Below are 53,724 nucleotides of genomic sequence, written 5' to 3'. Positions count from 1 at the left end.
GTGATAACTTATTATGTTTTTACTATACTCCTTAAGGAGTATATTTTCAACTTTTTAAATGTTATGCCAGTTCAAAGAAAAAAAATTAATTTTTTTATAAATAAAAATACAGTTCCTGTAAAAAGTCTCACCTTCCTACAAGAACTGTATCTCTCAACATCATTTTATCTTATTTTTTACAATGTCACGATTTCTCCATCTTCATCCCAAAGATCATGCCAGTCTTTTGCTCCATGCCACAAGAACACCTGTCCTTTTACAAGGCGGTTTCCTTTTTCGAGTGTTGCAATCTTCGCCATCTCTTCTTCTGTCAGCGGATCTTCTGTCATTGCTTTTAAGTTGCTTACATAATTGTGAAGTGAAAACGGGATTGCGATCTCGCCTCTCTGTCTTGCCCATTTCAGTGCAATGATCGCCGGGTGGCAGTTATGAGCCTTCGCAATCTCCTGCATAACCGGGGTCTGCAGATCTGCTACATCTTCCGGACACATGTCTCTCTCCGGTCTCATCGGAGAACCGATTGGCATATACCCTACCGGTTGGATATCGTGTGCTACGAGGTAATCGTAAAGTTCCTGTTGCTGGAAGCAAGGATGGATCTCAAGCTCACAGGCAACCGGTTTGATCTTCATCAATGGAAGTACTGCTTCGAGTTTCGGAATTGTCATATTGGAGATTCCGATGAATCTTGTCAGTCCGTCTTCGACGAGTTTTTCACACTGTCTGTATGTATTCATGAATTCTTCCACACTGAATGGTTTAGAATCCGGATTTCTTGACTCTACATCGCATTTTGGTGCATGGTAATTCGGGAATGGCCAGTGAATATAATACATATCCACATAATCACACTGGAGATCTGCGATACTTTTCTTGCAAGCTTCTTCGACATGTTCGTGCATATCGTTCCATACTTTTGTCATAATAAAGAGATCTTTACGTTCTACGATTCCCTCATCAAATGCATTTTTAAATACTTTACCGATCTCCGGTTCATTTCCGTAGCATGCGGCACAATCAAACATGCGGTATCCGCTTTTGATTGCTCCGTCTACTGCTTCAGCAATCTGATCTGCTGTAAATCTGTCGGAACCAAAGGTTCCCATTCCGATACATGGTGCTTCATCACCTGTGTAGAATTTTACTTTTGGCACATCTGCCGGATTAATAAATTCACCCATGATAACTCTCCTTTTCAATTTCCACCTGTGGATAAATCTTTTCCATATCTTCTTTTACAAAGAAGCCTGTTTCTTCTCTAAGTGCTGCTGCCGCTGAGATCGCACTTGCTTTCTTCAATGTCTCTTCAACCGAAAGTCCTTCGCTAAGTCCAAGAGCGAACCCGGCGATCATGGAATCTCCGCATCCTACTGTGTTTACCGCATCGATCTTCGGCACGCGTGCGCGAAAGATTCCGTCGTCACATACGACAAAGGAACCGTCTCCACCGAGTGACACTGCTACGATCTCGACTCCATCTGCATGAATCTGTTTTGCCGCGTCTACCATATCCTGGAAGTTGTCGCAGCTTTTTCCTGTCAACATACGGATCTCATCAATATTGGGCTTGATCATCGTCGGCTTTGCCTCGATTCCCATCTCAAGCAGTTTTCCACTTGTATCAAGGATGACTTTCTTTCCTGCTTCTTTGCAGATTCTTACAAGACGCTGATAAGCTGTTCCGTCAAGTCCTTTTGGAACACTTCCTGACATAGCAACAACATCTGCTTTCTTCACCAGTTCTGTGAAATGTTTTTCGAATCCCTCAAATTCTTCCTCAGATACCGTGAATCCCGGCTCAAGAAATTCTGTCTGCACGTGATTAACTTCATCCCATATGTTGATACAGGATCGGCTCTCTTCTTCCAGATGATAGAATTCACTCTTGATTCCAAATGGTTTCAGCGCGTCTTCGATATAATTTCCTGCATGACCTCCGACAAATCCTGTTGCGACCACTTCCGCTCCTGCGATAGATGCCGGCTTGGATACATTTAATCCTTTTCCACCTGGCGTATACGCACATTCTTTCACACGGTTGACTTCACCGACCTGATAGCCTTCCACAACATATCTTTTGTCGATTGCTGCATTTAATGTTACTGTAAGTATCATATTCGGTACAGAGCTTTGACAGATCAAAGCTCTTGTCCCCCTCTCTGATTAATCTTCGTTTACAAGCATTACTTTTCCCTGTACAAGTCCCGGTGTCTTAAACATCTGGAATGCTTCCTGTGCCTGACTCATCGGAACCATTTTGTAAATAAATCCTTTGTCGAATTTCAGCTGTCCTGTTGCAAAGTAATGTGCTGTCAGCTCCCACTCTTTGCCCGGGAACGGTGCGCTGTAGGACATCCAGGATCCTGTCAGTTTGAACTCTTTACGATTCATGTTCTCCCACATTGCCGGTGTGAACTCAAGATTCACATGTGGTGTTCCGATAAAGCATACATGGGATTTGTTTCCTGCAAGCTCAAAGGCCATATGCATGGTCGGAACCTGTCCGGCTGTCTCGAATACAAATCCATATCCTTTGCCGCCTGTGATCGCCATTGCCTCTTCCATGAAATTCCCTTTCGTTGTGTTGACAACTTCGTCAGCTCCAAGACGTTTCGCAAGTTCAAGTCTCTCATCACTGATGTCGAAAACTACAACTTTCTTGGATCCGAAGATCTTGCACCACTGCATTGTGAACATTCCGATCGTTCCGCCGCCGAGTACTGCAACATACTGTCCGCCCTGATAATCATTTTGGAACACTCCGTGGATCGCTACAGTTGCAGGCTCAAACATGGCCGCCTGTTCATACGGAATGCCTGGATCATATACAACTGCATTTTGCTCTGGGATAACTACATAATCGGCATTGGATCCCTGCTCTCTGGAACCAATAAAGCTGTAATGTTTGCACAGAGAAAAGTTTCCGTTCTGACAGTCATCACATTTCATACATGGTTTCAACGGTGCACCGGATACGTGATCTCCAACCTTAACCTTTGTTACACCTTCACCTACTTCTACAACATCTCCTGAGAACTCATGTCCAAGTACGATTGGATAGAAATGAACTCCGTTATGAAGTACTCGTGGAATATCAGATCCGCAGATACCGGAACATTTTACTTTGACCTTAACTTCGCCCGGTCCCGGTGTCGGTTCTTCGTAATCAAGATACTGTACGTCTTCGTTGGCGCATACAACTGCTGCTTTCATTTTCAAGATCCTCCTTTTTGATCTTTTGTTAATTTTTCTTATTCATGGTTTTTCGCCATAGTGTCCTTTAATTGTTTATAAAGCTCTATATATGTTTCGTAATTTCTATCATAAACTTTTCTGTTTTCATTATTCGGTTCGTGGGAACGCTTCTCTTCAACAGTAAGCTTCACCGCCTCGTCAAAGTCTTTGTACATTCCGATTCCGACTCCGGCAAGGATCACTGCACCGAGTGTTGTTGCTGTGTCAGAGGATGGAACAACAATTGGTTTTCCTGTGATGTCAGACTTGATCTGTGTCCACAACAAGGAGTTTGCTGATCCGCCCATCGCACGCAGGACTTCTACTTTCGCTCCGGCTTCTTCCGCAACATCAAGGTTATGCTTCAATGCATATGCTGTTCCTTCCATTGCCGCACGGATGAAGTGTCCTTTTGTCTTACTGAAATCTAATCCGTAGTAGACACCTTTTGCGTTTGGGTCCCAGATTGGAGTTCTCTCACCGGACATATATGGGAGGAAGATCACTCCGTCACTTCCCGGTGCTACTGCTGCCGCCTCTTCATTAAATAAATCCAGTGAGCTTTTTCCCTGACGTTTTCCTTCTTCTCTTTCGTAAGCTCCGAACTCCCGTTCAAGCCAGCGCATCACTCCGCCGCCTCCGGTTGTTCCGCCTTGTAAGAGCCAGCAATCCGGCACGACATGAAATCCAAGGATCAACCGCTCATCGGCACGATACTGGTCGGTACAGATACTCATTCCACCTGCCTGTCCACCTTGTTCCTGTGTCTCTCCGCTGTGGATCACTCCTGCGCCGAGAGTTCCACATGCTGCATCGAGTCCTCCGGCCACGACCGGTGTTCCTTCCGCCAGTCCGCTTTCTTTCGCAGCTTTCTCATTTACCTCACCGATCACTTCATGACAGGCATGAATTTCCGGCAATAGCTCAGAAGAAAATCCAAATTTCTGACACATCTCTTCCTTCCAGGTTCCTGTTCTCATATCGAAACAGTGAAGGCCATATCCCTGAGAAAGATCCTGTGTCATCACACCGGTCAGTTTGTATGCAATATAACTGTTGGATTGAAGGATCTTATAAGTCTTTGCATAGACTTCCGGCAGGTTTCTCTGATACCAGATAATCTTTGCAGTTGTATAAGACGGCTGCAAAGAGTTGCCGCAAAGCTCGAAGATCTTGTCTTTCCCAATCTTTTCATTGAATTCTTCACAGATATCTGTGGCTCTTGTGTCCATCCAGATTGGGGTATTCGTAAGTACATTTCCGTCTTTATCTACTGCGATTGCAGACCAGCTCTGCCCATCGATCCCGATTCCTTTGATCTCTTCCGGGGAAATATTTCCCTTTGCGAGCACCTTTGGGATTGCATCGCAAACTGCTTCCCACCATTCTTCCGGATTCTGTTCTGCCCATCCAGGATATGGGTAATAGACCTGATAATCACCGGTTCCGGTTGCCCTGACGGTTCCGTCTTTTGCAAAGACTGCAATCTTGCAGGCACTGGTTCCGATATCTATTCCTAATAAATATTCTCCCATGGTCTCCTCCTCTTTATGAAATATCCGCCACTGATTCTCCTTCTACGAATCCGGTTTTCAGCCAGATTGTCTCTGTTGTTTCTGTTTTGTCTGATGTTTTATCTGATGTTTCATCCTTATCTTCGAGACGGCTCAATAACAGATTCGCTGCCGCTTGCCCAATCTGTTCCGTTGGCTGTGTCACGATTGACAGTCTTGGTACTACAGCTCTTGCAAAATCCACATTATCGAATCCAATCACAGACAACTGTTTTGGAACTTTAATTCCAAGATCATTGATCTCCATCATTGCTCCGACTGTCATCTCGTAGTTGGAGATAAATACTGCTGTCATATCCGGATTGTCTTCATAAAGCTTGCGCATTGCTTTCGCTCCTCCGGCAATCGTGTAGTTACCATCTGCCAGAAGTTTTGTATCTTTTCTATCTGTTTTGTCTTTTAAATCTGATTGTTGTTCTGATTGAGCTTTTGATGATTCCTGCAGCGCAAGCTCATATCCTCGTTGACGTTCTCTGGCTGTATATACATTATCCGGTCCTGTGATCATACCAATCTTCTTATGGCCTTTTTTCATCAGCTGTTTCACTGCGTTCTGCGCAGCTCCTTCATTATCTACAAGAACGCAGTCACAATCTCCGTTCTCCATCCTTCGGTCGATCAATACAACCGGTCTTCCGGATTTTCTAAATCTATCAAATACTTTCTTCTCTGCTCCGGTTGGCATCATGATCAAGCCATCCACTCTTCTGTGAAGAAGGAATTCTGCCGCCTCTTCTTCTCGCTTCACATCGGATCTGCAGTCACAGATCATCGTCGCATATCCATGACTTCTTAATAAATCTTCCGCTGCTGTAATGATCTCTGAAAAGAAAATGTTGTTTAACTCGGGCAAGATGATTCCGATGGTCTTCGTTCGGTTTGTCTTTAATCCTCTTGCAACTTCATTTACCTCAAAATGAAGCTTCTCAATTGCCTCTTCAATCTTGATTCTATTTTTCTCACGCACATTTCCTCCATTTAGATAAGAAGAAATTGTTGCAAGTCCAAGCCCTGTCTCTCGGGCAATGTCTTTCATCGTTGCACCCATAAGCTTATTTCCTTATTCTGTATCTTGTAAGCTATTACTCATTTTATTCTGCTTTTCCATCACATCCGCACATCTTCATGCGTGCGATCACCTGTTCTTTTACGGCTTCCATCGCAACAACACCGAGTTTCTTCGGATCGAATGTCTCTGGCTTCTCTTCAAGCAGTTTCTTCACGGCATCTGTGTATGCAACACGAAGCTCAGTAGCAAAGTTGACTTTACACATTCCACGCTCTACACATTCTCTTACATCTTCTTCACTCAGTCCGGAAGCTCCATGAAGCACGAGCGGAACATCTACAACTTCTTTGATCGCGCTTACTCTTGGCTTGTCAAGAACCGGGGTTCCTACATAAAAGCCGTGCGCTGTTCCAATCGCTACTGCAAGAGAGGAAACTCCTGTGCGCTCTACAAATTCTTTCGCTTCCTGCGGATCTGTGTTCGTATCAGCATCAGCCTCAAGGTCGTCTTCCTTTCCGCCAACTTTACCAAATTCAGCTTCTACCGGAATGCCAAATGCATTTGCTACATCTACAACCTTCTTCGTCACTGCGATATTATTCTCAAAATCTTCGTGGGAACCGTCAATCATAACAGATGTGTAACCAGCTTTCATTGCCTGGACTGCAAGTTCAAAGCTATTGCCGTGATCCAGATGCAGGCATACCGGGATCTTTGTTTTCGCAGCTTCTGCTTTCACGATTCCTGCAAATGTCTCCAATGTTCCGTACTTTACAGTAGAAGGTGTTGTCTGAAGCATCACCGGTGCGTTCAGCTCCTCCGCTGCGGCGATGACTGCTTTAACCATCTCCATATTCTCTACATTGAATGCGCCTACTGCGTATCCACCCTTCTTTGCGTCTAAAAGCATCTTTTCTGATGTAACTAATGGCATCGTATCGTCCTCCTTATTTTTAAAACCGAAACGTTTCGGTTTTGCTTATGTATTTATTTTAGTGCAGGATTTACTGATTGTCAAGATATTACAAAATGAATGTAAGTATATTTTTATTAAAGCTGCAAATAATGTAAAAAAACACTTCAGGAGGTCTGATGAAATGAAAAACAGAACGAAAAAGAGATGGTTTGCTTTAATCATCCTCTTACTCTGCGCAGTTGTTATTGGTCTGTTTTATTGGAAAGGGCAGAAGAAAATGCAAAGTGATGAGGGATATCTTGTGAAATATTCGTTACCGGATAAGAAACTGGAGGTGATCGTCCATGGCATCTGAATCAACAACTCTTTATCTCAAAGCAGACAGGAATGTTGAGGTATCAAAGCAAAACATCTTGTTAGGAGACCTCCTGAATATGGAGTGTTCCGACAAGGCCATCCTGATGAAAGTAAAAACTTTGCGGATCTTGAAGATCCGGGAGGAAAAAGAACAGCGCTATGTAATTTCCGTGTTGAAAATCATTGCCTGTATTCATGAACAGTATCCCAGACTTGAGATTCAGAATCTGGGAGAAACAGATATTATTGTTACTTATGAAAATCAGAAAACACCACCGCTTCTCTGGCACATTTTAAAGGTAATACTGGTATCAGCAGTGATTTTCTTTGGATCTGCCTTCTCGATCATGGCATTCAACAATGATGTTGGGGTAACGAAGCTGTTTGGTCAGATTTATGAACTGATCATGGGAAAGAAGACAGATGGTTTTTCTGTTCTGGAAGTCACGTATTCCATAGGGCTTGCGATCGGGATTCTAATATTTTTTAATCATTTTGGTAAGAAACGCTTTACAGTAGATCCTACACCGATGGAAGTACAGATGCGTCTTTATGAAAATGATATCCAGACAACTTTAGTAGAAAATGCCACACGACAAAAGAAAGAACTGGAGGTTGGAAAATGAACTTGTTGCAGATAATTTTCCTGGCATTGCTTGGTTTAAGTGCCGGAATGGTAGTAGCTGGCGGTGTCTTTTCTTTCATTGTGGAACTTGGTGTGATCTCAGATTTTGCAGATCGTACCCATACCGGCAATCATATTTTAATTTATGAAGATATGGTAGCAGCCGGTGCAATCCTTGGAAACCTGTTTCAGATTTTTGAAGTTAATCTTCCTGGAAGAATGATATTTCTTGCAATTTATGGACTTTTCGGAGGGATTTTTGTTGGTTGCTGGGCAATGGCACTTGCAGAAATATTGAATGTATTTCCCATTTTTATGAGACGGGCAAGGATTGTCCGGTATCTCGCAGTGTTTGTGGTAATGGTTGCATTAGGGAAAGGAATCGGAGCAGGATTGTTTTTTTGGAAGAGATGGTAAACTCTACCGCTTCATTTCTTTCCGCATCCGCTCCAGCACCTTTTTTTCTGTCCTTGACACCTGCACCTGAGACATTCCCATTTTCTTTCCTATCTCAGCCTGCGTCTTTCCTGCAAAATATCTCAGATAAATGATCGTCCGTTCCTTCGCTTCAAGTGTTTCCAGTACTTCTTTTAATACAATCCGGTCAAGCACCTTTTCTTCCTGTCTGTCTTTTTCTTCCAGCTTATCCATCAGAAGAATCTCGCTTCCCTCCTTCTGATGGATCGGCTTATATATGGATTCTACCTCCACTGACGACTCCATTGCCTGGACGATCTCCTCACAATCTATCTGAAGCTCTTCTGATAATTCTTTCAATGTCGGTTCTCTCCCGAGTATCCTGGTCATCTTTTCTCTCGCCTGCAGACTCTTATAGGACAGCTCTCTCAATGAACGACTGACTTTTATCATTCCGTCATCTCTCAAAAAACGTCGGATTTCTCCGGATATCATTGGAACAGCATAGGTTGAAAACTGTACTTCATAAGAAAGATCAAATTTATCAATTGCCTTAAGCAGTCCAATGCTTCCAATCTGAAACAAGTCTTCCGGTTCTGCACCTCTTCCGTAAAATCGCTTTACTACGCACCAGATAAGACCTATATTTTTCTCGACAAGTTCTTCTCTCGCTTTTTTATCTCCGTCATGTGACTTTCTGATTAAAGCGATTGTGTCGTCCATATTCTGCTCCCTTTACCTATTGTCTTAGTCATTTTTACACTGGTTCCTTCCCCTACCTTGGACTCTACTTCCACACTATCCATAAATGCTTCCATAAAAGAAAATCCCATTCCTGACCGATCATCCTCCGGTTTTGTTGTAAACATCGGTTCCATTGCTTTTTCTACATTTGCAATACCTTTCCCACGGTCCGATATTTCTACTGTAAAAAGCTGGTTTTCTATACTACAGTGTATCCTTACTGTCTCTACTCGCTGTTCATATCCGTGGATAATCGCATTCGTTACAGCTTCTGACACTGCAGTCTTCACATCTGCCACTTCTTCCACCGTTGGATTAAGTTGTGTCAAAAAGGATGCTACTGATACTCTGGCAAATCCCTCATTTTCTGATCTGCTGTCAAAACGGATCTCCATCTCATTATTCTGTGTATTACTCGCCTCCATCAATCTTCCCCCTCATAAATCTGCATAATCTTTGTTGCTCCTGAAAATGTAAGAATCTTCCGGATTCTTTCGTTCGTATGTACCGCCCAGACTTCTCCTCCGATCAGACTAACGGTCTTATACCTCCCCATAATGATTCCAATTCCTGAACTATCCATAAAATCTGTCCTGTCAAAGTCAAAGATCACATATCTGATATGATTTCTGCTGATCACTGCATCCGCTTCTTTCCTGATTTCATCTGCATTATGATGGTCTACCTCTCTTGGAAGATAGATCGTCAGACAATTTTCCTGTACCTGATATCTCATATATTTTCATGCCTCCTGCTTTTCTCATTTTCCATTTAATTACCTGAATCCGTACGCTAAAAAAGGATATGCTTCTTCGCATATCCTTTTCCTTCGTAATCTTATTCGTTATCCTCTGTATTGTCAGAATTATCGGAATTTCCATTATCCTGAGAATTATCATAGCTATTGGAGTTATCAGAATTTTCTGAGTCCTCTGATACTGAACTACTATCTGAACTTGTATCTGCACTGGCATCTCCATTCAGAATTGCAAGCTGCTTTTTCGCATCCTCAATATATCTGGAATTATTATAAGTATCTACCATCTTCTGATACCAGGTCTTTGCATTCTCTGTATCACCTTTTCCCTGATAAGCCTGTGCCAGACGATAAATAGCCTGTCCATCATTATAACTTTCGTCCATCTTCACAACCTTCGTCAGGTACTCAATCGCCTGATCATAGTCCTCTGATTCCAGTGAATCTACACCGGCTGCATATCTTCTCTTGCATGCTGTTGGGAAAATAGAATCAGAAAGTGTATCATACATCTCTTTTCCACTGTCTCCAAGAGAATCTCTTGTAATCTCAAGCAGCGCGTCTGCCATATCCGTATAACTATATTTTCCGGAACGGCTCTGACTTGAAACCTGAAGCAGTTTCTCATAGCTGTCAGATGTTGCCTTTGCCTGATCAACTGCTTTCTGTGCCTCGTCTCCGGCTGTTCGATACTGATCCAGTGTTCTTGTCTGGGCACTCACCTGTGCTTCCAGTGTGTTGATCTGTTCACTGTATGCACGCATCTGATTATTCAACTTCTCCGAGCGGTTCTGATTCACCGCCGGAGCAACAAGAAACCAGATCAAAGCAGCACCAAGAACCATTCCGATCAATATATTGGCAAATGCAAGCTGCTGTGCCATGTCCCGGATCTTAGAACGTTTTGGCTGAATGATCGTCTCATTTCCAAGACTATATTCTACTGCTGCACTTTTTGGTTTCCGGAAACTTCTCTCTGCATCCTTCCCGTGTCTGCCACGCTGTTTTGTGACTTCTCTTAGATAGGTCAGTGTCAGTTCATTTGTTGTATCTAATTTCTTTGCTTCTATAAGAATCTGTCTTGCCTTTGTATTCTGATTCATCTGTATATAGATCAGAGCCAGAAGCTGATACGCCTTCAAAAATGTCGGATGAGACGCGATCACCTGTTTCAACTGGATGATCGCAAGATCTTCCCCGTTCTGCTGACAGTAAACCAGACACTGGTTAAACTTCTTAATCGCCTGATTCAGTGATTCTAGTTCATTCGCTGAATTCTGTACTTTTTTAATATAATAATCCGCAATATTATCTCTTGGGCACAGATTCTTACTGATGATCCACTCCACAAGAGCTTCTGAAACTTCCCCTATGCCATAATACACAAGACCTAAAAGATTCCGCGCCGCAATATTCTCCCTATTATACTGCAGGCTCTGCTGCAAGGAAACAATTGCCCCGGACATATCTCTCACCTGGGCTTTGCGCAGTCCATCATTGTACCAGGAATTTGACTGATACATGATCTTCTTTGTGTAATCCATTTATACCCACCACTATCTTTCTATCTTCTCACCGTTTTTTCTTTCTTTGCCATAACCTCTTTTACGATGTCCTGCATATCTGTCAGATCTTCCTTGTAAACAGCTTCCTCAATCTGGTCCACCTCGAGACTTGGCTTGAATTTTCTAAGTTCTTCTTCATAATTAAGCATCTGCAATCAAACCTCCCCACATCCGCTTAAAGATTCCTGTATGATCTCTTTGATCATTCCTGTCAGGTAAAGAGAACCGAGACAATATACCGTTCTTCTCCCCTGAATCCGCAATACATACTGCATTGCCTCTTTGACAGATTCAATCACAGTCACCGGCTGTTCTGTATATTTCCGGAACAGTTCACCTAGAATGTGTGCGTCTGTCGCACGATCACCATCGATCAATGTTACTACATATTCTTCCGCATCAGCATGTTTGCATAGATACGAAATCATTTCTTCATATTCTTTATCTTTTACCGCCGAAAATAAAATAATATTTCCATCTGGATTCTTCGGCACACTTCTTACAAATGCCTGAATAGCACTCACATTATGCGCTCCGTCAACGTATACTTTTGGAAGAATCTCTTCCATTCTTCCTGCCCATTTCACCCTGGCAAGTGCTATTCTCCACTCTTGTGGATGACCGTTTTCTTTGAAAAGATAACGCATCACTTCCATCGCAAGCAGTGCATTCCCCGGCTGATAGGTTCCAATATTATTTAATTTCCACGTGGTAGTTCCATAATAAGCACTTGCGCAGGAAAATGCAATATGTTTATCTTCAATTCCGAGAATTTCGTACGCATCTTTCCCTATTTTTTTACAGAAACAGCCTTCTTTTTCTGCTGTTTTTTCAATTACAGAGTCACTTCCCGGTGCTGTCTGTGCAAAAAACACCGGAACTTCCGGCCGGATGATTCCTGCTTTCTCTCCCGCAATCTGTTCCACTGTATCACCAAGATATTCCATATGATCCAGACCGATCGATGTGATCACGCAGGCGACCGGTTCTACAGAACTTGTTGCATCCAGCCGACCTCCAAGTCCTGTCTCAAGGACAATGTATTCCATTCCTGCTCTGTCATAAGCTTTCATCGCCATTGCAAATAAAAATTCGAAAAATGTCGGATGCTCCAATCCTGCATCCTGCATCCTGCGGACAGCCTGCATAGTCTCTTCAAATACTTCGCAGAAATCCTCATCACTGATCTGCTTTCCGTTCAGAACGATCCGTTCATTCATTTTCACCAGATGCGGTGAAGTAAACAATCCGGTGCTTTTTCCTTCTGCCCGGAGCATCGCATCTAGATAAGCGCATACAGAACCTTTTCCATTCGTTCCCGCTACATGAATGATCTTCTTTCCATTCTGTGGATTTCCCAAAAACAGAAGCATCTCTCTGGTATGATCCAGAGAGTGCTTTCTTGTAAATCTTGGAATTTCTTCTATATAGGTTACGATTTCCTTATAGGTCATTTTTTCTTTTCTTCCTTTTGTTCTACAAAGGCCTGTCTTCCATTCTCAACATCCGTATCCTGGTCTGTCACTTCTACAAGCTGGCCTCCTGTATATTCATAAGTCTTCGATGTACGGAAGATTGTATTGCTTGAACCGCACTGTGCAACCATGATCTGATCGCCATCTTTGATTTCTGACTCTTTCAGATCCAATCTTGTATTGTTCAGGAATTTTGTTGTCTGCTTCTCTCCGTTGATATAAACCTTACTTTGTTTTGTAAAGTTCTCTCCGTAAATGCTATAAGTTCCTTTCAGCTGCTCCACAACACTGGTGATCGTCGCATCCTTTACCCCCATGACCATATGTCCTTCTGTGATCGGAGCTCCACTGTCCTTGTATACATACTGTTTTCCGTACATGATATCATACTGGAGTAATTCCAGATCAGCAAGATAATTCTTTGTCTGTCTTCTCTGCTGATGGTAATTGAAAATAGTTCCTGTATGAATATCCAAACGATCAAAGACATCTGCCATAATCTGGTAAGCAGCGATATTCCCGTCTTTCTTTTCCAGTCCAATGTTGTCCCAGATAACATAATTCGTATTGTACAGATATTTTCCTTTCAGATCTTTCGCTTCCAGACCAAGTGTCGGGAGATGGTCTCCGTAGAATACGAGCACTGTCGGTTCCCCTCTCTGCTCGATTGCATCAATCAGCTGTCCGACGAACTTGTCCATCTCATGAACTTCATTTACATAGTACTCCCATGCATTTCTCTTACCTTCATCTTCCACTCCGGTCACTTTGATCTCTGGATTTTCCAAGGTTGGCTCTGTCGGATAATCTCCATGTCCCTGCACACTGATTGTACATACAAAATCTGTTCCGTCTGTTGTATCCAGAGACTCCATGATGTTCGGAACAAGAATATCGTCTGTCGCCCATCCCTTCGGCGTCGTCTTTAAGATATTCATAAATTCCTTACTTGTATAATGGTCAAATCCCATGTTGTTGTATACTTTGGCACGACTGTAGAAATTACCGCCGTTGTTGTGAAGTGCTTCTGCACCATACCCAAGAGATGCAAGTGCACTCGCCGCACTCTCAAGAGGTGTCGTCTTCACATAAGTCTTGTATGGATACTCTCCCGGTCCGAAGAAACGCATATTCATTCCGGTAAGCACCTCGAACTCTGTATTCGCTGTACCTGCTCCAACAGATGGAACTTTAAAATATCCGGAAGAATAGTCAGCATAAAGCTTTCTGAGATTTGGGATCGGATCCTCGGAAAATCTCAGCCATTCTACCTCTGTCGGATCGAAATAAGATTCCAGCTGGACAAACATGATATTCGGCAGCTCCTCTTTCGAACGGCTTGTCTCACTCACGTTAAGGCATCCATCCTTGTTGATCTCCGCCATCGTCTCTTCGCTGTAACCGGCCGCTGATTGATTCCTGTATTAAATAAACTTGCTGCGAAACAATATGGGAATCCATAGTCTTCGTAAGCAAATGCGATATTTCCAAAATAATTTGAGATCACTCTCTTGTCGATTGCAACATCAGTAAGCCCTACATAGGCAAATCCGGATGCCACAACAGCGATCACTGCAATAATGCGGTGCATCTTTCCAGTATACTGCCCACCGCGGCGCCACATGGAAATCACCCACAAAACAACAGCTGCGATTCCAATGGTAAGCATCACGATCTCAAAGCCATTAAAATAATTGCTTGTCAGTTCCAAGGCATCTGACAGAACTTTCAAGTCCTGTGCATTGAACGGTGTCACTCGCTTCAGGAGCAGATACCCGTTACATGCTCCCAAAAACAGCCAGAATACACTGAGAAGAATTCTGACAAACACTCGTCTGCGGAACAGATAAACAATCATAAATGTTGCGAAAATTAAAAATGCGTTAAACAGAAACACGAGCGGTGTTCCTGTCATGTAGCTCCATGCTTCAAAAAAGGAATGCCTTGAGATCATCTCAATCAAAAAATTTAAAACACAGGCCAGCAGATAATGAAGGACAAGTGAAAATCTGTTCATCCACTTATAAACCGGCTGCATCTTTTTCGCAAATTTACTGTTTCTTCTCTGTTCCAGGATTCTCTGGCGTCTTGCTTTTTTCTCCTGATAGTGTCTCTTGATATCTTCCGGTTTCAGATTTTTGACCTTTGTAAAAAATCCTTTGATATCTGGTTTTTTAATATGAATCCGCTTCATCTATAACCTCTTTCTTATAGGCAAAATGCACGGCATGGGATCTTAGCTCCTTTCTGCCGTGCGACTTTTTGCCGTCTAATACCTGATACTGTGTCTAAACTGCTGTTTACAGTTTCCTGCTTTTTTGCAGCTTTTCTCCCCCCACAGTTATCTGAGACTATCGATTCTCTCTTTTACCTGCTCAAGCATCTTTGTATATTTCTCAAGTTTATCACGCTCAGCCTGAACTTTATCTGCAGGTGCTTTGCTTGTGAATCTTTCATTTGCAAGCATTCCCTGTGCTCTCTTTATCTCGCTGTTGAGTCTCTCTTCCTCTTTCTTCAGTCTTTCTCTCTCCTGCTCGAAGTCTACAAGGTCTTCCAGCGGCAGGTAAACTGTTGCTCCCGGAACAACGATAGATACTGCATCATCAGCAACATCTTTCTTCTCATAGTGAAGAATAATATCGTTTGCCAGCATCAACGGTTTTACAGATTCCTTGAATACTTCAAGTGCTGTAAGCAGTTTGGAATCACTGCTGATGATGTAAACTTTTGTACGTTTGTTATTCGGAACATTCATCTCAGCACGCATATTTCTGATTCCGCGTGTGATTGCTTTTACATGCTTCATAACTTCTGTAGCATATGGGAACTCCCAATCCTCTCTGTATACCGGCCAGCTTGACATCATCAGTGACTCTTCCTCCGGTACAAGTGCTCCATAAATCTCTTCTGTGATAAATGGCATAAATGGATGAAGAAGCTTCAGTGCCTGTCCAAGTACTGTCTTAAGTACCCACAGAGCACAGTTTGCGGACTGTGAATCTTCCTCCGCATGGTAGATACGATATTTTGCGATCTCTACATACCAGTCACAGAACTCATCCCAAATAAAGTCATGAACTTTCTGAACTGCGATACCGAGTTCGAACTTATCCATGTTCTCTGTCATTTCTTTTGTCAGGCTGTTTACCTTGGAAAGGATCCATCTATCTGCTGGTTTCAGCAGGAAGTCTTCCGGTTCTTCTACAACGTTCTTCTCCATGTTCATCATGATAAATCTTGATGCATTCCATACTTTGTTTGCAAAATTACGGCTTGCCTCAACACGCTCGTTGTAAAAGCGCATATCGTTACCAGGTGCATTTCCTGTGATCAGTGTCAATCTCAGGGCATCTGCACCGTACTTGTCGATGATCTCAAGCGGATCGATACCATTTCCAAGAGACTTACTCATCTTACGTCCCTGAGAGTCTCTTACAAGACCGTGGATCAGTACTGTGTTAAACGGAGCTTTTCCTGTATGCTCATATCCTGAGAATACCATACGGATTACCCAGAAGAAGATGATATCATATCCAGTTACAAGAACGTCTGTCGGATAGAAGTAGTCAAGATCTTCTGTCTTCTCCGGCCATCCAAGTGTGGAGAACGGCCACAACGCGGAAGAGAACCATGTATCAAGTGTATCTTCATCCTGTGTGAAATGTGTACATCCACAGTGTGGGCATTTCTCCGGTGCTTCTTTCGCAACTACAAATTCACCGCACTCATCACAGTAATAAGCCGGAATTCTGTGTCCCCACCATATCTGACGGGAGATACACCAGTCTTTGATATTCTCAAGCCAGTGAAGGTAAATCTTGTCAAAACGCTCCGGTACGAAACGAAGTTCACCAGTCTTCAGTGCGTTGATCGCCGGTTTTGCAAGCTCATCCATCTTTACAAACCACTGCTGTTTGATCAGCGGCTCAACGGTTGTACCACAACGATCATGTGTTCCTACTGCATGCATGTGCGGAACAACCTTTACAAGGTATCCCTGCTCATCAAGATCTGCTACGATTGCCTTTCTGGCCTCGTAACGATCCATTCCTGCGTATTTTCCACCCTTCTCGTTAATTGTCGCATCATCGTTCATGATGTTGATCTCCGGAAGGTTGTGACGCTTTCCTACCTCGAAGTCGTTCGGGTCATGTGCCGGTGTGATCTTAACAGCACCTGTTCCGAATTCTTTGTCTACATAATAATCCGCAACGATCGGGATCTCACGGTTTACAAGTGGAAGGATTGCCATCTTTCCTACGATATCTTTGTATCTCTCATCATCCGGGTGAACAGCAATTGCTGTATCTCCAAGTAATGTCTCCGGACGTGTTGTTGCGATTTCAAGGAAACGGTCTGTTCCGGCGATCGGGTACTTGATGTGCCAGAAGTTTCCGTCCTGATCCTCATGCTCTACCTCTGCGTCTGACAGAGATGTCTTACATTTCGGACACCAGTTGATGATTCTGGATCCTTTATAAATATATCCCTTGTTGTATAAGTTGATGAATACTTCTTCTACAGCTTTGGAACATCCCTCGTCCATTGTGAAACGCTCTCTGTCCCAGTCACAGGAAATACCAAGCTTCTTCAGCTGATTCTCGATTGTTCCTGCGTACTCTTCTTTCCACTGCCAGGTTCTCTCAAGGAATCCCTCACGTCCGAGTTCTTTCTTGTCGATTCCCTCTTCTTTGAGCTGATTTGTAACCTTAACCTCTGTAGAGATTGCTGCATGGTCTGTTCCCGGGATCCACAGTGCGTTATATCCTTCCATTCTCTTGTAACGGATCAGAATATCCTGCAGTGTATTGTCAAGTGCATGTCCCATATGCAGCTTTCCTGTAATATTCGGAGGCGGCATTACTGTTGTAAATGGTTTCTTACTTCTGTCTACTTCAGCATGAAAATACTTGTTCTCACACCATCTCTCATAGAGTTTCTCTTCGATCTGTTTCGGATCGTAAGTCTTTGCGAGTTCTTTGCTCATGATTGTTCTCCTTTTTCCACATATTATGTTAATTTTGTAGTTGTTTTCCACAATCTCATTGTTTTAAAAGTGGATATCTCTTTCTTCTATAACTAGAAAACGCCCTCTACTTCACGTAAAGGGCGAAAATCTCGCGGTACCACCTTATTTATATATGTAAGAACTTATTACTGTTTGTATTAACCTTGTTCTTTACATATACATCTCTTCGTTCTGTAACGTGAACGACTCCGGGAACTCCTATCCAACCTCTTCGACCTTTCAGAATTCCGACTCCGAAGCTACCTTCCATCATCCTTTTTCCAAACCGTCTCACAGCCAGATCCTCTTAGCAATCTGAACGGTTCTCTCTGTGGGAAGTAATGATGTACTCCTCTTCTTCAACACCTGTATCTTTACATAGTTGTTAAATACTTTTTAACTGTTACTACTATAGCTGTCAAAGGCTGATTTGTCAAGGGATTTCCCTTTCTTTAAGAAATCTTAAAATATCATAACCACAGCCGGAAGTCCAGCCATATCTTCTTAACCTTGCTCTTTTAGAAGTAAATGTTGCAACATCCCTGCAATATCATACCCGTAGTTCTCTCCTGTCGCCCAACCGGCTCCTTCCGGGTTCTCTTTCTGTCCCAGCCATTGTACATAAGGTGCGGAAGCTTTTTTCACATATTCATAACGGTTATCCACGCAAGTCTGATTCAGCGGTTCATCTGTCGCATAGGCCTTCAGATGCTGTATCTGTGCCCGCACTCCTGTTCTGACATCCGGATAAGAATTTCCCGGCACTCCTCCCCCGGTTGTTCCTATTCCGGCAAAATTGAACTGTTCAATACTTACATCACCGCCAAACTGAAGAAATCCAGTCTCTTTCATTGCCTGGGTAAATGCAACCTCTGCCCGGATGTCTTCTGCCTCTGCTTCTTCACAGTAGATCTGGCAGAATGTTTCTATGGTATCTGCTCCACCTTTTGCCAGTTCTTCCGACGGATATTCGTATCCCGATTGATTGAAATAATCTGCAAGCTCATCCACCGTAACAACACTCTCCCCCATAACCGGATACTGCCCGGCCGGAGAACACATCTGTGCTGTTATTGCTACGCTGTCAGTCTGTGCAACTTCTTCTATCGAATCTGTTGCCTCTTCCGCAACTCCTTCCTTTTCGTTTTGTATGTCAGAATCTGATTTCTGTTCTACTTCTGACTGTTTCATAACATTATTTTTCTGGTTCTGAGGAATCATTCCGTTTCTTCCTGCCATTGCCAGAATCACTACCAGAAAAACTCCCATTGCTGCTTCTATATAAATAGGTAATCTCATTTCACGCTTCCTGTCCATTTCTCAGGTATTTGATATAGTATATACAACAATTCTTTCAGATAACACTCAATTAATATACTATAAAAAGAGAACATTCTTCCGTAGCTTTACCGGCTACAGAAGAACATTCTCTTACACATGATATTTTGAAGTTGCAGACGATCTCGGCGAGGCTGGATACCGGCATTCATCTCCATCCAAGGAGAAATCTATACGTGGTGGATATGTAATGCCACTTGAAGCATCAAGTATCGACACTCTCTTTTCCCGCAGCAAGCTCTTGCAAATCAAATGCAAGAGGAGGCGGATGACTGCTGCTTGGCTTAATCATTTAAGTTGAAATTGTACACTAGAACCACTTACAACAATATTTCCTTCTTTCAAATTTTTATTAAGGAATTTGTATGCCCATGGTTGCAAATTATATGCAAAGGAATTCCAATTACTAATATTCGAAGAGAGATAGATAACATGTTTACTTGTTAATCCAGCTCCTCGCCCATCACTCATATCGATATAGGCGGTATTTCGAAAAACATTACTTTCTCGATCGTAAAATTTTTCGACTAAAAACCCCATCTCATCGGCTGACATTACATTTTTCAAATAATTCTTTCCTATTTTTTCCGGATTATGGAATTTGAAAAATATCTTCTCACTGACCCATGTAATAAAACTAAAAATATAGAAGGCGGCAATGATTATGAGCCCGACACTGATATAAGTTTGATAAGTTTCACGAAATTCCACAATGCTAAATTTCATAGCATAGTCTTGTGGCATATATGTAATTATAATCCCTGCAATAAATAATACTGCACAGATTTCTTTGAGTTTCATCTTTTCTATTATGGTTTTGATTACGCTCATGCTCCCAAATATCACCTCTTTAACCAAGCATCTGAGCATATGCTTCGAGTCTATTCTTTGCTTCCTTTACTCTGTCTTTTGCACTTTCCAAAGAAACATTTGCTTTTTTAAGGCTTTCCTCGGCTTTTATTTTTTGTTTATCTGTTTTCGCTTCAGACAGCTTCTGTGCCCACATCAAAACTCTATCTTCGCATTTTTTCAAAGCTGCTTCTGATTTTTTTAATGTAGCTTCCGCTTTTTCATATCTTCTAACGGTTCCAACATCATATTTATCTTTAATATCGTTCCATCTAGGAACATTTAATTCTTTACCATAACGAGCTTTATATGCTTTGTTAAACTTTGTCAGCCATGTTGAGGCAATACTATCCCTTAACTTAGGCTCCTTAAATGTTGTTTCTTCAATAGCAGAGATAAAATCTTCCAATGATTCAAACATTTTATAATCGGTTGAGTTATCAGAGTACCAAACACCTGGGCGAATCTTATGGATTACTCCATCTTTTACCTGGAGATTGATAGGATAGTTTTCCATTCTCCTAGTAATTTCCCATACTTTTTTCAACCAAACATCCTTAATTGTAACAACACCATCTTCGCTCATATCATATCCGAAAATCAGATAATCTACATCCAACATATATGGCTTTTCTAAAATTTCCGATGCATACATTCTAAAGTCTGCAATATCGAAACCCGGACTATTCGAACGATTGAAAGCTTTCACTTCCAACAAATTCTGTGTTTTATCATCTGGGTTCAAATAAAAGTCTGGTGGCATCTGAGAATTAGTGTCAGGAGCATATTCAATCCCGTTATGATCCATCCAACCTTGCAACCACTCCTGCATAATATTACCAACAACATCTTTTTGTTTTACAATAATACTGACTTCGCCTAAAAAGAATTTAATTTGACCTTCTAAGGTTAAAATAGCATCTTCATTAATCAGCTTATCGTACACTTGCTGTGCCGTCAATCGCATTTTCCTTCCCCCTATCTTTGTTTTTGATATATTTCTCCTAATCGTAAGGAAATTTCTTTAATAACAGGAACACATACAGTATTTCCAAGTAAATCAAATGCATCTCCTTCACTTAATTGATCAAGTGAGTATTCGTCTGGATAACCACACAATCGTTGACATTCTCTAATGGATAATCTGCGAATTCCATTTCCATCAACTACACCTAATTTAGAAACATCCATAGCAACCAATGTAGGTGCCATCTCATCAGGACTTAAAATCTTTGAAAACTCAAAGGATAATTTTCCTGCAACAATATTATATCCTTTAGGTAAATCTGTATCAGGGACTCTTACTTTTGTGCCGTCTTTTTCAATCTGCTTTTTAGGATGCTCAAATGCCAAATATCCCATTTCATGAAGGTGATTCAACATCTCATGCAGCTCTGGGACATCGTAAAAGGTTCTAATTTGCTCTTCAGTCAATGGCATTCCATCCATCCAAGTTATTCCAATTTCCTCAGCCCAATGCTTTTTTCTTCTTTCTTTCAATAAAAGGCTCAAGAATTCTTTTTCTTCTGGTGTTGTAACTCCTTTTAAATCAATATCCCATGAATGGATATTATTTTTTCCACCTCGTTTATCTTTAATGGACTTACCCTTTACTTCTTCAGGAGTGTAATAAGTAAAGAGTTTTCTTGTGAAGTCTGAATCAACTGTTGGTAATCCTTGTTCCAAAACACTATCCAACGTCTTGATACTTTCATCAAAATCATCAAGGCTCACCTTATCTGTGAGTGTTCCGACAATATACACTCTTTTTCTACTCTGTGGTAATCCGAAAAATTTCGAATCTAATAATTTATATGAAACCTTATAACCTAATGCTTCCAAATGATCAATGATTATTTTCAAGGTATCTCCACCATCATGGTTGATTAATCCTTCAACGTTTTCTAAAAGAAATCCCATGGCAGGATGTCCTGATTCGATCTTCCCTTTGAGAATCCTTTCAATTTCAAAAAACATTGTTCCTCTAGTATCTTTAAATCCTTTTCTGACTCCGGCCGAGCTAAATGGTTGGCATGGGAAGCCTGCGAGGAGAACATCAAAATCAGGGATGTCAACTACATCAATTTGAGTAATATCTCCATTTACAACTTCGTCCTTACCATAAAAATCTTTATAAGCCTTAATTGCATATTGCTTAATTTCAGAAGAAAAAACACATTCTGTTTCTAATCCGAGAACATCCATAGCCTCTTGAAATCCCAAACGTATTCCTCCTAAGCCTGCAAATAAATCAATGATTCTAGGCATTGTTATTCTCCTTCATTATTATTTTCTTTGCTATTCTGAGATGCAAGAATATGGGATGCTTCTAAAAGAGCCGTCCTTCTTACAAACTCACTATAAGATGAATACGCTTCTATACGTGCTGCCTGTTTCAATTTTTCAAGTTCATCTTTCGACACTCGAATACTCATTGAATAGGCTTTGTTTTCTTTATCCATAAACAGTACCTCCAATGTAAATTATATCATTTTCGTGGAACAAATACAACACAAGTGCCATACAATGTTTTGTTCCGCTGTTTATAATACACATCGCAGATTACAGATTTTATACGGTGAGCGCTATGGACTAAGTTTTTCCAGTGCAAAAGGAGAAGGTACGGAAGTTCAGATAAGAATTCCGGCAATTTTGCCATAAATAAGCATAAAAAAAGAAGCTGTACACATCGCAGCTTCTTTTTTATGCTTATTATTTCCACAATTTCTTGTAGATTTCAATAACATCTTCCTTATTTGGTACTCTTGGGTTTGTTGCTGTACATCCATCCTCGAGTGCGGCATCTGCCATACTGTCGATTGCATTGAAGTACTCTTCCTCTGAGATTGTACCCATCTGAGAGATTGACAGCGGAATATCCATCTCTTTTAACATAAACTGTACCCAGTTTACAAGGGATCTGACTGTCATAATCTCATTGTAGCTGCTCAGTCCAAGGATCTGAGCTACGGTTGCATAACGCTTAACAGCCGGAAGATATTCTTTCTGACTCTTACTATGTTTATTGATATCACTGTTGAATTCAATGATATGTGGAAGAAGCATTGCGTTCGCACGCCCGTGTGGGATGTGGAACTTTGCACCTAACTGATGAGCCATACCATGGTTCAGTCCGAGAGATGCTGAGTTGAATGCCAATCCTGCCAGACAGGATGCAGAATGCATCTTCTGACGTGCATGAGTATCATTTCCATCCAGATATGCTCTGAGAAGGAATACTCCAACCAACTCAATTGATTTCTCTGCAAGTGCTGTTGAGAAATCGCTTCTATCTGTACTTACACATGCTTCAAGTGCGTGTGTAAATACGTCCATTCCTGTATCTGCTGTAATCGCCGCTGGCACACTCTTTACAAGTTCTGCATCGAGGATTGCCTCGTCCGGTGTCAATTCCCAGGATACCAGTGGATATTTTCTCTGCTCTGCCGGGTCTGATACAACGGCAAATGAAGTTACCTCTGATCCTGTACCGCTTGTTGTCGGGATTGCGATCAGCCCTACCTCTGCGTAATGATCTACGCGAAGTGCAAATTCACGGATTGACTTGGAGGAGTCAATTGCTGATCCGCCACCAACTGCAACAATTGCATCCGGCTTATATTCAAGCATCTTCTTAACACCGAGACTGATCTTCTCAATCGGTGGATCCGGAACAATATCCTGAAAGATATCATATTCCTTACCTGCTTTTTTGATTGGATCGAGAATCAGGTTCAGATTTTTGCTTTTCGCCATAAATGGGTCTGTAACGATCAGGATCTTCTTATATGGCACTTCTGCCAGTCGATCCAGCGCATTATCTCCAAAATTTACTCTAGTTTTAATCTGAAAGCTTTTCATAACTGCCCTTCCTTACTTTGGATAGATACATTTTACACCAATCTTATCAAAATGCTGAAGCCATCTTGTTTCCGGCTTTGCATCCGTAACTATAGTTGTGATCTGATCTAATGAACCTATCTCAGCAAATGCTACTTGATCGAACTTACTGCTGTCTACAGCAAGAATTTTTTTCTTTTGCTCTTGTCAGCATTGTTCGCTTATTATTCGCATGCAGATCATCTGAATCTGTAAGTCCAGCGTTCATATCGATTCCCTTTGCAGAGATAATTGCCTTATCTACATGATAAGATCGAAGCATCCGGTCTGTCTGATAACCTACCAGTGCAAAGGATCCTTCTCTTGACTCTCCTCCGGTAGAGAGAACCTTCCAATCCTGCGCCCCAAAAAGCTCTATGATAATCTCCACAGAGTTTGTGAGCACGGTAAGATTCTTCTTTCCCTGTTCAAGAAGTGTCTTTGCAACATATACTGCTGTAGAACTTGCATCAAGCATGATGCTGTCCCCATCTTTGATCTGTTCACTCACCAGTTCCGCAATATGCTGTTTACCAACAATATTGCGATTCTTTCTGATGTTGAAAGGAAGCTCGATATTCACATTTTCATTGATCACGGCACCGCCATAGCTTTTTATGGCGAAACCGTCCTGAACCAGTTTATCGAGGTCTCTTCGGATTGTCTCCTCAGAAACCTCGTAAATCTGACTCAGTTCGCTTACTACGACTCTTCTATCGTTCTGCAGTTTTTCTAATATTTCATTTCTTCTCTCTATCGCAAGCATCTAACTGCCTCCTGTCCTAAGTCCAATATAATGTTACTGGTATTGAACTATAATTCCCTCAGACATTAAAGCAGAGTTCATTATAAGATTGCGTCGCGAATCTGAGCATCCGGATGAGCAATAACGGAAGAGTCAAGGAACATTCCTCTATCTTTGATTGCTTCCTTAGCTTTTTCGATTGCAGCTTCTACAGCAGCCACTTCACCAGTGAGCAGCATGTAGGATTTTCCGCACATACCACGTGCGATACGAAGCTCGATCAAATCAACGATAGCCGTCTTCGCAGCCTCATCAGCAGCTACAATAATTGAAGATGCATCGTATGTCTCCATAATACCAAGAGCGGATACGTCTTCAATATGTGCAGCACCGTAGATTGCCGGGAAGATGGACTCGTGCGGATTACCGAGCACAAAACTGTCGATCAGGTGAAGACCATGCATCTCTTTTGCATTATCCACTGCTGCTTTAACGGCACTTAAGTCACCTGTAATGATCGCGATATATTTGCCCGGACATACTGTCTGTGCTTCGATTATGCTGACTTCAGAAGTCTTTACCATAGCATCAGCTGCGGTAATACCTGCTGAAACAGTCTTATATTCTACCATTCCAATAGCCTTACTCATTGCCTGCACGTCCTTCCTGAGATTCTATGACAATATATTTCTCATTTACTTCTGTAACTAAACCATTCACGGATGCGTGGATTCCAACGCTTAATCCCTTTCCTGGTTCAGCAATCATCTGTCCTTTAGTTACCATGTCGCCTGCTTTCACAATTGCAGAAGCAGGTGCTCCAATATGCTGACTTAACAGAATACGTACTGTCTTAACCGGCACTGCTGATTCATCAAGCGGTGCTTCACGGTTATATCTCGTAAGATCAAGACGCGCCATAAGTCTCTCCATCGGAACTTTTCTGTATTCTCTTTCCGGTCCTACAGGTTTTGCTTCTACTTTCGGAGGACGGATTCCGTTTGCACGAAGACCTCCCTTGTACTCTGCCATAAGACTTCTTGGTGAAAGTCCCTGGAAACAGGAATACATCTCACAAAGTCCGCAGGATGAGCAGAACAACGTATTGATGAAGATGTTCGGCTCCTGTACATCCTTGCATGTTGCTGCAAGCATAAATTTATTTGGCTCAATCGGATGTCCTAACAGATGTCTTGGACATAAGTCTGTACACATTGTACACTGGCAACAGCAAGCTGCTGCTCTCTTCATATCGATTGAGTTTTTCTTTAATTTCTTCTGAATGATGTGATGGTCTTTCGGAAGAACAAGGATTGCATTTGTTGTCTTTGTAACAGGCTGCGCTCCTGTTCCGATATTACCCATCATAGGTCCACCAACGAAGTAAACTGCATCTTTTGTAGTCACACCGCCGGCAAGAGCTACTACCTCTTCCAGTGGTGTTCCGATTGGAACACGTACTGTGATTGGGTGCTCTACCTCAGCTACTACTGATACAAGCTTGTCCTCAACAGGTGTCTTCTCATTCAGTGCTCTGTATACATTGTAAACTGTCTCTACGTTGAATACAGCTACGCCGCTTTCGATTGGAAGTCCGCCCGGTCTTACAACTTTACCTGTTGTCTCATAAATAAGAACAACCTCATCACCTGCCGGATATACTTCATCCAACAGTCCAAGTCTTACTTCCGGATACTGTCCCATAACGGCCTTTACAGCTTCGATCGTTGCTGTGTAAGCTTTCTTAATACCAATGATGACTTCTTTCGCACCGACTGTCTCGCCGATCATATGAAATGTATCAATGATCTCCTTTGCATATTTCTCAAGGAGCTGTCTGTGAAGTCGAAGCAGTGGCTCACACTCTGCACAGTTCAGAATGATTGTCTCTGCACGTTCATCTAATTTAGCATATGTAGGAAAGCCTGCACCACCAGCACCAACGATACCGTTCTGCTGCAATATGCTGCTTAATTCTTTCATATCCATAATTTCACTACTCCAGTCCTAATCCTTCGTCAATAATTCCAACGATTGCAGCATCGATCGGTGCTTCCGGCATACCACTTCCGATTCTCGCAGCACTTCCCTGTACAACCAGAACGTATTCGCCGATTCCTGCGCCGATCTTATCGATTGCAATGATCTGTTTTGCTCCCTGACGCATATGATCTGCCACTTCTACAATCATGAATTTATTTCCGACTAAGTTTTCATTCTTGCGTGTTGATACAACACTGCCAACAACTTTTCCCATTAACATGATACAATCCTCACGGTATCCCCGCTCTTAATCTGCGCTGCATTTGCTTCATCTGTATCGATGTGCATCTCAAGTGTAAAGCTGTCATCTACACGGATCTGTACGTTGTTAAAGATGGTTCCTCTCTCATTATCTGCTTTTACAGATACGATATCACCATCATGAACTCCTGCTGCCATCGCATCTTTCGGAGCCATGTGAATATGTCTCTTCGCAACAATGCATCCCTCGTTCAGATACACCGCACCTTTTGGTCCGATGATCGCGATTGGTGCGCTTCCTGCAATATTTCCTGATTCTCTGATTGGTGCTTTTACACCGAGGCTGATTGCATCTGTTGCAGAAATCTCTACCTGAGTATTCTTTCTGACTGGTCCAAGAACTCTTACATTCTCGATTGCTCTTAATTTAAGACCAACAATTGTAACCTTTTCGTTTGATGCAAACTGTCCACCCATAAGTTCTTTGAACTTTGTAAGATGGTAGCCTTCTCCAAACAGAATCTCGACATGCTCCTGTGTGAGATGGATATGTCTTGCGGACACTCCGATTGGAACGAGAAAACCTTCTCCAGACTGAGCAGCATTCTTTTTCTCTACTGCTTCGAGAACCATTTTTGTAATTAATTCCACATTACTGTTATCCATATTTGTGTCTCCTCGCAAAGTGGATTGCTCCACTTACTTATTTAAGCACTCTCAGGGGATCAGCGCCCGGCGCTTAATCCCCTGAAAGTACCGGTTTTATTTACCTTTGACTATTATTTGATCTGTGGAAGAATCTTCTCAACATCTGTATGTGGTCTTGGGATTACATGTGTAGCTACAAGCTCTCCAAGTCTTCCTGCTGACTCTGCTCCAGACTCAACTGCTGATTTAACTGCTCCAACGTCTCCACGAACCATAACTGTTACAAGACCGGATCCGATCTTCTCTGTTCCAACGAGTGCTACGTTAGCAGCCTTTAACATTGAATCTGCTGCCTCGATAGATGCTACAAGTCCTCTTGTTTCAACCATTCCTAATGCTTCCTGTGACATTCTGCGTTCCTCCTTCTGAACTTCCGGTTTCTTCTGAACCGTTTCTACCTTTTGCGCCGTCTTTTTTACTCTGCGTACAGTTTTGGCTGGCGCTTTGGCTGTTGTTGTTTTCTTTTCTTTTTCGTCTGCCATCTGTAGCTGCCTCCTATACAACCTTGTTTACACTTGTGTTAATGATTCTCAAGATCTCCTCGTGAGGACTTGGGATCACTACTGTGCTCACTGGTTTTTTGATTCCATTCTGCTCGGCAGCTTCAATGGCCTGCGCAACTGCGGATACATCACCACGAATTATGATCGTGACAAGTCTTCCACCCAGTTTTTTCTCCCATGTAACGAACTGCACATCAGCAGTCTTGCACATGATATCCACGGCTACCACTGCTGCCGTAACGCTTGGGATTTCAAAGAATCCATACGCTTTTCCCATGAGACTGCTCCTTTTCTAGCTGTTTGACTTCAAACTATACTGTAGGAAGGATCTTCTCAACGTCGTTGTGTGGTCTTGGGATTACGTGTGTAGCTACGAGTTCTCCAAGTCTTCCAGCTGCGTCAGCACCTGTCTCAACTGCTGCTTTAACAGCTCCAACATCTCCACGAACCATAACTGTTACAAGTCCGGATCCGATCTTCTCTGTTCCTACAAGTGTAACCTCTGCTGCTTTTGTCATTGCATCTGCAGCCTCGATTGCTGCTGTAAGTCCTCTTGTTTCTACCATTCCTAATGCAAGCTGTGCCATTGCCATTGTAATATCCTCCTAAATTTCTTCGACTTCTTCGTCTGTTACTTTGTGTGGTGTTCCTTTATCAAATGCGTTAAGCTTAAGCATCTTCTCAGTGTCCTCAGTCGGTCTTGAGATCTTATACTTTGTGACAATTCCTGTCATTGACTCTGCTTTCGCTGTAGCAGCCTCAAGTGCTGCCTCCACATCTGCAACCTGTCCGCGGAACTTGACCATTACGATCAACGGTACAGGCAATTCGTCTGCATTCGCAGGTTTATTTTTATCGAAGTTCTCCAGTCTTACATTTCCTGCCTTACATCCGGCGTCAGCCGCTGCAAATGCCGTTGCAAGTCCGAATACTTCCAGCATACCTACTGCTTCCATACTCTCTCACCTTATTTGTTGATGATTGCAATCTTAAGACCTTTCATAGCCAGGTTTGTCTGGTGAGCCTCATTGATCTGCTCGAGCGGGAACTCATGTGTGATCAGATCATCCATCGGAAGTCCGATTGCTTTTGCTCTCTTAAGGAAATCAAATGTAGTTGCATAATCTCTCAGAGTGTATACCCATGAGCCAACCAGTGTGATTTCTTTTGAGCAAAGATCGAAGTGTGGGTTGATTGTTGCATCTCCACCATTGATAAAGAATCCAAGCTCACAAAGTCCACCACCATTGCGGATGAATTTGTAAATGTTTGCATGAGCGATCGGTGATCCTGTACACTGGAATGCGAAGTCAGCAGCATGTCCGCCGAATGCATCTTTTACTCCCTGTGCAAGTGCATCGATTCCCTGGAAATCTTTGAAGTTAACTGACTTCTCAGCTCCCATTCTCTTAGCAAAGTCAAGTCTCTTCTGCTCTCCGTCTACAGCTACGATATTCTCAATACCCATTGTACGAAGAACTGCGATACAGATCAGTCCAATCGGTCCACATCCCTGAACAACAACTCTGCTGTTGAATCTTAAGATTCCTGTTGTCTTAGCTCTTTCTACTGCATGTACAAGTACTGCACATGGCTCGATCAGTACACGGGATTTCAGATCCAGATCACTTACGTTGAATACTGTAGATCCCTCACGGATCAGGATGTAATCTGAGAACCATCCATTCAGATGAACATCATCGTCCGGGAGAAGTCCGTATACATCAGCTCCGCCTACGTTCTGTTTGTTGAGGTCGTACATTGTGATCTCCGGATCATCCTTGAAGATCATACATGTAACAACTTTATCTCCAAGATTCAGAGCTTTTCCAGCGCTGTCAACTTTAACGTTTTTACCCATCTTAACGATCTCACCTGTTCCCTCATGTCCGAGTACTACAGGAATAAGGCTGAATGGGTCTCTCTTGAATTCGTGAGCGTCTGTTCCACAAACACCACATCCTTCAACTTTAACAAGAATATCTCCGTCACCAACTTCCGGCATCGGATACTCTTTGATTTCAAAATGCTCAAGTGCTGTAAGCATAGCTACGTGAGCTGTCTTTGGAATTTCATTTCCTGCTGCTTTCTGTGCCGGAGCTGCTTCTGGAACTTTCTTTTCCAGCATGCTCTCAAGTACCTGTTTTACAACAGCTTCTACATTAGCAGAATTCATTTCCATTGTCTATACCTCCGTTATCTTATACATAAGCTGTCTGTCATTACGCAACGTCTTCTCTTTGTGAAGCTGCTTGCGCTTGTAAGTCCTTCACCAGTTCTGCTGGCAATTGTAAATGTACAGAAGCCTTCGCCTCCGAATCCAAGTGCCGCATAGGATGGTCCGTTCTTAACAAGAATTGCTGTGTCAATTGCTTTTGCATATTTTGTAATACGATCTACATTCTTGGAATGAATGTGAGCGGAATGTCTGTTACCATGCTCAAGCCATACAGCCTGCTCTACAGCATCGTCGAAATCTTTCGCTCTTACTACACCAAGAATTGGCATCATAAGCTCTGTTGCGATCAGTGGGTGTTCCTTTGGTCCTTCAAATGTAATACATCTAATATTGTCCGGAACTGTAACTCCGATCATTCCAAGCAGTGTCTTTGCATCACGTCCAACACATTTTCTGTTCAGCTTTCCGCCTGCAAGAACTACATTTGTCAGTGCATCCTGCTCTTCCTTGGAAGCCAGGTAGCATCCCTGCTCATTTACCATGTAGTGCATCAGTTCATCAACGATAGAATCAACTGCAACAATCTCTTTTTCTGCGATACACGGAAGGTTGTTATCAAATGTACATCCGTTTACAATGTCCTCAGCTGCCTTACGGATATCTGCTGTCTCATCAACGAGTGCCGGTGGGTTACCTGCTCCAGCTCCGATTCCTCTTCTTCCTGAAGAAAGAACTGCTGTAACAACTCCCGGACCTCCTGTTGCAGCGATCAGCTGAATTGCAGGATGTTTCATCATGATGTTACTTGTCTCAAGTGTCGGATGCTCTACTGTACAAGCAATGTTGTCCGGTCCACCAACCTCAACAGATGCTTCGTTCAGAAGATTAACTGCGTAGATTGATGTTTTGATTGCTGCCGGATGTGGGTTAAATACTACTGTATTTCCACCTGCGAACATTCCGATTGTGTTACAGAGAACTGTCTCACTTGGGTTTGTACAAGGTGTGATCGCTCCGATTACTCCGAACGGTCCCATCTCGATCAATGTAAGACCTCTGTCTCCTGACCATGCCTGTGTAGTGATATCCTCTGTTCCCGGAGTCTTCTCAGCTACAAGCTGGTGTTTTAAAATTTTATGTCCGACATTTCCCATGCCAGTCTCCTGAACTCCCATGCGGGCCAGGATTTCTGCATTCTCCTTGATCTTTTTACGAATGTTGGAGATAACTTTCTCTCTGTGATCCAGTGACATCTTAGCCACGATCTTCTGGGACGCTTTCGCTGCCTCAATGGCCTCGTTCATATCCTTGAATACACCGCGGTCTCCCTGTACATCAGAAGCGATCTGCATCTTTGCAAGAACGTCCTGTACGATGTCCTGAACCATCTGTTCATTTATAGACACTCTAATACCTCCTTGAAGACTTGTTTTCCGTAAGCTGCGATTGCTGTGTCCTGCTCAGCAGTTCCACCGCTGACTCCGAGTGCACCGACGATCTTGCCATCAGCTTCGAGTACCTCTCCACCCCCGAAGATCACGATCTTACCGTCATTCGTAAACTGAATTCCGTATAACGGCTGTCCCGGCTGACTCAACTGACTTAACTCTGCTGTGGACATCTTAAGGCTCGCGGAAGTATATGTCTTGTTCAATGCAATGTCAAAGCTTGCTATGTAGGCGTCATCCATACACTGGACGGCTACAGGTCTGCCTGCCTTGTCGGAAACTGCTACAACCGCATTCACGCCCACACGTGCCGCTTCTGCCTTAACTTTTTCAATCAAGGCATTGGCAAGCTTCAATGTCATCTGATGCTTTTTGCATTTACAGACATGTTTGTGTGTATGTTGTGGAGCTGCTTCCTTCATCTGATCCAGCACAGCCTGAACTGCACTGGTAATTTCCTGCTCATTCATAGCATTGCTCCTTTACTAATCTGTCAGATTACATTCCCAGCTGTTCCATAACTTTCTTTGTGATAGAAGCTACAAGATCAGCATCTGTTCCTTCTGGAGCTGCTGCTGAAGATCCGCCACAGTTTCCACCGCATGAATGGCAGCTTGGCTTACCAGCTTTAGCGTTCGGGCAAAGGTTTGCCGGGTGTTTTCCTGGAAGTCCCATCTGTCTTCTCAGTTCGTACAGTCTCTGAACCTGCTCATCGTTCAGTTCCTGAGGTCCGCCAACCTGCATGGACTGCCATAACAGACGTGCGTAGAACTCAAGAGACTCCATCTTGTGGTATGCGCTCAGAAGGCTGTCTGAGTAAGCAAGTGCTCCGTGGTTCTCAAGAAGAACTGCATCAAAGTGCTGAAGGTATGGCTCGATAGCGTCCGGAATCTCCATTGTAGAAGGTGTACCGTATTTAGCGATCGGAACACATCCAAGAGCGATAACTGCTTCTGGCATGATTGGCTGTGTAAGCGGAATACCAGCGATAGCGAATGTTGTAGCGTACAGTGGATGAGCATGTACTACAGACTGAACGTCTGGTCTCTCTCTGTACACACGCATGTGCATCTTAATTTCTGAAGATGGTCTGAATCCTTTATTTGCCTGAAGAACATTACCATTCTCATCTACTTTACAGATGTACTCTGGCGTCATGAATCCTTTGCTGACACCTGTTGGTGTACACAGGAACTCATGGTCGTTCAGTTTTACAGAAAAGTTTCCGTCATTAGCTGCAACCATTCCACGGTTGTAAACTCTTCTTCCGATTTCACACATTTCTTTTTTGATTTCGTATTCGTTTTGCATTTTTTCTCCTCCTTGGAATCGTGTCAAAACTTTTGTTTTGTGTTGTTTCTTAACTTATTTTACCACACAATCCCACATTAGTCAATTTGAACAGCCGTTGTTTTTGTTGTTTCTTGTGATTATTTTCACTATTTTCTCTGTTTTCGACTTCGTGTAGATTATCTAATTGTGTTTTTTATTTTTAACCACCGATCCGGCACTCTACACCGGAAACTTCTTCTGCTACTTTCAGAAGTCGTTCCATCTTTTCATTTGTCGGTGGTTTTACATCCCCCATCAGGTATGGACGATTTAATCCGTCATATTTGTCCTGTCCCAGTCTGTGGTAAGGAAGAAGATGCATTCTTCTCACATTGCCAAGCTTACGGACATATGCGGCAATATCACGAATCTCCAGCTCTGTATCATTGAATCCTGGAATAACTGGAACACGGATACTCAACTCTGTCATATGAGAATCTGCAATCTTCTTTGCGTTCTCTAACATCAGTTCATTCGAGCGTCCTGTAAATTCTTTATGTTTCTCCGGATTCATATGTTTGATATCCAGCAGATACTGGTCTAAATATGGAAGAATCTCTTCGATTGTACTGTATGGTGCGCATCCCATACTTTCCATCGCAGTTGTGATTCCTGACTCTTTCGCTGCTCGCAGAAGGTCTCTCGCGAACTTCGGCTGGCAAAGGCTTTCGCCTCCGGAAAGTGTAAGTCCGCCTCCGGTTCTTCTATAATAAGTACGATCTTTTTCTACCGTCTTCATTACTTCTGCAACCGTAGTGTCCTCACCGATCACTTTCGGTTCTCCCTGTACCATCATTGTCTCGATCTCGTAGTGCTGTGATTCCGGATTACAGCACCAGCGGCATCTGAGCACACAGCCCTTTAGGAACACAATGGTTCGAATTCCATTCCCATCATGGATGGAATACCGCTGGATATCGAAGATTCTTCCTTTGGTCTTCAGATATTCTTCCATGCTGTCTCCTTCTTATTCTTAAAATCCCTGCTCCGTTCTGCGGATGATATCATCCTGCAGTGACTTGGACAATGTCGTAAACAGTGCGCTGTATCCAGCTACACGTACAACCAGATGTTTGTACTGCTCCGGATGCTTCTGTGCATCCAGAAGTGTCTCACGGCTGACAACGTTAAACTGCATGTGGCTTCCCTTCTGATCGAAGTATGACTGGATCAGTCCTACAAACTTCTCAAGTCCTTCTCTTCCACTCAGTGCTGACGGATGGAACTTCTGATTGAACAGTGTTCCGTTTGAAGCAATATAGTGGTCTAATCTGGAAACGGAGTTTGCAGCTGCTGTCGGTCCGCTTACATCCTTACCTGCTGATGGAGATACTCCATCGGCTACAGGCATGTGTGCCAGACGTCCATCCGGTGTAGCTCCTGTCTGTCCGCCAAGCGGTACATTTGCTGATACCGGATACAATCCTGCCTGGAACATACCTCCACGCGGGTTTTTATATTTCTCCAGTGGTTTTGTATAAGTATAGGCAACATCTCTTGCAAATGCGTCAACTTCCGGAATATCATTTCCGAACTTCGGCACTGCATCGATCAGCTTGAGGATTCTCTCGCCGTTTGCCTTCACCTGTTCTGATTCTGTTGCTGCAACAACAGTTTTCAGGATTGCTGCAACTTCTTTCTCACCTACCGGCTGTCCGGCAGATTTCATTGCAGAAGCAACCTCTGATACCATCTCTGCAACATCCTCGTTGCTCAGGCTCTTTCCATAGTTTGTGCTAAGAGCCATCTTCAGATCATGCATCGTGATCTTATTCTCGTCATAAACGAGTTTCTTTACTGCGTAAAGTGCATCTGCCATATTGGCAACACCGAATCCCTGCGGACCTGTAAAGTTATATACAGCGCCTCCCTGTTCCAGTGTTTTTCCTCTCTTGATACAGTCATCAACCATACATGCAAGAAACGGCAACGGTGCTCTCTCCGCATGTGCCATATCAATGGCATTGTCAGCATTAACAAGCAGTGCGATCGCGTAATCCATCTGTGCTTTATAAGCATCATAGAATTCATCAAATGTCTTCATATCCTCAACATTACCTGTCTTTGGACCAATCTGTACACCCTTGTCCACACCATTTGAAAATACCAGTTCCAGCGGACGACACATATTGAAGAATGCTGCATCATGCCATCCATTTGTCTTACCAGCCTTCTGTGGTTCTACACATCCGATGATGTTGTAGTCTCTCGCATCCTGTAAAGTCAGTCCACGGCTCTCAAGTGACGGGATAATAACCTCATCATTATAATAAGCCGGGAGTCCGATTCCTGTTCTTGTAAGTTCTGCTGCATAAATCAAGAATTCATGTGGTGATCCATTCCAAACTCTTACTGAAAGAGAAGGCATTGGAAGGAATACATGCATAGATGATGTAATACACATAAATGAAAGATCATTCGTAACATCTATACCATCTTCATTCTGTCCTCCTGCAATCAGGTTCTGGAACAGACTGTAACCTGCGAATCCTTCTGCTGAAGCCGCATCACGACACTTGTTCAGGTCATTTAATTTAACCCAGATACAATCCAGCAGTTCCTGTGCAAACTCTCTTGTGATCTTGCCGCTGTCGAGATCCTTCTTATAATAAGGATACATATACTGATCAAATCTTCCAGGGGATATTGAATGTCCACTGGACTCAATCTGTAACAGCTGCTGTACAAACCAGAAGGACTGACATGCTTCATAGAATCCTGTCGCACCCTTCTCCGGTACATTCGCACAATTCTGTGCAATGATAAGAAGTTCTTTCTTTCTTACCGGATCAGAACATTTCTCCGCCATCTCAAGTGCAAGCTTTGCATAACGACGGGCATATGTAATTGCAGCATCACAGCTGATCATCACTGCCTCAAGGAAACGTGATTTTGTCTGGTAGTTACCATCACTAACCTTCATAGAAGCAAGCTCATCTTCTGCTTTCTTGCGGATTCCGGAAAATCCGATCTCGAGAACTTCACCGTACTTAACTGTCACATGTCCTACACCATTGTAAAAATAGTTTCCAGGTGTAAAGATATTGTGTTCAATGTCAAGTAATGTCTCCGGCTCCATATATGCTGTAGCCAGGTCACTTGTTGTACGGCCCTTCCAGTAAGCATTCGCCTCTTTCAGTTCCTTCTTCGTCTGCTCAGAGATATAGAACGGGTCAGCACTTCTTGTTTCAACTGTATCAAACTCTGCCTCCAACCACTCGTAAGAGAACTCCGGAAATGTCTGGCATCCTCTTGGGGCAAGTGTGCTGCTTCCAACAACAAGTTCCAGGTCACGGATTGTGATCGGAATATTCTCCAAAATGTGCTGGAACGCTTTTGCTCTACGGATGATCATTGGTTCATTCTCAGTCTGTTTGTACGACTCCGTAATCAGTACTGCTCTCGCCGACTCAATCTCAGGCATCTTCGCATACAGGTTTTCTACCAGTTTTGGAATTCTGTCCGACTTCGGGATGGGAGTACTGTCATAAGTATAAAGTCCCATTTTGCTCTTAAACTCCTTTCTTCCAATATTAACATTTATTATACTTTATTTATCCCTTAAAGTCAATCAAAACACAATACATCCCACATTATATTTCTCTAAAGTTACAACAAATCCCAACATGGTTTGTGTTGTGTTTTATTTGTTTTTTCTCTGTATTTTACCTCGAATTAATTGACATTTTACTCAAAATACCGCATAATTAGGGTATATATGCGACATGACACGTTAATCGACACTGTGTCTCTCGCGCGAACGATTAGAAAGAAGGGTTGGATTATATGGCTTCTTATGAATTTGATATCCACACACATTCCATCGCCAGCGGGCACGGAACCTGTGCAACCATGACTGATATGGCAAAAGCTGCGAATGCAGCCGGACTTAAGATGCTTGGAATTTCCGATCATGGTCCGAAAACGCTTGGTGGCGGACGCATTTCTTATTTCCGCAGCCTTGCATTTGCACAGCCAAAGCGTCTCGGTGTTAGAATGCTTTACGGTGCAGAGGTAAATATTCTGAATCAGGAAGGAAAACTGGATCTTGATGATGAGATTTTAGAGTCTCTGGATTATGTGATAGCAAGTATGCATCGTCCAATTTTCAAGTCCGGGACAGCAGATGAGAACACCTGTGCTTATATCAAGGCTATGGAGAATCCTAATGTTAATATCATCGGTCATTGCGATGACGAGAAATTCCCGGTAGATTATTTTGCGCTTTTCCGTGCTGCAATGGAGAACCATGTTCTGCTTGAGATCAATAACAGTTCTTTAAGTCCGAATGGATATCGTGGGGATACGACCTACGCTGATCTCTTAATATTGAATCTGTCCAAGCACTTTAATTATCCGGTTCTGTTCTCCAGTGACAGCCACGGCACAGAACATGTTGGAGATTTCCAGTATGCCAAAGCTTTGGCTCAAAAAGCTGACATTCCGGAGGATCTTATCCTGAATTACTCTGTGCGTAAATTCATGGGATTTTTAGGCGAGAGATAATACTATAATATAGAAGGAATACTTACAATGGGAAAATGTCTTTTCTTTGATGCAGATGGAACAATTTTAGATATTGTAAAAGGAACACCAGAAGATACAAAACTTGCACTTCAACAGTTGAGAAAAAACGGACATAAGACTTTCATCTGTACCGGTCGTTCAAACGCTTTTGTTCCTGAATATCTTATGAAGGAGATTGGATTTGACGGACTTATCGCTAATCTTGGAGCATATATCGAATATAATGGGACGCGGGTATTTGAGCGTGAGATGCCAACCGACCTGGCATGGAATACCGTAGAGATCATTAAGGCAAACGGTTTTATCCCCGTACTGGAAGGCAATGATTATATGTACTATAATCTGGATGAATATACAAGTGATATAGACTGGTTTGCTGATCTGATCACTCAGGAACTCGGTGACAAACTGCTTCCTATTCGTGGAAATGAACATAATCTTCACTTTAACAAAATAAGTGCCAAGCGCACACCCGGATGTAATCCAGAGAAATTATGCCAGGAATTATCCCTATGGTATGATTATATTATTCACAGTGGATCTTTTGTTGGAAGAACGATTGAATTTGTCATGAAAGGCTGTTCCAAAGGACTTGCGATCAGTGTTATGAGTAATGTACTTGGATACGAAAAGAGGGATGTTATTGCTTTCGGCGATAGCAATAATGACTTGCCAATGTTCCAAGCTGCCGGATTTAAGGTTGCTATGGGAAATGGATCTAAAGACTTGAAATCACAGGCTGATTATGTGACCGGCGCCTTGGAAGACGGCGGAATCCGCCAGGCGCTGGAATATCTGAATTTGATTTAAAAAGGATACTCAATTCCTTGACCAACTTCGCATTTTCGAACAAAAATGGGGCATATCAATTTCCTGATATCCCCCATTTTTTCACTCTTTATTATGCTCTCTTAGACAGCACTTCATCCTCATATTTCTGAATCTCGTCAAACCATCCTTCAGCTTCTACACCACACTGACGGCAGTACTCTTCCCATACATCACCGATTGGAAGTGTCTTACACTGTTCCATAACAACCATCTTCTTGCTCATCTGGTTTGTATCCTGAAGCTCTTTGAGCATCTCGCTTGGCTGACAAAGTGCATCAAGCAGTGCTTTCTGGAAGCTGCGGAATCCTGTTACCCATGCGGAGATACGGTTGATGGAAGCATCAAAGTAATCCAGTGCAATATATGTACGGTCAATTCCGTTCTCGCAGCGAACGATCTCTTTTGCGATCTCTTTTGTCTCATCATCAAAGAGAACTACATGGTCTGAATCCCAACGGATCGGACGTGTAACATGCAGAGCAATCTCCGGGAAGAATGTAAGCAGTGCCGGAATCTTATCGGATACTACTTCTGTTGGATGATAATGTCCGTTGTCCATCAGTGGCAGACATTTGTCTTTGTTCATTGCAGCGTAGCTCAGTGAGAATTCAGCTGACCCTACTGTATAAGCCTCAACACCGATACCGAATACTTTAGACTCTACACAAGGTTTTACAAGGTTTGTGTCAAATGGCTCGGAAAGGATTGCATCGATAGACTCTTTGTAGCGTACACGAGGTCCCATACGGTCAGCCGGAATATCTTTGAATCCGTCACCTGTCCAGATATTCATCACACAAGGAACTCCTGTCTGCTCCGCAAAATACTGTGAAATGCGGATGCAGGCTTTTCCATGCTCGATCCAGAAGTTTCTTACTTCCTCATCCGAGCTTGAAAGTGTAAGTCCGTCTTTTACCATTGGATGTGAGAAGAATGTTGGATTAAAATCAAGTCCCATTCCTCTTTCTTTTGCAAAATCAACCCATTTCTGGAAATGTTTTGGCTCTAATTTATCACGATCTACGAATTCACCATCTTCAAAGATTGCGTAGCATGCATGAACATTGATTTTCTTTTTACCCGGCATCAGGCTCATTGCCTTATCCATATCAGCTAACAGTTCTTCCGGAGTTCTTGCTTTTCCCGGATAGTTTCCTGTTGTCTGGATTCCTCCTGTCAGAGGGCCGTCGTGGTCAAATCCTGTTACATCATCTCCCTGCCAGCAGTGAAGAGAAACCGGAATTTCTTTACATTTCGCGATTGCTGCGTCTGTGTCCACTCCTAATTTTGCATAGATTTCTTTGGCTGATTCATATCTTGTCATCTTTTCTTCCTCCATTTTTGTGAATTTGAATTACACATTTTCGTATATTTTTACATCAAACGATTTTCCAACACATGTTCTTGCTTCCGGCAGGTCTTTAAACACTCCATCATGTAGCATCTGGACAACAATATTTCCGATTGCTGTTGCTTCAGAAGGCCCTGCGGAAACTTTTTTTCCTGTATATTTTGCTGTCAGTTCGTTAAGATATCCTGCATTGGCACCGCCACCGACAACATAGATTGTAGTGTATTTTTTTCCTGTTAATGCTTCAATCTCTTCGATCGTATCGCCATAACATTTTGCAAGACTGTTGTAGATAACTGCTGCAATCTCGCCCACTGTTTCAGGCACCTGCTGCTTGGAATCACGGCAGAACTTCTTCACAGCTTCAATCATGCTCTTCGGAGCAAGGAAGCAGTCATCATTACAGTCTACTAAAGATGTGATCGTCTCTTTGGAAGCTCTCTCACAAATCTCTGCAAAAGAAAGATCCTCTGTGAATTCTTTCTTTACAGACTGGATCATCCAGAGTCCCATGATATTTTTCAGGTAACGGAAACGGTGATCGTATCCACCTTCGTTTGTGAAGTTTGCCTGCATACTTCTCAGTGAGCAGTCTGCTTCTTTTCTCTCAATTCCCATCAAAGACCATGTGCCGGAGCTGATATAAATGGCATTGTCATCGTTGGTTGGTACCGCAAGTACCGCTGAGCCTGTATCATGAGTGGCTGGAAGAACAACCTTGCAGTTGAATCCAACCTCGTTCTGAATGTCCTGTGTAAATTCGCCTACTACTGTTCCCGGCATAGATACCGGCTGGAACATCTCTTTGTTGTATCCGAGCATATCGATCAGTTCATAATCCCAGTCATTTGTCGTCGGATTCACAAGCTGTCCTGTTGTCGCATTTGTATATTCATTTTTCTTCACACCTGTCAGCAGGAAATGGAAGTAATCCGGAATCATCAGGATTGCTTTTGCCTGTTCAAGGTACTCCGGATGAGTCTCTTTTACAGCCATCAGCTGATAGATTGTATTGAATATCTGCTTCTGGATACCTGTTCTCTCATACAATGCGGAAAGGGAAATCTTTTCATACACTTTCTCATCCATTCCATTCGTACGACTGTCACGATAACCTACTGTATCTCCGAGGATCTGATTCTTCTCATCAAGAAGCACATAGTCAACTCCCCAAGTATCAATTCCCATTGTTGCCGGAATCTTACCAAGTTCTTTACATTTCTTCAATCCGTTCTTGATTTCTGTAAAAAGACGATCTACATCCCAGCATAAAGTACCGTTTTTGTTATCCATTCCATTTGGAAAACGGTAAACCTCTTCCAGTTTCATCTTTCCATCTTCCATGGATGCCAGCATATGACGTCCACTGGATGCTCCGATATCAACTGCCAGATAATAATTGCCCATTGTTTGGTGCCTCCTTCTTATTTTTCTATTACTGTTCATTTCTTATGACTTTATTATACCCACGCTTTTTATGTAAAAAAAGGACGCTATTTACGAAAAACAGCGTCCTTATTTGCATTATATTTTGTTTTTAGGGTTCTCTTTTGCACCTTGTACAATTTTCAATTACTATTTTTGTTGAAAATGTATATCTTCATTTCAAATGTAATTCTCCACAACCAGATACTTTATTTACCGGAGAAATTTCTATGAAGAAGCTCATGCTCTTTTCCCTTCAACAAAGTATCGTACAAGGAAAGAATCATTGGGTTCTCATTTGATTTCTTGATCTGAGTGTTTACATCTGTATCATATAAGCCCTTCATTCTTGCTTTTCTGGTTCTCGGTCCTGCATTCACCGGCTGACCTCCACCCATGATACATCCTCTGCGGCAGGCCATCACTTCCACAAAATCATACTCTGCTTCGTGATTTTTAATCTGCTGCAATACTTTATCTGCATTTGCAAGGCCATTTACAACTGCTGCCTTAATCTCTCTTCCATTATAATTATAAGTCAGCACTTTAATACCGTCGTCCCCACGCACACCACTCTTTTTAATAGACTCCATATCCACTCTGTTGTGTCCCTGCTGCAGCCTACGGAGCACTGCCTCTGTAACACCACCGGTAACACCGAAGATCACACCACTTCCGGAGCCGATACCAAACGGTACATCAGCTGCTTCGATCTCAACTTTGTCAAATACAATTCCTGATTTGCGGATCATTCTTACGATTTCTGTTGTTGTAAGCACGTAATCAACATCCTGCTTGCCATTTGTGTAAGATTCCGGACGTAAGATTTCTTCCTTCTTCGCCGTACAAGGCATAATTGATACAGATACGATCTTCTTTCCTTCATTTTTCTCAGGATCTTTATAATACTCTCTTACAACAGCTCCAAACATCTGCTGCGGTGATCTGCATGTTGAAAGATTCGGCACGAATTCCGGATATTTATTCTCACAATATTTTACCCATGCCGGACAGCACGATGTAAAGAGTGGCATCTTCTCACCGGAAGTAAATCTCTCAATAAACTCTTTGGATTCCTCCACAACTGTCAGGTCTGCGCCATAGGATGTGTCATATACTTCATCAAATCCCAGACGATGCAGTACTCCAACGAGTTTTCCCATCACATTTTCACCTTTGGCATAACCAAAGTTATCACCGATTGCAACACGTACAGCCGGAGCGATCTGAGCGATCACTTTTGTATTCTTGTCTGCCAAAGCTTCCCACACTTCATCAATATTGGTATGAATACTGATTGCACCGGTCGGACAGACAACACGACACTGTCCACAACCTACGCAGTCTGTTTCTGCAATCTTCTTATTAAATGCCGGTATTACCTGTGCATCAGTTCCACGATACGCGAAGTCGATTGCATTGATATTCTGTACATTATCACACATTCTGACACAGTCACCACACAGGATACATTTATTCGGATCTCTGATAATTGCGTGTGAACTTGTATCAATTGGCTGTATCTCTCTTACATTTTCAAAGCGGATCTCATGAACTCCCATACGGTGCGCCAGTTCCTGCAGATGACACTCGCCGCTCTTGATACACGTCGTACAATCTCTGCAGTGAGCAGCCAGAAGTAGTTCCAGTATCAGTTTCCGGTAGCGCATCAACCTTGGTGTATTTGTATAAATAATCATTCCGTCTCTCGGCTTTTCTGAACATGAAGCAAACGTTTTCCCTCTGTCATCTTCTACCGTGCATAATCGGCAGGCACCATAGATAGATAATTCCGAATGATAACACAAGGTAGGGATATCAATCCCGGCTTTTCTTATTACAGACAATACATTAGGTTCATCCGTGAACTCAATGGCCTGTCCGTCAATTGTCATAATTCCCATAAATCTCTATCCTCCCTACTCTGTATAAACAGCTCCAAATGGGCAGTTATCGATACAACTTCCACACTTGATGCACTTTGAATGATCAATTGTAAATGGTGATTTTATTTTTCCTGTGATCGCATTTACCGGACAGTTCTTCGCACATTTTGAACATCCTTTACATTTCTCCGGATCAATCTTAAACACACGAAGATTAGAACAGACTCCCGCACGACATTTCTTATCTACTATGTGCTCTTCATATTCTTTTCGGAATGCATGGATCGTACTTACAACCGGCTTTGGTGCACTCTTCCCAAGACCACATAAGGCAGTATTTTCAATCATGTCTGCCAGTTCTTCCAGTTCATCAAGGTCGCTCATTTCTCCGTTTCCGGCAACTATACGTTCCAGAATCTCCAGCATACGCTTAGTTCCTTCTCTGCACGGAACGCATTTTCCACAGCTTTCTCTCTGTGTGAAGTTCATAAAGAATCTTGCAACCTCTACCATACAGGTGTCTTCATCCATAACAACAAGTCCACCGGAACCAATCATAGCACCGATCTTTGACAGTGAGTCAAAATCCATCTTACTGTCAAGCTGGGATTCTACCAGACATCCACCGGATGGACCACCAATCTGAACTGCCTTGAATCCTTTATCGTCTTTGATGCCGCCTCCGATATCAAAGATGATTTCACGTAAACTTATTCCCATAGGCACTTCGATCAATCCGGTATTTTTTACATTTCCGGTAAGGGCAAACGCTTTCGTTCCTGGGCTTTGCGGTGTACCGATACGGCTGTACCAGTCTGCTCCGTTTTTAATGATCATCGGGATATTTGCATAAGTCTCTACGTTATTCAATACGGTTGGCTTCTCCCATAATCCCTGTTCTACTGTTCTCGGTGGTTTTACTCTCGGCATGCCTCGCTTGCCTTCGATCGAAGCTGTAAGCGCGGAACCTTCCCCGCATACAAAAGCACCTGCTCCGCGATTGATATGTAATTTGAAGCTGAATCCTGTTCCAAGGATATTATCCCCCAAAAGTCCTTTCTCTTCCGCCTGAGCGATAGCAATCTGCAGTCTTCGTACTGCCAGCGGATACTCTGCACGAACGTAAATATATCCTTCCTGAGCCTGTACTGCATAAGCTGCCAGCATCATACCTTCGATCATTCGGTGAGGATCACCTTCCATAACGCTTCGATCCATAAATGCACCCGGATCTCCTTCATCACCATTGCAGACTACATAACGGATCTTTTCCGGCTGACTCGCTACCTGTGACCATTTTCTTCCCGCCGGAAATCCTGCTCCGCCTCTTCCACGAGGCCTGCATCTGTAACCGTCTTAATCACTGCTTCCGGAGTCATTTCAAACACAGCTTTTTCGAAAGACTCATATGCTCCTACCGCCATTGCATCTTCAATATGCTCTGCATCAATATGACCGCAGTTTCTCAACACCAGACGGGTCTGCTTGGCATAGAATGGAATTTCTTCCTGTGTCTGATATACATGACCATTATCTTCATACATCAATCTTGTAACCGGTTCTCCATGAAGAATCGTCTTTTCAAAAATTTCTTCGCAGTCTTCCAGTTTTACTTTCAGATACAAATAGTTATAAGGTTCAATACGAACCAGCGGACCCATCTCACAGAATCCATGGCATCCGCTCATCTTAAGTCCCACATGAGCAATTTCTTCACCGATTTTGACTGTTACATGATCCATATTGGAAGTTAGTTCTTTCAAACGGGCATAGATTTTATCTGAACCACCTGCCAGACATCCTGTTCCTCCACAGACCAGAATACAACAGTTTTCTTTCTGCCGCTTTTCCTTACACTCTTCTCTCCATAACTGGAGCTGCATTCTGTTTTCTATCCTCATTCCTCTTCCTCCCGCAGCTTCTTGATCAGCTCGCTCATTTTCTCAGGTGTCATTTTCGGATGTACTTCATCATTGACCATTACGGCCGGTGCCAGTCCGCATGCACCTAAGCATGAAACCGTCTCTACTGTAAACAACTGGTCATCTGTTGTGTGTTTCTTTTTTCCAAGCCCCAGTTCCTTGTAAAGTCCTTCCAGAATCGGAATGGATTTGCGCACATGACAGGCTGTTCCATCACATACTTTTATCACATATTTTCCTTTTGCCTCAAAAGAAAAATTTTCATAAAAACTTGCCACACTGTAAGCTTTCGCCTCGGAGATTCCCAGTTTCTCCGCAACATAAGTTAAAAGCTCCGGTGGAAGATAGCGATATTCTTCCTGAATCCCCTGTATAATCGGGATCAAAGACTTTTCGTCACATGTATACTGTGCAATAATCTCATCTGTTTTTTCATAATAGGATATATCTAACATTGCGTTCCTCCTTTTTGTATTTTTCACATATAATTCATTATACATCCTATCCTCTTTTATGCATAGTGCTATTTAATATTGTTTTCGCATCTTTTATTTCGTTGTTTTTTTATTTTTACCCGTTTTATCTCGTTTCTATTAATGCAAATTGCCAATTCTTATATCAGTATAGTCTTTGGTTTACTATTCGCGCAAAAAAGAAGATGCCATCTGTGAAAAATAGCATCCTCTCTATACTTTATCCTTATTTCATGTTTTCAATCCGGTATTCTTTCGGACTGATTCCGTAGCGTTCTTTAAATTTTCTATAAAAATAGCTTGTATTGTCGTATCCAACTGCTTCTATAATATCCGACACCGCAATCCTGCTGTTTATCAGAAGATACACTGCCTGCTGCATCCTCTTTTCCTGAAGAAGTTCTTTATATGTTTTCCCTGATTTCTTCTTAATCTCACGACTCAGCCAATAGACATCCACTTTCATCTCTACCGCCAGTTCTGACAGCGTGCCTTCTTTAAAATGATCCTCTATATAGCGATACACATTCGCCATAATCTCTGTGTCAAATTTGCGTCCGCCGGCTTCCATCTTATCCATATAATTCAACAACTGAAGAAACAAAAGTCCCATCGTGATCTGATTGCTGCTTCGCTTATTGGAAATGTCATAGAAGATCGTCCAGACCATATTCTCGATCAGATTCTGCACCGGGAGAATATCAGCCACATGAAAATACAGATAAGACGTCTCTTCATCTCTTCCACACAATGCACCGACAAGAAAATCTTTTAGCTGGTTTTCTTCTGCTCCGATCATCGAGAACGCTGTGTTAAAAAACTCCGGCAGGACAATAAAATTCACCGCAATATCATACTCTCCTGCCGGAAGGATCTCCTGTACTGCATTCTGATTCAGAAACAGAAGGTCACCCTGTTCGAGCACAACCTGATTGCCGTTCACGATATGTGTCGTTGTTCCCTGGCACATATAAATTACTTCTATATAATTGTGTGTATGCGCCGGGAAATGTACAAAGCGAGTATGCGGTCTGACCTGGATCAACTTCCCCTTCTTCAGAAGTTTCGCACTATCCACAACCATTTCCTTCTTTTCTGTATAAAGCTGTGGATCGATCTCCTGTTTTCCTTCAAGGATCCGGCGTTCCTCATCTGTGATCATCGCCAGTTCCCGGATCAGTTCCTGATGCATCTATTGCCTGCCTTTCTGGTTTATCCTTTTAATGTAGCTGCAATCTCTCTCGTTAATTCCATGTACTCTTTCGCACTTCTACTGCTCTTCTTATATGCGATCACCGGTGCATTATTATCCTGCGACCACTCAATTCCACTGTCCACGCGAATGTAAGTATCAAATACTTTCACATCATCCAGCTCTTTCAAAGTCTCTAATGTCTGTTTGAAATAATTCTTTCTTGTATCAACCTTTGTGATCACAATTCCGCCAAGCTTGAGATCCGGTGCAATTTCTTCTACACTGTCCAGGAATTCGAACATATTTCCAAGACCAAACAGTCCCCATGGAGATGCCTCTACCGGAAGGATCACATAATCGGACGCACACAGGATATTCATCACCCATCCACCAAGTGTCGGCGGTGCATCGATCAGAATATAATCATAAACCTCTGACTCGCGGATCTTCTTTAATCCTTTTTTCAAAATATACTCTCTCTGCCATTTTGTAAAAAGTTCATATTCAATCGAACTCATCAATGTAGAAGACGGAATCAGATCAAGTCCTTCGTATTTTGTATTCACGATATAATCTGTCAGATCATCCTGTCGCTTAATTGCTTCATACAAATTTTTGTCACTCTGTGCATATGCAAGCACTGTATCTTCGTCAAACAAAGAAAGGGAGAGATTCAGCTGCATATCTCCGTCGATCATCAGAACCTTTTTCCCAAGCTCTCTCAAGCCAAATCCAACATTTGAACAAGTTGTGGTCTTTCCGCTTCCTCCCTTATTATTCGTAAAACAGATTACCTTTGTCTTTGCCATTGTGTTCTCTCCTTCTTCCGAAATCATCAAATCTATCCTAATTACTGTATCCAGTAACGCCCTTTTCTAAAATTTTAGCATATCCATTTACGAAAGACAATGAAATCCAATCCATTTTATGTTATAGTTATTGTATCTGAGTAATCATTAGAATTTTATCATGATCACTCTCCAAATCAGCCGCTTATTTAAGGGCTCAGAAAGACTGAGGTTTTCTTTTATGAATAAAAAATCCATACTGATCACCGGTTCTTCCCGCGGCATCGGGCGCGCCTGTGCGAAAGCATACGCCAAGGCCGGTTATCACGTATTTCTCAACTGTGTCCACCAGGTGGAACACTTAGAAGAACTCGCACATGAGATTCTCTCTGACGGTGGTTCCTGTACAGCAGTTCCCGGAGATGTCAGTAACCCCGACGAAGTCCGGAAGATTTTTCAGATTATTGAAAAAGAGTGTGGTGGCGTTGATATTCTGATCAACAATGCCGGTATCGCCTGGTTCGGACTTCTGACCGACATGACTGACAATGACTGGGATAAGATTCTTGCCACGAATCTTTCTTCCGTCTTCTACTGCAGCCGCGCAGCCATTCCATACATGGTATCTAAAAAATGTGGAAAGATTCTGAATATTTCTTCTATGTGGGGAACTGTCGGTGCTTCCTGTGAAGTTGCTTATTCCGCAACAAAATCCGGAATACACGGATTGACACGAGCACTTGCCAAGGAACTTGCACCGAGTAATATTCAGGTGAATGCAATCGCCTGCGGTGTGATTGACACAGAAATGAATGGTCGTTTGAACGAAGAGGAACGCCAAGACCTTATGGATGAGATTCCTTCCGGACGTTTTGCCGATCCGGAGGAAGTTGCCGAGCTTGCATTAAAGCTCACAGATACACCGGCTTACATGACCGGACAAATTATTGGAATAGATGGAGGTTTCATATGATAGACGTACATCACATTGAACAGATTTCACAGGATTGTTCCCTTACAGAATTTGTCGGAACAACTGTTTTGGATACAATCGGACTTGTTATCCCGGGAATCGACCCTTCACTTCTCGAGAAGATGAATCTAAAAAGGCCATATAAAAGTCTTGGCCTGATCAGTTCAAGAACAGGTGCAGCCGGACAGATCAATGCAGCTGACGAGGCTGTCAAGTCCACGAACACGGAGATTGTTTCCATCGAACTTCCTCGTGATACAAAAGGCTGGGGCGGACACGGTTGTTTTATCGTGATCGGCGGAGACAACGTCTCTGATGTGCGCCGTGCTGTTGATATTACACTTGAATATATCGGCAAATATGCCGGTGAGCTCTACATCAGCCAGGCCGGACATTTGGAATTCACTTTCTCTGCCTGTGCAGACAAAGCACTTCATATGGCATTCAACGCTCCGATTGGAAAACCATTTGGATTCTTCTGCGGATCCCCTGCTGCCATTGGACTAGTCATGGCTGACCTCGCTGTGAAATCTTCCCCGGTTGAAGTCATCAAGTACATGACTCCTGACCAGGGAACAAGCCATTCGAACGAAGTGATTGTCGCAGTAACCGGGGATGCGGATGCCGTTAAGAATGCAGTTCTCACTGCAAGAGATGTAGGTCTTCAGCTGCTTGTCTCCATGGGAAGTTACCCTGAGAGCCCGGCAACACCGTATCTGCAGTAAACTTTAACAGTGCAAAAAAACCGTAAGGTGAAGCATATCACTATGAACTGCTTCCTCTTACGGTTTTTGTCTTTTTATTTTTCTATTCTATGACATGGAATACCCGGAATCATTATAATCGCCCATATATATCCTGTGGTACATATGCCTTAACTTCAATTCCTTCCGGTACATATTCTTCAGATAACAGCTGTCCCTTACTGCGGATCAGCTGAATCTTGCCCGCTTCACTGAAATCATATAAGCGTTCAATATAAATCTGCTCTTTACGGATAATCTCCAACAATGCGTGTTTGAACTCTTCCAGCCCCTGCCCGGTCTTCGCAGATGTCGCAATGGAATAATCTGCCTGAAGATCTTTGTGATTAACCGGATTCTCAACCTTATCCTGCTTGTTAAACAGTGTAATGACCGGTTTTCCTTCGGCTTCAAGCTGTCTGAGTGTCTCATAAACTACATGCATCTGTGCATCCATCTGTGGATTCGAAGCATCAACTACGTGCACGATAATATCCGCATACTTTGCTTCTTCCAGTGTGCTCTTAAATGCCTCTACCAAATGATGCGGCAGCTTGTTGATAAATCCAACCGTATCCGTCAGAAGAATCTCCTGTGTGTTATCCAAGGTCAGTGCTCTCGTTGTTGTATCCAATGTTGAGAAAAGCATCGCATCCTCCAATACTCCTGCCTGTGTCAGTGCATTCTCAATACTGCTCTTCCCTGCTGAAGTATAACCTACTAACGCTGCTACTTTCAGTCCTGACTGCTTTCTCTGTCCACGAATCAATTCTCTATGGCGCCCTACATCTTTCAATTCTTTCTTCAGTCTGCTGATACGTTCTCTGATCAGACGGCGATCCATCTCCAGTTTTTTCTCTCCCGGTCCTCTTGTCCCGATTCCTCCGCCGAGTCTGGAAAGAGATTTCCCAAGTCCTGCCAGTCTTGAAGCACGGTACTTTAACTGTGCTAATTCTACCTGAATCTTACCTTCTCCTGACACTGCCCTGGCTGCAAATATATCAAGGATCAGAAGTGTTCTATCCATAATTTTACAATCCAGTTCTGCTTCCAGATTCCCCATCTGCACACTTGTCAACTCGTCATCACAGATAATTCCTGTTCCGTGCGTCTCCCACAATAATTCCTTTAATTCAAGAATCTTTCCTTTGCCGATGTAAGTTCCCGGATGGATACTTTCTCTTGGCTGGATCATACGGCCGACAACTTCTGCACCTGCTGTCTTAGCAAGCTCTCCAAGCTCATCCAAGGATCGTTCTGCCTGATCAGATCCATCTGTATCTACCGCTACGAGGATTACCCTCTCTTTTATTTCATCCATTGATATCATATTTTCTTTTCCTTATCTACTTATCATGATCTGCTAATATGCAACCTGCCCTGCTACTGACCGCAGTAACCTTTTTATCTTGTCTGAAGGAACTCTGCTTCCTTACTTACAGAATCATCTTCCGGGAAATCTGCCTGATACTGTTTCATCGCACTCTTTGCATTTTCCCAGTCTGCCTGTTGTTCGTAGCAGACAATCACATTATATTCCATTTCTTGAAGAAGTGCTGTATCTGCTTTCGTTTCGTCATCTCCTGTCTTGCTTTCTGCAAGTGCGATTCCAGCCTGGAAACATTCGAGAGCCTTCGGATAATCCTCCGTCTTCATTGCGCAAACTGCGGTCAGATTATAAAGTTCCTGCGTCTGCTCTGCTCCCTGATCCAATGCGGTCTGAAATGCTTCCAATGCTTTATCATATTCTTTCTGTTCATAATATGTCATTCCAAGTCCCTGATATCCATCTGCCGCAACTTCTTTATTCCCATTCTTAGTTGCCTCTTCAAATGCCGCCTCTGCCGCATCATATCTTCCTTCGCCAAGCGCCTCTGTTCCGTCCTTGACTACATTTCCACAGCCGGATGCTAAACAAGTCACACCAATCAACATCAAGACTGCCAGTTTTTTTCTTATCATCATCTATTTTCCTCATCTTTCATATTTTCCATTCTTCTATTGCTATAGTATACCGAACCTACAGAAAATCATCAAGCCCCATCGCCAAAGCGATTTAAAATGACGAGGTGCGTTGCTGGTCGCACATCTTGTGAACAGCAATACAATCACTTTTAACAACAAAAGCTGTGAAAATATGAATCTCTCATTTCCCACAGCTCACTTCGTTTATTACAGTTTTATATTTTCTACAGATTACTGTCTTATGTTACAATCTCTGTCACTTTTTCCTGTACTTTCGAATCTTTATATTCTTTGTTATTTCCAAGAACATCTCTGCACACATCATTCATCAGTTCTTCGTTCATCTGAATCTGATCCTTATCCTGTTGGGCAATGCATTCCCGAATTGCCTCATTCAATGAAAGCATCTTATCATCCAGCTCTGATACCATCTTCGCGCATTCCTGCAGATCCTTGCTGATATACTCCGGTGCATTCCCTTCAAATTTGTAGTAGATCTTATGTTCAAGGCTTGCCCAGAAATCCATTGCAATGGTTCGGATCTGAATTTCTACCTTCGTGTCTACTACACTATCCGAAAGAAATATCGGCACAGAAACTAACATATGATAACTTTTATATCCACTTTCTTTGGGATTCTTAATATAATCCTTAATTGAAAGAACTTTCAAATCACTTTGATTCCCTATCATCTCTGCCAGACGATATATGTCTGATGTAAATGAACAGATCAATCTTACTCCTGCAATATCATTCACATAGCGAACCATGTTCTCTATAGACGTCTCATGTCCATACCTCTTCAACTTTTTCACAATACTATCCGGTGTCTTGATTCTTGTCTTAATATGTTCAATCGGATTATACTGATGTACATGCTGAAATTCATCATTAAGAATCTCCAGCTTTGTACCAACTTCTTTCAACGCTGCATTATACAGGAAAATGATTGTCTTCCAGCTGTCAACATCTTCATAACTCTTTAGCGCAGCTTCTACCTGTTGTTCACTTCTCATAGCAGTCATCCCCCGGTCTGTTTATATATATTAAGTATAACATACTCCCATTTTTCTGTCACAGAATTCACTGCTTTTTTAGAGATATTTTAGTGTTACTGTAATAGTATCTTTCCAATCTCTGTAATCCACTTTCTGCCTACAGCTCCAGTTTCATGTCTCCCTGGCGAATCCAGCCCTTCTTTCTCATAAATTCTGAAATTCCAAGTGTGATCACTGCCGGAAGTACAAACTGGATCACAATGATCTTCACCAGAACAATCATCGGATCTTCTGTCTGGATCATCACCTGCCACGTCATCAACGGACCAACCAGCCCGGCTGTTCCCATTCCAGATCCGGTTGCATTATTCGTCATATGGAGTAACATTGTACTTACCGGTCCTAAAATTGCACTTGACAAAATGGATGGGATCCAAATCAATGGATGTCTCATAATATTCGGTACCTGAAGCATAGAAGTACCAATTCCCTGTGCCAGAAATCCACCAATCTTATTCTCTCTGTAGCTTGCAACTGCGAATCCAATCATATTGCAGCAACATCCAACCGTAGCTGCTCCAGCCGCAAGACCTGACAGATTCAGGATTACCCCCAAAGCCGCGGAGCTGATCGGCAATGTCAGGATCATTCCCATCAAGACCGAAACTACAATTCCCATAAGGAACGGCTGCTGTTCTGTTCCCCAGTTAATCAAGGAACCCAGCCAGTTCATAAAGGAAGAAATCGGTGGTCCGACAAACAAACCAACAACTGCACCAACACCAATGCAGATCAATGGTGTCAGGATAATATCGAGTTTCGTTCTTCCTGTAACTAAAATTCCAATCTCAATTGCCACATAAGCTGCCACGAAAGCTCCCAGTGGTTCCCCCGGTCCGGCTAATACGATATTCCCATCTACAAGCACCTGACCTGCCAGAATTTTCCCCGCGAATGCTCCGATCATACCGGCAACAGCTGCACAAACTGTAACAAGCTGCTGAGCCTCCAGCTTCCTTGCTACTCCGACACCAATACCTGCTCCTGTAAGTGCTGCTGCAACTTTCCCGATCAAATAAATTAAATCTCCATAATTTCCTCCAACAAATATTCCCATCTGCTGGATGATTGTTCCTATGATCAATGTTGCAAACAAGCCCTGCGCCATTCCGCTGAGTCCGTCAATAAATATTCTCTTCATCGCTCTTCTAGTCCTCCTTATACAGGACGCCCCATTCCTGTCCTTCCTTCTTCCGGGTGTCCCTCTTCAACGCATTGCCTTCCTCATCACAAAGCTCCGGGATCTGATCTACGGTGTCCATCCGGTAGTCTGTCAGAAGCCAGCTTACAATATTCACATTATCCTTTCGTCCAATCACCATCTCCGGCACAAGCACAGAGAGCATCTGCTCCAGGAAATCAATTTCCACCTGGTTCTCTTTCGAATAAAGCAGTACATTTTTGTAAATCATAAGATAAACACCTTTGCACTGTTCTTCTTCAATATCCATATAAACGGACTGGAATTTCTGTTCAAATCCGAATTCATCAATCAGATGAAAGATTGCCTGTCCATAACTGTCTTCTTCCAGATAACTTCCCAGTATTTCTCTGTCTGTCTCTGTACATTCTCTAATCATAACTGCTCTCCAATCATTCTATCAATTACTATATTGCTGTTACCATTACCGTGTTACTGTTCACACGATGTGCAAACAGTAACATTACCGTTCCACTATAC

Annotated in this window: 54 protein-coding genes, 1 pseudogene and 1 other annotated feature; of the genes and pseudogenes, 7 read left to right on the top strand and 48 right to left on the bottom strand. The window is 42.7% G+C overall.

Annotated features, from left to right (window positions below):
• Positions 1–176: 176 nt before the first annotated feature.
• Genes DXB52_RS01670 through DXB52_RS01645 form a run of 6 tightly spaced genes read right to left on the bottom strand, consistent with a single transcriptional unit; the run spans position 177 to position 6,751 of the window.
• Positions 177–1,181: an aldo/keto reductase gene (locus DXB52_RS01670; RefSeq protein ID WP_015528207.1), complete on the bottom strand. Its 1,005-nt coding sequence runs from the start codon at positions 1,179–1,181 to the stop codon at positions 177–179.
• Entirely contained in the window at positions 1,174–2,142 is a 969-nt protein-coding gene (gene pfkB / locus DXB52_RS01665; protein WP_330677887.1) for a 1-phosphofructokinase, read from the bottom strand. Before pfkB ends, DXB52_RS01670 begins: the two co-directional genes overlap by 8 nt.
• 21 nt (positions 2,143–2,163) lie before the next feature.
• On the bottom strand, positions 2,164–3,213 hold the full coding sequence (locus DXB52_RS01660; protein WP_117960557.1) for a galactitol-1-phosphate 5-dehydrogenase: 1,050 nt from the start codon (positions 3,211–3,213) through the stop codon (positions 2,164–2,166).
• A 38-nt stretch (positions 3,214–3,251) separates the two neighbouring features.
• Entirely contained in the window at positions 3,252–4,769 is a 1,518-nt protein-coding gene (gene xylB / locus DXB52_RS01655; protein ID WP_118106351.1) for a xylulokinase, read from the bottom strand.
• A gap of 13 nt (positions 4,770–4,782) precedes the next feature.
• Positions 4,783–5,856 (bottom strand): LacI family DNA-binding transcriptional regulator, encoded by a 1,074-nt coding sequence (locus DXB52_RS01650; protein ID WP_118106349.1) that lies wholly within the window; start codon positions 5,854–5,856, stop codon positions 4,783–4,785.
• A 43-nt stretch (positions 5,857–5,899) separates the two neighbouring features.
• A complete protein-coding gene (locus DXB52_RS01645; RefSeq protein WP_118106347.1) occupies positions 5,900–6,751 on the bottom strand; it encodes a class II fructose-bisphosphate aldolase in 852 nt (283 codons plus the stop codon).
• A gap of 163 nt (positions 6,752–6,914) precedes the next feature.
• Between DXB52_RS01645 and DXB52_RS16080 the strand changes: the two genes are divergently transcribed.
• From DXB52_RS16080 to DXB52_RS01635, 3 genes are read left to right on the top strand one after another with little or no spacing between them, the layout of a single operon-like run.
• On the top strand, positions 6,915–7,088 hold the full coding sequence (locus DXB52_RS16080) for a hypothetical protein (RefSeq protein WP_181984156.1): 174 nt from the start codon (positions 6,915–6,917) through the stop codon (positions 7,086–7,088).
• Positions 7,078–7,716 (top strand): stage V sporulation protein AA, encoded by a 639-nt coding sequence (locus tag DXB52_RS01640; protein ID WP_118106345.1) that lies wholly within the window; start codon positions 7,078–7,080, stop codon positions 7,714–7,716. Before DXB52_RS16080 ends, DXB52_RS01640 begins: the two co-directional genes overlap by 11 nt.
• Entirely contained in the window at positions 7,713–8,132 is a 420-nt protein-coding gene (locus DXB52_RS01635; RefSeq protein ID WP_117824845.1) for a stage V sporulation protein AB, read from the top strand. The genes DXB52_RS01640 and DXB52_RS01635 overlap by 4 nt, the downstream gene beginning before the upstream one ends.
• A 3-nt stretch (positions 8,133–8,135) precedes the next feature.
• On the opposite strand, the gene sigF is transcribed toward DXB52_RS01635, so the two are convergent.
• The 30 genes from sigF to DXB52_RS01495 form a co-directional block, all read right to left on the bottom strand.
• Positions 8,136–8,855 carry an RNA polymerase sporulation sigma factor SigF gene (gene sigF, locus DXB52_RS01630; protein ID WP_054751597.1) on the bottom strand — a complete coding sequence of 240 codons (720 nt, stop codon included), beginning with the start codon at positions 8,853–8,855 and terminating at the stop codon, positions 8,136–8,138.
• The gene (gene spoIIAB, locus DXB52_RS01625) at positions 8,834–9,301 is read right to left on the bottom strand and encodes an anti-sigma F factor (protein WP_117540792.1); all 468 of its coding nucleotides are present in this window, start codon (positions 9,299–9,301) and stop codon (positions 8,834–8,836) included. The genes sigF and spoIIAB overlap by 22 nt, the downstream gene beginning before the upstream one ends.
• The gene (locus DXB52_RS01620) at positions 9,301–9,612 is read right to left on the bottom strand and encodes an STAS domain-containing protein (RefSeq protein ID WP_117540794.1); all 312 of its coding nucleotides are present in this window, start codon (positions 9,610–9,612) and stop codon (positions 9,301–9,303) included. Before DXB52_RS01620 ends, spoIIAB begins: the two co-directional genes overlap by 1 nt.
• Positions 9,613–9,713: 101 nt before the next feature.
• Positions 9,714–11,177 (bottom strand): tetratricopeptide repeat protein, encoded by a 1,464-nt coding sequence (locus DXB52_RS01615; RefSeq protein ID WP_118106343.1) that lies wholly within the window; start codon positions 11,175–11,177, stop codon positions 9,714–9,716.
• A gap of 20 nt (positions 11,178–11,197) precedes the next feature.
• Positions 11,198–11,347 (bottom strand): hypothetical protein, encoded by a 150-nt coding sequence (locus DXB52_RS16075; RefSeq protein WP_020436533.1) that lies wholly within the window; start codon positions 11,345–11,347, stop codon positions 11,198–11,200.
• Between the two features lie 6 nt (positions 11,348–11,353).
• Positions 11,354–12,652, bottom strand: coding sequence for a bifunctional folylpolyglutamate synthase/dihydrofolate synthase (locus tag DXB52_RS01610; RefSeq protein ID WP_118106341.1), 1,299 nt, complete (start codon positions 12,650–12,652; stop codon positions 11,354–11,356).
• Positions 12,649–14,058, bottom strand: a complete 1,410-nt coding sequence (locus tag DXB52_RS16495; RefSeq protein WP_472519902.1) for an LTA synthase family protein — start codon at positions 14,056–14,058, stop codon at positions 12,649–12,651. Before DXB52_RS16495 ends, DXB52_RS01610 begins: the two co-directional genes overlap by 4 nt.
• Positions 14,022–14,867, bottom strand: coding sequence for a hypothetical protein (locus tag DXB52_RS16490; protein ID WP_472519901.1), 846 nt, complete (start codon positions 14,865–14,867; stop codon positions 14,022–14,024). The genes DXB52_RS16495 and DXB52_RS16490 overlap by 37 nt, the downstream gene beginning before the upstream one ends.
• A 147-nt stretch (positions 14,868–15,014) precedes the next feature.
• The gene (locus tag DXB52_RS01600) at positions 15,015–17,660 is read right to left on the bottom strand and encodes a valine--tRNA ligase (RefSeq protein WP_118106339.1); all 2,646 of its coding nucleotides are present in this window, start codon (positions 17,658–17,660) and stop codon (positions 15,015–15,017) included.
• A 115-nt stretch (positions 17,661–17,775) separates the two neighbouring features.
• Positions 17,776–18,053, bottom strand: a binding site (T-box leader).
• Between the two features lie 132 nt (positions 18,054–18,185).
• Positions 18,186–18,980 carry a glucosaminidase domain-containing protein gene (locus DXB52_RS01595; RefSeq protein WP_227158972.1) on the bottom strand — a complete coding sequence of 265 codons (795 nt, stop codon included), beginning with the start codon at positions 18,978–18,980 and terminating at the stop codon, positions 18,186–18,188.
• A gap of 327 nt (positions 18,981–19,307) precedes the next feature.
• Positions 19,308–19,850 (bottom strand): super-infection exclusion protein B, encoded by a 543-nt coding sequence (locus DXB52_RS01590; protein WP_181984716.1) that lies wholly within the window; start codon positions 19,848–19,850, stop codon positions 19,308–19,310.
• 19 nt (positions 19,851–19,869) lie between these two features.
• A complete protein-coding gene (locus DXB52_RS01585) occupies positions 19,870–20,835 on the bottom strand; it encodes an NgoBV family restriction endonuclease (protein ID WP_118106333.1) in 966 nt (321 codons plus the stop codon).
• Positions 20,836–20,846: 11 nt separating this feature from the next.
• Positions 20,847–22,136 carry a DNA (cytosine-5-)-methyltransferase gene (dcm, locus tag DXB52_RS01580; protein WP_118106331.1) on the bottom strand — a complete coding sequence of 430 codons (1,290 nt, stop codon included), beginning with the start codon at positions 22,134–22,136 and terminating at the stop codon, positions 20,847–20,849.
• A gap of 2 nt (positions 22,137–22,138) precedes the next feature.
• On the bottom strand, positions 22,139–22,330 hold the full coding sequence (locus tag DXB52_RS01575; protein WP_118106329.1) for a type II toxin -antitoxin system TacA 1-like antitoxin: 192 nt from the start codon (positions 22,328–22,330) through the stop codon (positions 22,139–22,141).
• Between the two features lie 250 nt (positions 22,331–22,580).
• A complete protein-coding gene (locus tag DXB52_RS01570) occupies positions 22,581–23,729 on the bottom strand; it encodes a 1-propanol dehydrogenase PduQ (protein WP_117540806.1) in 1,149 nt (382 codons plus the stop codon).
• Positions 23,730–23,874: 145 nt separating this feature from the next.
• A complete protein-coding gene (locus tag DXB52_RS01565; RefSeq protein WP_472519900.1) occupies positions 23,875–24,513 on the bottom strand; it encodes a DeoR/GlpR family DNA-binding transcription regulator in 639 nt (212 codons plus the stop codon).
• An 80-nt stretch (positions 24,514–24,593) separates the two neighbouring features.
• A complete protein-coding gene (locus tag DXB52_RS01560) occupies positions 24,594–25,142 on the bottom strand; it encodes a BMC domain-containing protein (protein WP_015528225.1) in 549 nt (182 codons plus the stop codon).
• Entirely contained in the window at positions 25,135–26,481 is a 1,347-nt protein-coding gene (locus DXB52_RS01555; protein WP_015528226.1) for an SLBB domain-containing protein, read from the bottom strand. The genes DXB52_RS01560 and DXB52_RS01555 overlap by 8 nt, the downstream gene beginning before the upstream one ends.
• A gap of 7 nt (positions 26,482–26,488) precedes the next feature.
• Positions 26,489–26,755 (bottom strand): EutN/CcmL family microcompartment protein, encoded by a 267-nt coding sequence (locus tag DXB52_RS01550; protein WP_015528227.1) that lies wholly within the window; start codon positions 26,753–26,755, stop codon positions 26,489–26,491.
• Positions 26,749–27,402, bottom strand: coding sequence for a phosphate propanoyltransferase (gene pduL / locus DXB52_RS01545; protein WP_015528228.1), 654 nt, complete (start codon positions 27,400–27,402; stop codon positions 26,749–26,751). Before pduL ends, DXB52_RS01550 begins: the two co-directional genes overlap by 7 nt.
• Before the next feature lie 113 nt (positions 27,403–27,515).
• Positions 27,516–27,794: a BMC domain-containing protein gene (locus tag DXB52_RS01540; protein ID WP_054751816.1), complete on the bottom strand. Its 279-nt coding sequence runs from the start codon at positions 27,792–27,794 to the stop codon at positions 27,516–27,518.
• A 145-nt stretch (positions 27,795–27,939) separates the two neighbouring features.
• Positions 27,940–28,224: a BMC domain-containing protein gene (locus DXB52_RS01535; protein WP_020436527.1), complete on the bottom strand. Its 285-nt coding sequence runs from the start codon at positions 28,222–28,224 to the stop codon at positions 27,940–27,942.
• Between the two features lie 34 nt (positions 28,225–28,258).
• On the bottom strand, positions 28,259–28,534 hold the full coding sequence (locus tag DXB52_RS01530) for a BMC domain-containing protein (protein ID WP_009003872.1): 276 nt from the start codon (positions 28,532–28,534) through the stop codon (positions 28,259–28,261).
• A gap of 18 nt (positions 28,535–28,552) precedes the next feature.
• The gene (locus DXB52_RS01525; RefSeq protein ID WP_015528232.1) at positions 28,553–28,903 is read right to left on the bottom strand and encodes a BMC domain-containing protein; all 351 of its coding nucleotides are present in this window, start codon (positions 28,901–28,903) and stop codon (positions 28,553–28,555) included.
• 11 nt (positions 28,904–28,914) lie between these two features.
• Positions 28,915–30,129: a zinc-dependent alcohol dehydrogenase gene (locus DXB52_RS01520; protein WP_015528233.1), complete on the bottom strand. Its 1,215-nt coding sequence runs from the start codon at positions 30,127–30,129 to the stop codon at positions 28,915–28,917.
• A 14-nt stretch (positions 30,130–30,143) separates the two neighbouring features.
• Entirely contained in the window at positions 30,144–31,532 is a 1,389-nt protein-coding gene (locus tag DXB52_RS01515; protein ID WP_117540812.1) for an aldehyde dehydrogenase family protein, read from the bottom strand.
• On the bottom strand, positions 31,523–32,044 hold the full coding sequence (locus DXB52_RS01510) for a GlcG/HbpS family heme-binding protein (protein ID WP_117540814.1): 522 nt from the start codon (positions 32,042–32,044) through the stop codon (positions 31,523–31,525). Before DXB52_RS01510 ends, DXB52_RS01515 begins: the two co-directional genes overlap by 10 nt.
• A gap of 28 nt (positions 32,045–32,072) precedes the next feature.
• Positions 32,073–32,885: a class II aldolase/adducin family protein gene (locus DXB52_RS01505; protein WP_020436524.1), complete on the bottom strand. Its 813-nt coding sequence runs from the start codon at positions 32,883–32,885 to the stop codon at positions 32,073–32,075.
• Between the two features lie 181 nt (positions 32,886–33,066).
• Positions 33,067–33,861: a glycyl-radical enzyme activating protein gene (locus tag DXB52_RS01500; RefSeq protein WP_117540816.1), complete on the bottom strand. Its 795-nt coding sequence runs from the start codon at positions 33,859–33,861 to the stop codon at positions 33,067–33,069.
• Positions 33,862–33,879: 18 nt separating this feature from the next.
• Complete coding sequence (locus DXB52_RS01495) at positions 33,880–36,411, bottom strand: glycyl radical protein (RefSeq protein WP_118106327.1); 2,532 nt, start codon at positions 36,409–36,411, stop codon at positions 33,880–33,882.
• A 281-nt stretch (positions 36,412–36,692) separates the two neighbouring features.
• Between DXB52_RS01495 and DXB52_RS01490 the strand changes: the two genes are divergently transcribed.
• Together DXB52_RS01490 and DXB52_RS01485 are read left to right on the top strand one after the other, a co-directional pair.
• Complete coding sequence (locus DXB52_RS01490) at positions 36,693–37,412, top strand: phosphatase (RefSeq protein WP_118106325.1); 720 nt, start codon at positions 36,693–36,695, stop codon at positions 37,410–37,412.
• A 27-nt stretch (positions 37,413–37,439) separates the two neighbouring features.
• Positions 37,440–38,243 carry a Cof-type HAD-IIB family hydrolase gene (locus DXB52_RS01485; RefSeq protein ID WP_118106323.1) on the top strand — a complete coding sequence of 268 codons (804 nt, stop codon included), beginning with the start codon at positions 37,440–37,442 and terminating at the stop codon, positions 38,241–38,243.
• A 91-nt stretch (positions 38,244–38,334) separates the two neighbouring features.
• On the opposite strand, the gene DXB52_RS01480 is transcribed toward DXB52_RS01485, so the two are convergent.
• The 7 genes and pseudogenes from DXB52_RS01480 to DXB52_RS01450 all read right to left on the bottom strand — a co-directional run bounded on the left by DXB52_RS01480 (position 38,335) and on the right by DXB52_RS01450 (position 47,325).
• Complete coding sequence (locus DXB52_RS01480) at positions 38,335–39,588, bottom strand: L-rhamnose isomerase (protein ID WP_118106321.1); 1,254 nt, start codon at positions 39,586–39,588, stop codon at positions 38,335–38,337.
• 30 nt (positions 39,589–39,618) lie between these two features.
• Positions 39,619–41,022: a rhamnulokinase gene (gene rhaB / locus DXB52_RS01475; RefSeq protein WP_118106319.1), complete on the bottom strand. Its 1,404-nt coding sequence runs from the start codon at positions 41,020–41,022 to the stop codon at positions 39,619–39,621.
• A 227-nt stretch (positions 41,023–41,249) separates the two neighbouring features.
• Positions 41,250–42,944 (bottom strand): [FeFe] hydrogenase, group A, encoded by a 1,695-nt coding sequence (locus DXB52_RS01470; protein WP_055161057.1) that lies wholly within the window; start codon positions 42,942–42,944, stop codon positions 41,250–41,252.
• Positions 42,945–42,959: 15 nt separating this feature from the next.
• Positions 42,960–44,827, bottom strand: a pseudogene (gene nuoF, locus DXB52_RS01465) (NADH-quinone oxidoreductase subunit NuoF).
• Positions 44,824–45,303 (bottom strand): complex I 24 kDa subunit family protein, encoded by a 480-nt coding sequence (locus DXB52_RS01460; protein WP_117540828.1) that lies wholly within the window; start codon positions 45,301–45,303, stop codon positions 44,824–44,826. The pseudogene nuoF and the gene DXB52_RS01460 overlap by 4 nt, the downstream one beginning before the upstream one ends.
• 244 nt (positions 45,304–45,547) lie before the next feature.
• The gene (locus tag DXB52_RS01455; protein WP_117540830.1) at positions 45,548–46,513 is read right to left on the bottom strand and encodes an AraC family transcriptional regulator; all 966 of its coding nucleotides are present in this window, start codon (positions 46,511–46,513) and stop codon (positions 45,548–45,550) included.
• A gap of 20 nt (positions 46,514–46,533) precedes the next feature.
• Positions 46,534–47,325 (bottom strand): ParA family protein, encoded by a 792-nt coding sequence (locus DXB52_RS01450; protein WP_117540969.1) that lies wholly within the window; start codon positions 47,323–47,325, stop codon positions 46,534–46,536.
• A gap of 220 nt (positions 47,326–47,545) precedes the next feature.
• On the opposite strand from DXB52_RS01450, the gene ymfI reads away from it, so the two are divergent.
• Together ymfI and pduB are read left to right on the top strand one after the other, a co-directional pair.
• The gene (ymfI, locus tag DXB52_RS01445) at positions 47,546–48,277 is read left to right on the top strand and encodes an elongation factor P 5-aminopentanone reductase (protein ID WP_118106317.1); all 732 of its coding nucleotides are present in this window, start codon (positions 47,546–47,548) and stop codon (positions 48,275–48,277) included.
• Positions 48,274–49,002 (top strand): microcompartment protein PduB, encoded by a 729-nt coding sequence (pduB, locus tag DXB52_RS01440; RefSeq protein WP_117568513.1) that lies wholly within the window; start codon positions 48,274–48,276, stop codon positions 49,000–49,002. The genes ymfI and pduB overlap by 4 nt, the downstream gene beginning before the upstream one ends.
• Positions 49,003–49,114: 112 nt before the next feature.
• Here pduB and hflX read toward each other — a convergent pair whose 3' ends face one another.
• The 5 genes from hflX to DXB52_RS01415 form a co-directional block, all read right to left on the bottom strand.
• A complete protein-coding gene (hflX, locus tag DXB52_RS01435; RefSeq protein ID WP_118106314.1) occupies positions 49,115–50,350 on the bottom strand; it encodes a GTPase HflX in 1,236 nt (411 codons plus the stop codon).
• Positions 50,351–50,424: 74 nt separating this feature from the next.
• Positions 50,425–50,985, bottom strand: coding sequence for a tetratricopeptide repeat protein (locus DXB52_RS01430; RefSeq protein ID WP_118106312.1), 561 nt, complete (start codon positions 50,983–50,985; stop codon positions 50,425–50,427).
• A 239-nt stretch (positions 50,986–51,224) separates the two neighbouring features.
• Positions 51,225–52,001: a GTP pyrophosphokinase gene (locus tag DXB52_RS01425; protein ID WP_117540839.1), complete on the bottom strand. Its 777-nt coding sequence runs from the start codon at positions 51,999–52,001 to the stop codon at positions 51,225–51,227.
• 139 nt (positions 52,002–52,140) lie between these two features.
• Positions 52,141–53,184 carry a PTS sugar transporter subunit IIC gene (locus DXB52_RS01420; protein WP_118106310.1) on the bottom strand — a complete coding sequence of 348 codons (1,044 nt, stop codon included), beginning with the start codon at positions 53,182–53,184 and terminating at the stop codon, positions 52,141–52,143.
• 7 nt (positions 53,185–53,191) lie between these two features.
• Complete coding sequence (locus DXB52_RS01415; RefSeq protein WP_015528267.1) at positions 53,192–53,623, bottom strand: hypothetical protein; 432 nt, start codon at positions 53,621–53,623, stop codon at positions 53,192–53,194.
• Between the last annotated feature and the right edge of the window lie 101 nt (positions 53,624–53,724).

Origin of the sequence: Ruminococcus sp. OM04-4AA (assembly GCF_003462585.1) — a bacterium.
Classification (GTDB): domain Bacteria; phylum Bacillota; class Clostridia; order Lachnospirales; family Lachnospiraceae; genus Mediterraneibacter; species Mediterraneibacter faecis.
The sequence above is the reverse complement of the archived record's forward strand: the minus strand, read 5'-3'. Positions and strand labels throughout refer to the sequence as shown.

Coding starts and splice junctions, on each gene's coding strand:
- DXB52_RS01670 (WP_015528207.1), bottom strand. CDS start 1,181: ATGGGTGAATTTATTAATCCGGCAGATGTGCCAAAAGTAAAATTCTAC.
- DXB52_RS01660 (WP_117960557.1), bottom strand. CDS start 3,213: ATGAAAGCAGCAGTTGTATGCGCCAACGAAGACGTACAGTATCTTGAT.
- xylB (WP_118106351.1), bottom strand. CDS start 4,769: ATGGGAGAATATTTATTAGGAATAGATATCGGAACCAGTGCCTGCAAG.
- DXB52_RS01650 (WP_118106349.1), bottom strand. CDS start 5,856: ATGGGTGCAACGATGAAAGACATTGCCCGAGAGACAGGGCTTGGACTT.
- DXB52_RS01645 (WP_118106347.1), bottom strand. CDS start 6,751: ATGCCATTAGTTACATCAGAAAAGATGCTTTTAGACGCAAAGAAGGGT.
- DXB52_RS16080 (WP_181984156.1), top strand. CDS start 6,915: ATGAAAAACAGAACGAAAAAGAGATGGTTTGCTTTAATCATCCTCTTA.
- DXB52_RS01640 (WP_118106345.1), top strand. CDS start 7,078: ATGGCATCTGAATCAACAACTCTTTATCTCAAAGCAGACAGGAATGTT.
- DXB52_RS01635 (WP_117824845.1), top strand. CDS start 7,713: ATGAACTTGTTGCAGATAATTTTCCTGGCATTGCTTGGTTTAAGTGCC.
- sigF (WP_054751597.1), bottom strand. CDS start 8,855: ATGGACGACACAATCGCTTTAATCAGAAAGTCACATGACGGAGATAAA.
- spoIIAB (WP_117540792.1), bottom strand. CDS start 9,301: ATGGAGGCGAGTAATACACAGAATAATGAGATGGAGATCCGTTTTGAC.
- DXB52_RS01620 (WP_117540794.1), bottom strand. CDS start 9,612: ATGAGATATCAGGTACAGGAAAATTGTCTGACGATCTATCTTCCAAGA.
- DXB52_RS01615 (WP_118106343.1), bottom strand. CDS start 11,177: ATGGATTACACAAAGAAGATCATGTATCAGTCAAATTCCTGGTACAAT.
- DXB52_RS16075 (WP_020436533.1), bottom strand. CDS start 11,347: ATGCTTAATTATGAAGAAGAACTTAGAAAATTCAAGCCAAGTCTCGAG.
- DXB52_RS01610 (WP_118106341.1), bottom strand. CDS start 12,652: ATGACCTATAAGGAAATCGTAACCTATATAGAAGAAATTCCAAGATTT.
- DXB52_RS16495 (WP_472519902.1), bottom strand. CDS start 14,058: ATGGCGGAGATCAACAAGGATGGATGCCTTAACGTGAGTGAGACAAGC.
- DXB52_RS16490 (WP_472519901.1), bottom strand. CDS start 14,867: ATGAAGCGGATTCATATTAAAAAACCAGATATCAAAGGATTTTTTACA.
- DXB52_RS01600 (WP_118106339.1), bottom strand. CDS start 17,660: ATGAGCAAAGAACTCGCAAAGACTTACGATCCGAAACAGATCGAAGAG.
- DXB52_RS01595 (WP_227158972.1), bottom strand. CDS start 18,980: ATGAGATTACCTATTTATATAGAAGCAGCAATGGGAGTTTTTCTGGTA.
- DXB52_RS01590 (WP_181984716.1), bottom strand. CDS start 19,850: ATGAGCGTAATCAAAACCATAATAGAAAAGATGAAACTCAAAGAAATC.
- DXB52_RS01585 (WP_118106333.1), bottom strand. CDS start 20,835: ATGCGATTGACGGCACAGCAAGTGTACGATAAGCTGATTAATGAAGAT.
- dcm (WP_118106331.1), bottom strand. CDS start 22,136: ATGCCTAGAATCATTGATTTATTTGCAGGCTTAGGAGGAATACGTTTG.
- DXB52_RS01575 (WP_118106329.1), bottom strand. CDS start 22,330: ATGGATAAAGAAAACAAAGCCTATTCAATGAGTATTCGAGTGTCGAAA.
- DXB52_RS01570 (WP_117540806.1), bottom strand. CDS start 23,729: ATGAAAAGCTTTCAGATTAAAACTAGAGTAAATTTTGGAGATAATGCG.
- DXB52_RS01565 (WP_472519900.1), bottom strand. CDS start 24,513: ATGCTTGCGATAGAGAGAAGAAATGAAATATTAGAAAAACTGCAGAAC.
- DXB52_RS01560 (WP_015528225.1), bottom strand. CDS start 25,142: ATGAGTAAGGCTATTGGAATGGTAGAATATAAGACTGTTTCAGCAGGT.
- DXB52_RS01555 (WP_015528226.1), bottom strand. CDS start 26,481: ATGGATATGAAAGAATTAAGCAGCATATTGCAGCAGAACGGTATCGTT.
- DXB52_RS01550 (WP_015528227.1), bottom strand. CDS start 26,755: ATGTTAATGGGAAAAGTTGTTGGCAGTGTTGTATCAACACGCAAGAAT.
- pduL (WP_015528228.1), bottom strand. CDS start 27,402: ATGGATAACAGTAATGTGGAATTAATTACAAAAATGGTTCTCGAAGCA.
- DXB52_RS01540 (WP_054751816.1), bottom strand. CDS start 27,794: ATGTCACAGGAAGCATTAGGAATGGTTGAAACAAGAGGACTTGTAGCA.
- DXB52_RS01535 (WP_020436527.1), bottom strand. CDS start 28,224: ATGGGAAAAGCGTATGGATTCTTTGAAATCCCAAGCGTTACGGCAGCA.
- DXB52_RS01530 (WP_009003872.1), bottom strand. CDS start 28,534: ATGGCACAGCTTGCATTAGGAATGGTAGAAACAAGAGGACTTACAGCA.
- DXB52_RS01525 (WP_015528232.1), bottom strand. CDS start 28,903: ATGGAAGCAGTAGGTATGCTGGAAGTATTCGGACTTGCAACGGCATTT.
- DXB52_RS01520 (WP_015528233.1), bottom strand. CDS start 30,129: ATGGAAATGAATTCTGCTAATGTAGAAGCTGTTGTAAAACAGGTACTT.
- DXB52_RS01510 (WP_117540814.1), bottom strand. CDS start 32,044: ATGAATGAGCAGGAAATTACCAGTGCAGTTCAGGCTGTGCTGGATCAG.
- DXB52_RS01505 (WP_020436524.1), bottom strand. CDS start 32,885: ATGCAAAACGAATACGAAATCAAAAAAGAAATGTGTGAAATCGGAAGA.
- DXB52_RS01500 (WP_117540816.1), bottom strand. CDS start 33,861: ATGGAAGAATATCTGAAGACCAAAGGAAGAATCTTCGATATCCAGCGG.
- DXB52_RS01495 (WP_118106327.1), bottom strand. CDS start 36,411: ATGGGACTTTATACTTATGACAGTACTCCCATCCCGAAGTCGGACAGA.
- DXB52_RS01490 (WP_118106325.1), top strand. CDS start 36,693: ATGGCTTCTTATGAATTTGATATCCACACACATTCCATCGCCAGCGGG.
- DXB52_RS01485 (WP_118106323.1), top strand. CDS start 37,440: ATGGGAAAATGTCTTTTCTTTGATGCAGATGGAACAATTTTAGATATT.
- DXB52_RS01480 (WP_118106321.1), bottom strand. CDS start 39,588: ATGACAAGATATGAATCAGCCAAAGAAATCTATGCAAAATTAGGAGTG.
- rhaB (WP_118106319.1), bottom strand. CDS start 41,022: ATGGGCAATTATTATCTGGCAGTTGATATCGGAGCATCCAGTGGACGT.
- DXB52_RS01470 (WP_055161057.1), bottom strand. CDS start 42,944: ATGGGAATTATGACAATTGACGGACAGGCCATTGAGTTCACGGATGAA.
- DXB52_RS01460 (WP_117540828.1), bottom strand. CDS start 45,303: ATGTTAGATATATCCTATTATGAAAAAACAGATGAGATTATTGCACAG.
- DXB52_RS01455 (WP_117540830.1), bottom strand. CDS start 46,513: ATGCATCAGGAACTGATCCGGGAACTGGCGATGATCACAGATGAGGAA.
- DXB52_RS01450 (WP_117540969.1), bottom strand. CDS start 47,325: ATGGCAAAGACAAAGGTAATCTGTTTTACGAATAATAAGGGAGGAAGC.
- ymfI (WP_118106317.1), top strand. CDS start 47,546: ATGAATAAAAAATCCATACTGATCACCGGTTCTTCCCGCGGCATCGGG.
- pduB (WP_117568513.1), top strand. CDS start 48,274: ATGATAGACGTACATCACATTGAACAGATTTCACAGGATTGTTCCCTT.
- hflX (WP_118106314.1), bottom strand. CDS start 50,350: ATGATATCAATGGATGAAATAAAAGAGAGGGTAATCCTCGTAGCGGTA.
- DXB52_RS01430 (WP_118106312.1), bottom strand. CDS start 50,985: ATGATGATAAGAAAAAAACTGGCAGTCTTGATGTTGATTGGTGTGACT.
- DXB52_RS01425 (WP_117540839.1), bottom strand. CDS start 52,001: ATGAGAAGTGAACAACAGGTAGAAGCTGCGCTAAAGAGTTATGAAGAT.
- DXB52_RS01420 (WP_118106310.1), bottom strand. CDS start 53,184: ATGAAGAGAATATTTATTGACGGACTCAGCGGAATGGCGCAGGGCTTG.
- DXB52_RS01415 (WP_015528267.1), bottom strand. CDS start 53,623: ATGATTAGAGAATGTACAGAGACAGACAGAGAAATACTGGGAAGTTAT.